A 47,779-nucleotide genomic window follows, 5' to 3' on the forward strand; every position below is an offset into this window, starting at 1 on the left:
TTCGTACCGCGAACAGTTGATATAATACTAAATCAGACGTCAGATGTCAACACTTTTTTTGACAAAAATTGTATTAAAATAAATACAATCTTATATATACTCTAACGCCTGACTGATATTCGATACTCCTACTACTTTTATGCCCTCTATACTCTTAAGATGCTCTGCATTTGTCTTTGGCATAATACATGTCCGGAAACCCATTTTCACAGCTTCTCTTACACGCTGCTCTGCTGCGGATACGCCACGAACTTCTCCTGAAAGTCCTACTTCACCGAATACGACCATACTCTCATCCAATGGACGATTACGAAAACTGGAAACAAGTGCAAATACAATTCCAAGATCTGCTGCCGGATCATCAAGCCGCATACCACCGGCTATATTGACATATGCATCACTTCCTGATAACACCATCCCCGCTCTCTTTTCAAGTACCGCAAGAAGAAGGTTCACACGATTATAGTCCAAACCAACTGTTGTACGTCTCGGTAGATTAAAGCTGGTCTGGCAGACCAGTGCCTGGATCTCCAACAGGATCGGTCTGGTTCCTTCTAAAGAACATACCACAACCGAACCGGATGTCTGAAGCGGTCTGCCTGCCAGCATAACCTTCGATGGATTATTCACCTCTGATAAGCCGGTTTCAAGCATTTCAAATACACCGATCTCATTCGTTGATCCAAATCGGTTCTTTACCGCACGAAGAATACGGAAGCCTGCATTACGATCGCCTTCAAAATACAACACCGTATCTACCATATGTTCCAGATTTCTCGGGCCTGCTACCGTTCCTTCCTTCGTAACATGTCCAACGATAAAGATCGCTATATCCATCTGTTTTGCCATCTGCATCAAACGTGCTGTTACTTCTTTTACCTGAGATACACTTCCCGGTGCCGAAGCAATATCTTCTACTACTATTGTCTGGATCGAGTCGATAACAATAACCTTCGGTCTGTCCTTCTTAACATATTCTTCTACATCTTCCAGATTATTTACGCACAAAAGTAGCATATTCTTCTGAAATGTACCAATTCGTTCCGCGCGCATCTTGATCTGTGACAAAGATTCCTCGCCTGAAACATAGAGGATCTTATGACCGTCCGCTGATAGATTTCTGCACATCTGAAGCAGGATTGTCGACTTACCGATACCGGGATCTCCCCCTACCAAAACAAGAGAACCGTTTACGATTCCTCCTCCAAGTACTCTGTTCAATTCTTCCAGTCCTGTGGAAAATCTTGTCTCATCAGCCGTTTTTACTTCTAAAATACTTGTAGGCACCACAGCAGTCCGTCCTCCGGACTGTTTTCTGGCGCCTACCGTTACTTTTTCTTCACAGAACGTATTCCAGGATCTGCATCCCGGACACTGTCCCATCCATTTTGCTGACTCAAATCCACATTCCCGGCAAAAAAAGATCTGTTTTTCTTTTGCCATATAAACTCCTAGTCAAATGCTTTTCTGACGTCTACCTTTACTTCTCTGCCCGGTTCAAGATCTACACTGATGCTTAACTTGCCACCGAGATTTGTTTTATTCTTTCCTACATATATATCATCAATATGAATCTTGTAATCTGTTTCCGGTTCCAGCTCCAGTGTAATAGATGAGGTCTCTGTTCCTTCTACTATAAATGATACATCTTCTTCTGATGAACGGAAGCCATGTACTGCTGTACCCGGTACTGATTCATATACAAACATACCATTCTTCTCAAGCTTGGTGATCTCATTGAAAGTCTTGATCTTATAGATATCACCTTTATATTCAATACCATCTTTCTTTGTCTTTGTTGCTAATTCATAATTTCCGAAATCCAGTGAATCGGACTCTATGTTAATTAAATCGTTGATTACTGACATTTTTATCCTCCTGTACATTATACTCATGCCTTACCCGGCACTTTTATAATCTGATTATACAATAATGCTCCGGCTTTTGCCACACCAAATATAATCAGTTCACAATTATTTTATAGAATTGGAAGCAACTACTTTTCAGGTTCATTTTTTACTGCAAACTTCACCTTATCGTTGCGCACAGTCACCTGAACGGTATCTCCCCGTTTAATCTCACCTTTTAAGACTGCTTCTGCAAGCACATCTTCTATATTCGTCTGAATCGCACGTTTCAACGGTCTTGCTCCGTATTTCTTATCGTAGCCTTTCTCAAAGATCAGTTTCTTAACTGCATCTCCAAACTTCAACTGAATCTCCATCTGCGATGCAACACGCTGCTTTAATTCTTTTAATAGAAGATTTGAAATATTTCTTACATCATCCTCTGTCAGTGCTCGGAATACGATAATGTCGTCAATACGGTTCAAGAACTCCGGCTTGAAGTTCTGTTTTACCTCATCCATAACATTCTTCTTCATATCTTCGTGCTCTGTATCTGCATTTGACGCAGTAACAAATCCAAGCTTCTTCGGATCAATAATCCTCTGTGCGCCAGTATTCGATGTCATGATAATGATCGTGTTCTTAAAATCTACTTTTCTGCCCTGAGAATCTGTAATATGTCCATCATCCAGTACCTGCAATAATATATTAAACACATCACTGTGTGCCTTTTCTATCTCATCAAACAATATAACAGAATACGGATTGGAACGAACCTTCTCACTAAGCTGTCCACCTTCCTCAAAGCCAACATAGCCCGGAGGTGACCCGATCAGCTTCGACACACTGTGTTTCTCCATATACTCCGACATATCGACACGGATCAGCGCGTCCTCGCTGCCGAATACCGCTTCTGCAAGAGCCTTCGACAATTCAGTCTTACCTACGCCGGTAGGCCCAAGGAATAAGAACGAACCAACCGGACGTTTTGGATCTTTTAAGCCTACACGACTTCTCTTAATCGCCTTTGCTACCGCATCAACTGCTTCATTCTGACCGACAACTCTCTTATGCAGCTCCTCTTCCAGACGTTCCAGACGTTTGGATTCCTGTTCGGTCAGTTTATTTACCGGAATCTTCGTCCATACAGATACAACATCCGCAATATCCTCTGCATCTACTACAACACTTTTCGCATTTTTATTCTGCTTCATTTTATCGAGCTTTGTTTCCAGTTTTCTCTGTTTCTTTAACAGTTCTGCCGCTTCATCGATATCTCCAGCCTCTAAAAGGTTCTCAATATCATCGGAAAACGCCTGTATCTCAAGCTCCAATGGCAGAGTCTTCTTTGCTTTCTTTCCAAATCCCAGACGTTTTCTGGAACATGCTTCATCCATCAGATCAATGGCTTTATCCGGCAGGAAACGGTCACTGATATATCGAACCGATAATGATACCGCTGCTTCCAGTGCCTGATCACTGATCTCTACATGATGATGTTCCTCGTATGCAGAGCGAAGTCCCTTTAAGATCTCTACTGTTTCTTCATTGGTCGGCTCTTCCACATAGACCGGCTGAAATCTTCGCTCCAACGCTGCATCCTTTTCTATATATTTTCTGTATTCTGCACGTGTCGTCGCTCCGATCATCTGGATCTCTCCGCGCGATAAGGATGGTTTTAAGATATTAGATGCATCGATTGCTCCCTCTGCTCCACCGGCTCCGATGATCGTATGAAGCTCATCCACAAACAGAATGACGTTTCCGGCATTTTTTACCTCTGCGATCACCTTCTTGATCCGTTCCTCAAATTCTCCACGGTACTTGGAACCCGCTACCATACTGGATAAATCTAGCGACAACAGTCGCTTATCCCGTACTGTATCCGGCACATCTCCTGCAGCGATCAGGTAAGCAATCCCCTCTGCTACCGCAGTCTTACCTACACCCGGTTCTCCAACCATACATGGGTTGTTCTTCATACGTCTGCTTAAAATCTGAAGCACACGCTCTATCTCTTTCTCTCTGCCTATAACCGGATCTAGATTTCCCATACGGGCATCCATCGTCATATCTCTGGAGAACTGATCCAACGTCGGTGTTGCCGATGCCTTGGATTTATTCTTTCCCTTTTTCAGACTTACAAATTCTTTTTTTGCCGTACTGCCATCCACTCCACATGCAGACATGATGTCTACATATATTTTCTGTATATTTGCCTTTAATGACAGTATGATTTTTACCGCCGTACAATCCAGATGCTTCAAAATGGCAATCAGAAGATGCTCGCTTCCTACCTCTGTACTTTCCAGACGTTTTGCTTCATTTCCCGCAAGCTCCAGGATCGACTCTGCGGATTTTGTATATTTGCTTTTCTCTGCGCCAAAGGTTCCTCCGGCTAATGGTATCTGGCTTAAGATATTAATGATCGACTGTATCGTTACTCCATTTTCCTGTAAAACAACAAACGGTGCCGTATCACTGACAAAGGTAAGTGCCATCAACAGATGTTCACTTCCTATATAGTTCTGCCCCAGCTTCTTGGATATCCGTTTGGCTTCTTTTAATATTTCCTGTAATTTTTCACTGTTTGGAAGTTTCAAATTATGTCACCTCTTTTTTCATAGTATATGACATTTTCTGCCTACTATCTTCTGTTATGATACAAAAGTCCCCGGCTCCCATATATTAGTATGTTCCCCAGAGACTTTTTCTTTCGTATATCTTTCAATAATAATTAACACTCATCAATCGCTTTACCGATATCATGGCGCATATATTTATTCTCAAATGTGATCCACCCGGTTGCCTTGTATGCATTTGCACGGGCTTCATGAAGATCCTTTCCTGTAGCTGTTACTCCAAGTACACGACCGCCATTTGTTACAACCTTGCCGTTTTCAAACTTGGTTCCGGCATGGAATACATAGTATCCTTCCTTGTCTTTGAACGTCTCAAGGCCTGAGATCGGATAGCCTTTCTTATAGGAAACCGGATAACCGTCAGATGCAAGTACTACACATACAGCAGCGTTGTCTTCAAATTCAAGTTCTACCTGATCCAGTGTTCCGTCAATACAAGCCTCAAATACATCAATGATATCATTCTTCATTCTAGGAAGAACAACCTGCGCCTCCGGATCTCCAAATCTTGCATTATATTCCAGTACCTTTACGCCCTGTGGCGTGATCATAAGTCCGCAGAATAACACGCCTTTGAATTCTCTTTTCTCTGCCTTCATGGCTGCCATTGTAGGCTTGTATATATTCTCCATGCAGTAATCTGCAATCTCATCTGTATAGAATGGGCTTGGTGAAAATGTTCCCATTCCACCGGTATTCAATCCTTGATCACCGTCCTGTGCACGCTTATGATCCTGTGCGGAGGTCATAGGTTTGATCGTTGTACCATCACAGAATGCAAGAACAGACACCTCACGTCCTGTCATGAATTCCTCGATAACCATAGTATTTCCCGCATTTCCAAAATGCTTATCCAGCATGATCTCTTTTACACCGGCTTTTGCTTCTTCCAGATCCTTACAGATCAGAACACCTTTACCAAGTGCCAGTCCATCTGCCTTTAATACGATCGGGAAGCTTGCCGTTTCAAGATATGCAAGTGCTGATTCTGCATCTGTAAAATTCTCATATGCGGCTGTAGGTATATTGTATTTTTTCATAAGATCCTTGGAAAATGCCTTTGAACCTTCGATGATCGCTGCATTTGCTCGAGGACCGAATGCACGGATGCCCGCTGCTTCAAATGCATCAACTGCGCCGGCAACCAACGGGTCATCCGGAGCTACAACTGCAAGATCAACTGCTTCCTTCTTTGCGAAATCAACCAGTTTATCAAATTCCATAACACCGATATCCACACATTCTGCCAATTCTGCAATACCTGCATTTCCCGGTGCACAATAGATTTTTGTTACTTTACTGCTCTTTGCAATACTTGTAATAATAGCATGCTCTCTTCCGCCGCCACCTACAACTAAAATCTTCATTTGTTTTCCTCCTGTCAGTCTTCTACAACTGTTATGCCGTCTTCGATCCGAACCTTTCCATGTGCAATCTTATCAATAGCAGCAGGTAGAATATTCCACTCTGCCTGCTCCATGACTCTCTGCTGAAGCACCTTCGGAGTATCTCCGTTTTGTACCGCAACCGCTTTCTGCATAATGATCGGACCGGTATCGGTTCCTTTATCTACAAAATGTACTGTAGCACCTACTACTTTTACACCTCTTTTTAACGCTGCCTCATGAACCTTGAGTCCATAATAGCCTGTACCACAAAAAGCAGGAATCAGAGAAGGATGGATATTGATAATCCGGTTCTCAAATGCATCAATCACAATCTCCGGAATAACTACAAGGTATCCCGCAAGTACGATCAGATCCGGATTCACTTCCTGTAAAATCTTCAACAGGTTCTCATTAAATACATCTCTTGTTTCAAAATCCTTTGGTGATACTACGATATCTTTTATACCTGCCTGTTTTGCACGTTCCAGTGCATAGGCATTTCTATTATTACTGATAACTGCTGCGATCTCGGTGTCTGTGATCTTTCCTGCTGCGATTGCATCAATGATCGCCTGTAAGTTCGTACCGCCACCGGAAACCAGAACTGCTATTCTTAGCATAAATCTACTCCCTTTTCACCGGCTACTACTGTACCGAGAACAAATGCCTTGTCTCCGGCACTCTCTATAGCTGCTATTGTCTTATCTGCATCTGTAGGATCTATTGCAAGGCACATACCAACTCCCATGTTATACGTATTGTACATCATATGCTCATCTATATCGCCCTTCTTTGCAAGGAGCTTGAATATAGCAGGCACTTCATATGAGTCCTTCTTCACCTGCGCACGAGCTCCGTCCGGAAGCATTCTTGGAATGTTCTCATAGAAGCCACCGCCTGTGATGTGGCTGCAACCCTTAATCATTACACCGGCATCCTTTACTGCCTTTAATGCTTTTACATAAATTCTTGTCGGAGCAAGAAGTGCTTCGCCAAGTGTTGTTCCAAGTTCATCATAATATGTATCCAGAGATTCCTTTGTCATCTCAAATACTTTACGAACCAGTGAGAAACCATTGCTGTGTACACCGCTTGAAGCGATACCGATCAATGTATCTCCGGCTTTGATATTCTCTCCTGTGATAAGTTCATCCTTCTCTACGACACCAACAGCAAATCCTGCAAGGTCATACTCATTCTCCGGCATAAGCCCCGGATGCTCAGCTGTCTCGCCGCCAACTAAAGCTGCGCCGGACTGGTTACAGCCTTCTGCAACACCACTTACGATCGTAGCGATCTTTTCCGGATAATTCTTACCACATGCTATATAATCCAGGAAGAAAAGAGGTTCTCCACCAGAACATGCAATATCATTCACACACATAGCCACAGCATCGATTCCGATCGTATCGTGCTTATCCATGATATATGCAAGCTGTACTTTTGTACCGCATCCATCTGTTCCAGACAGTAATACAGGCTCTTTCATCTCTTTGATCTTTGCAAGACTGAACGCACCAGCAAAACCTCCGATACCACCTAATACCTCTGGTCTCATGGTTGTCTTGATGTGCTTCTTCATAAGTTCTACTGACTTATATCCTGCCTCAATATCAACGCCGGCATTCTTGTAATCCATTGTAAAATCCTCCTGTTTTATCCATTATAAAGTGCATTTTCATGCCAATTGATTCTTATAAATTATACGGGATTAATTTCTGTTTGTAAAGAAGCCATTCTCACAAATATAGCAGTCCAAAACAGGGCTCTGTTCGGCACAATTTTGTTTATCAGCAAGGCGTGTTTTCTTTTTTTGAAAAATACTATATAAATATCAAATATAATTTGATAATGATTCCCATTTATGGTAGTATAATGTTATATGCAGAGTAACTGTTTTTTTCGTTAACAAGAGGTAGTTGTATGACAAATAATAGATTAAACATCGGATTATTCATATGTCATCTCGACAATGAATATGCAAATGAAATATGTAAAGGAGCTGAATACGCAGCGAAAGAGCTGGACGTGAATCTTATCGTCTTTCCGGGCATGTTTTTAAATGCTTCATTTAACGATCCTGAAAACGAAATTTATGATTATCAGTACAACTCTGTTTTTTATTATGCTAAAAAAGAAAATCTGGATGCCCTGATCGTGTCCGTTGGTACGATCGCATCTTTTATATCACAAAAAAGTATTGAAGCATTTTTGGATACTTTTAAAGATATTCCAATCCTTACTCTGGAATCTAAGGTTTCAGGTTATCCTTGTTTACAGACCGACAGTACTGCCGGTCTTCGAGATGCCATCGAACATCTGATTATTCATCACAACCGAAAGCATATCTGTTTTGTTGCCGGAAGAAAGACAAATGAAGATGCTCTGGAACGTTTGAATGTATACCGAACTACAATGAAAGCTCACAACATTCCGGTCACTGAAGATATGATCGTATACGGTGATTATTCTGAATACAGTCGTGAGATTGTCGGTAAACTGCTTGATGATAACCCAGATGCGGATGCTATTATTTTCTCTAACGATCAGATGGCTATCGGTGGCTATCAGGAATTGAAAAGCCGTAACATCCGAATCGGAGCTGATATCAGTGTAATCGGTTTTGACAACTCTCCCGGTTCCGTAACTATGGTTCCACCCCTTACAACCGTAAACGCGAACACCCCTGCATTGGGCTATCGTGCCGTTGGCAAGATCATTCAGGATATTAAGGCAGGCGAATTCTGTTCTTCTGTCTTGGATTCCCACTTTGTAAAACGATTATCATGTGGGTGCAGTCTGCATGAAAATACCGAACATATGCCGATTGACAGTTTCTCTACTGTATCAGATATTCTGGAATACTGTGACGATTCTATTTTAGGCAATATTAAAAACAGCTTTTTTGGTACGATTGTTCTTGATCAGATCAATAGCATCTGGAAGGATATAATAGAAATTGCCATTTTACCAAAGGCTAAACCATATCCAAAGAATCTGATCGTAGACAAACTGATGACATTATTGTCATCTCCTGTCACAAGTTTCTTTTCAGTAACCAATATTGCATTTTCATTCCGTTGTTTTTCCGGTGTCATCATAGCATTAATCAACGATCCGGATAAACGGTCTGAATACTATCGGCTAAATTCTCATATTACAAGTGCTATCGCACAGTTTTTGTCAACTTCTTTGTACCAACAGGAACATGACAGCAAAACGGGATCATGGTCTTCAATCTATATTACAAGAGATACTCTTACATATGGAACCGATACAGCAAAAACCTTTTCATCTATGCTTGCTAAATTAAAAGACCTTGGATTTGCAGCATCTTATTTATATGCGTATGATGAACCCGTCGCCATTCAACCGGACGGAAGCTGGAAAACGCCGGATACTTTGTATCTTCAAGCTTTTTACAATCCAAAACATACAGCTGTTTTATCAGGTGAAACACGTCGTATTGCATCTACCGATATCTTTGACAATGAATATACCGGTTTTGAAGATAGATTTACCGCTGTTATTGTTCCTATTTTTACAAATGAACAACATCATGGTCTGTTTGTATGCAATACAGATGTAGATCACTTTGGACACATTTATACAACTTCTCTTCATCTTGGGGCTTCTTTTAAATATTTATCACTTTTAAAAGAACAGATCCAGACAAAAGAACAATTAGTAATGTCCTTAAGTGAGATCCATGAAAAAAATGAGCTGTTAAATCACCTGTCTACCTCCGATGAACTGACCGGCGTCAATAACAGACGTGGATTAATGGAAAAAGTGGAATACCTGATCAATAAACCTGCCAATCATGGACGTAAGGCAATGCTACTGTTTGCAGACATGGACAGCTTAAAGATCGTAAACGATAAATTCGGACACAACGATGGAGATTTTGCTTTAAAGAATATTGCAAATATCCTGATGACAAGTTTCCGGGCGAGTGACATTGTCGGTCGAATCGGCGGTGATGAGTTTGTATGTTTTGCTTTCATTGATGATCTTGATTTTCCTAAGACTGTACAGGCAAGGATTCAGGAATTGTCCAATGAATTAAATGAAACCTGTGGCAAACCATATTATATCGAAATGAGTGTCGGTGTATCGGAATTTTCCTGCGATCCGAATATCAAGATTGAGGATCTGTTAAGCCAGGCAGACAGCGCACTGTATTCAAATAAACGATATAAGCGAATGTCTGTTTTAAAATAATAAAATACGATACGAATACTAACTTCTTTATAAAAGCACAGCTAAACGCTATGAAATAAAATAAACCATATAAATGACAGCTTCTCTCCCATGTTCAGGATGATGAATCTACTCTCATTTATATGGTTTATTTTTTATTCCGCCTCTTTAAACGGCTCATTTAACATCTCGGTTCCCGGAAGAACAAATCTGCCATTTTCGATAATGGCAACTCTCGTTCCATCTGCATGAACCGAATAAATGCCTCCGATCTCATCATATGGTATCGTAATATCGGTATGGCAGTTAAAATATGCCTTGCTGATATCCGTCTTTCGAAGGATCGAGCACTCATTATCCTTTGCAACGATTTCCTTGCCGTCCGGATTATGAAGGATATTTTCTTCGCTCCAGCTATAGCAGGTATCACCGACTGCAAAATGCGGTCCCATCTTCTCTACGATCAGTATCGGCAATTTATATACCATGTTATATTTATTTGCAAGTACATATGCGGTCGTATTCGTTCCGATCGCAAACTCTCCGATCGGCAGTGTATCCCGTCCGCCCAAAAGATTATCCTTTACAAATTTTACATTATCTTCTTCTCTGTCAAAGTTCTTACAGGTGTAAGTTTTGATCTTTCCATCTTCAAAGGTCAGCTTGAGATCAACATATTTCAGATCATTCAGATAGACCTCACTCACATTTAAAACTCCATGCGTTCCGGTAAGCCTCGGCGATGTAAAAACCTCGCCAAGAGGAATATTCACATCCGCCAGACAATTCTCAAAATTTGTCTCTATCTCCGGGTGCTCTAACACATGCAGCATTACCTTCATATCAGTCTGATTACCATTCTGTCCGATCACATGTACCCATTCTGCCTGATCCAACTCATTGATGATCATCTGGTGAATCGGACGGTATACATTACTTTCCAGATTGTTGATCCGGATGATCTGTTCAAATATATCTTCATAATCATCTCCGATCTCAGGCATTGGATATGCGATGATCGTAAAGCTGTACTCATCTCCCGGTATATATTCGTTCACAATCTGTGACAGTTCATTGGTATATTCCACACCAAGCTCCTGCTGCTTCTTGCTAAGCGTAAGCTGTCCCGGCTTGCTCACCGGTTCAAACGGTGTCTCACCAAATATCTCGATACACGCCGGTCCTGCATATACGGACGCCTCATATCTGTATTTCTCATAAGCGCCACGCATTATCTCTAATTTCCGTTCCATCAGCTTGCGATCAAGAAATAACGCCTGGTCCATCTGATGGTCGTAATCCATCTGCTTATTTACCGGAGTACCTACATAGCCGATCCGGTTCATTCTGGTCCGGTTGATGCGGTTCGTATCATAACGGAAACATAACGGTTCCAATCCCATATCACGGAACTGGAGGATCGCAGCTTTTACGATGCGCTCCATACCAATCGAATACCGGATATTTACATGCTTCTTTTTTGACATATCAATTCCGGCCGCTACAAAGCCCTGTCGAAATCCTTCTGTATAAGTCCGGGCAATCGACGCCACTTTTTCTGATGACATCCTGCGAAGAAACGCTTCCGTTTCCAATTCATTCTTTCCGATGTATTCTCCATATTCATATAAATAGCTGTTATCTCCGTCTTCACATTTCATGACAATATCTGTCGCAAAGGAAAGAATCGGATCCATCTTCTCACGCACACGATAATCCATGAAGAACTCCGCATAATCATGTTCAAAATAATAAATGGCATCTTTTACTGCTTTAACAGATGGAAAATCCTCAAAGATCCCATATACCTCCACAAACAATTCAAACCATACAGTAAGGTCTACAACTCTTCCTTCAAATGCTGCCGCGATCAGTCCATGGAATTCATAACAAAGAAATGTCAGATAGTCAGCAAATAAATATTCCCGCTTGTCTATGTCTTCAATCTCGTTCTCTGCTATTTTCTCACCAAACATCTGTCTGGTGTATTCATAGTTGCAATAACTCGTTTCGTAATTTTCAGGCATAACATCCTGATAAAGTGCTGCATTTATCTGCTGTAATTCGCCCGCTGTACAGCTCTCCGAAATGGGCATCCCACTTTTTACCTTTTCGATCACTTTATCTAACTGCAGTAAAAATTCTCCGGTTCTTACAAAATAATCCCGATACCGCATGTCCACTGTTTCTTCTTTTGTGATCGAACGGATCCGCTCAACCATCAGTTCGTAACGATCTTCGATATCTTCATATTCTGCTGTTATATCCTTATAATATGTCATTTATTGTCTCCCTTTATGTTTCCAAGTTGAATGTTCTTCCGGAACACCTCATCAATCACCTGATATAACGTCTCTGATCCCTCTGGTGTCCGCTTGTTTCTACCATACACCTGGTTCTCGAAAACGCCATGCTCTTTCCAGCTTTTTCCTCCAACGGCATCACTTAACATAACCGGCGCCAGATTATCCATTACATGTGCAAATTTGGCTTCCGGCGTCTGATACTCCTCAAATTCATCCCAGAGTCCACGAAGCTTCTTCGCCTGATCTTCCGGCAGGATATTAAATATCCGGTCAGCAGCCTTTAATTCCCGTTCTCTTTTTGTTGCATTTGCATTTTTATCATATGCATATGTATCACCTGCATCTATCTCGATCAGATCATGAACCAGCAGCATGGAAACCACTCTTAATACGTCAACCGGTTCATTTGAATATTCCGCCAGTAAGATTGCCATAAGTGCAATATGCCAGGAATGTTCTGCATCATCTTCTTTTCTGATTCCATCTGTCAGATACGTCTGTCTGACTACAAATTTGCTCTTGTCAACCTCCAGTATAAAATCCAGTTGTTTTTTCAGTCTCTCATCCACACTCTTATATTCCCTTCATAAAAAAGATGCCTGATATAATAAAAACTATGATATTCAGATAAACCGCCATTTTCTTAGATGTAACCCCACCTTCTTCTGCATGATACCCGATCACGCCGAATACAATTCCGGTAAATGCCATCAAAAAAGCACTGATCATCAATACCCCATAGATACGTTCTACCGTACCTCTTGATATAATGGATTTGATCACGGAAAGTATTATAAAGATTCCGCCCAAAATTCCCAATATATATGAAATGATCGTATCTCCTGAACTTCCGGGTGGAGAAACCCTGAAATCACTGTTTTTCAATCTTTTTACTCCTTTTTCTGTCAAATCGTGCCAGAATATAATATATGATATATCCAAGCATGCCGCCAAAGGTATTCATGATAATATCATCAACATCAAACACCCCAAGTTTTGTTATCAACTGTACCAGTTCAATACTTAACGAAAACGCAAATGCCGCCAGAGTCGCTGTAAAAAATCCGGTTTTTTTACCTCTGACCCAACGGATCAACATTCCAAATGGTACAAAAGCAAGAACATTTCCAACCAGATTCAACATCACGCTTGTGGTCGTCATATAACTTCTGTACTTTACGAAACGCTTAATCTCGAGAAACGGTGTCAGATTGTACCGCATCTCTTCATATCCATGTCCCCTTCCAAACATATCGCTGAATATCAGGAAATAAACAATGGATATACTGTATAAAATGAATAGCACCAGGCATAACACCCGCAGCTTTTTCTTATTTTCTATGCTCAACGCCAGCCTCCAGGTTAATATTATTTCCTCATTTTTATTAACTGGGTAAGAAGTCTGTCTGCACACTCCTCTTTACTCATCTGTGGCAATTCAATATCTTCATCCTGTGTGATCAATGTCAGCACATTGGTATCTGTTCCAAATCCAGCCCCCGCTGTCTTTAAGTTATTTGCTGCGACTATATCAATCTTCTTCTTTTCCAGTTTCTTTCTGGAATTCTCCAGCAGATTCTGTGTCTCCATCGAAAATCCGCATATAATCTGTCTGGCAAGTCTGCTGTCCCCATCTGTCTTTCTTGCCTCTTCTCTCTGCATTCCAAGGAATGCAAGAATATCTTTTGTTCTTGTAAGTGGAATGCTCATATCAGCATCCGATTTCTTGATCTTGTTATCTGATACTTCTGCCGGTTTGTAATCTGCAACGGCGGCAGCCTTGATAATGATATCCTGATCTGCACTGGCAGCCGTTACTGCTTCATACATATCCTGTGCAGAGGTAACCGGCACTACTGTTACGAATTCTGGCGGTGTGATCGCTACCTTTCCTGTTACAAGTGTCACATCCGCCCCACGAAGCATCGCCTGTCTGGCGATCGCATATCCCATTTTACCAGTTGAATGATTGGAAATAAAGCGAACCGGGTCGATTGCTTCCATCGTAGGACCTGCAGTAACAAGTACTTTTATTCCCTGCATATCCTTCTCTGCTGCAATATACTTTAATATATAATCAACTAACAACTGTTCATTCGGAAGCTTCCCCTTGCCTGTATCTCCACAGGCAAGGTATCCGCTTGCCGACTCTATGATCTCATAGCCGTAGGACTGTAATTTCCTGATGTTATCCTGAACGATCGGATTCTCTAACATATTCGTGTTCATTGCAGGTGCGATCAGTTTCGGACATTTTGCAGCCATGATCGTAGTACTCAACATATCATCGGCAATGCCGCCTGCGATCTTCCCAATAATATTTGCCGATGCAGGAGCAACCATAAAGATATCTGCCCGTTTTGCAAGTGCAACGTGTTCTACGTTAAACTGAAAATTACGGTCAAAGGTATCCACCAGACACTTATTTCCTGTTAAGGTCTCAAATGTGATCGGATTGATAAAATTGGTCGCATTTTCTGTCATGATGACATTTACATCTGCATGCAGTTTTACAAGCATACTGGCAACATTTGCCATCTTATATGCTGCTATACTTCCTGTTACACCTAAAACAACGGTCTTATTCTTTAACATCATTTTCTCCATTCTGCATCGTATCATTGAAAATCATTCTGTTCGGGACGAATGCTGATCCGGCTGTTATTTGTTCATATCAAGGATAAAGTTATCGATCAATCTTGCCTTGCCAAATCTGACTGCCATAGCACAAAGGACATGTCCCTCTACTATATCGATTGACTTCATGGTATCCATATCCACCATCTCAACATAATCAATATCTGCAAGTGGCTCTGATCCGATCAGGTCTTTCATTGCTGCTACAATCTTCTTCGCATCTCGCTCACCATCCGCGATCATCTGCTGTCCAAGCTTCACAGACTTGCTTAAGATCACTGCTGCCTGACGTTCTTCCGGCTTCAGATAAATATTTCTGGAACTCTTGGCAAGACCATCTGCCTCACGGATGATCGGACATCCAACAATCTCAATATCCATGTTCAGATCTATAACCATACGCATGATGATCGCAAGCTGCTGTGCATCCTTCTGACCAAAATAAGCACGATCCGGCTGAACGATATTGAATAATTTATTTACAACTGTACATACACCTTTGAAATGTACCGGACGAGTCAGTCCGCATAATGCATCCGGAAGCCCTGTCATATTGACATAAGAACAAAATCCCGGCTTATACATTTCTTCCGGTTCCGGATGAAAAATCACATCTGCACCTGTTGTCTCGCATAACTTTGCATCTGCATCAAGATCTCTTGGATAACTCTCCAGATCCTCTGTTGGTCCAAACTGCATCGGATTGACAAATACAGATACAACGGTTCTGTCATTCTGTTCTACGGATTTCCTGATCAGACTCTGATGTCCCTCATGGAGATATCCCATTGTTGGTACAAGTCCAACACTTAAGCCTTCTTTCTTCCATGCCTTAACCTGACTTCTTACTTCATCTACTGTTTTTAAAATCTTCATTTCTGATTTCCAGTCCTTTCCTGATCCTGTCTCCCGGTTTTTACCGGTTCAGGCAGCTTCTATCTCTTAGTATAATTTATCGATTACTTCATCATCAATTTTGTAGCAGTGTTCTTCTGCCGGAAATGTTCCATCGTCAATCTCTGCTATATAAGTCTTTACTGCTTCACGAATCACGTCTCCTGCATTAGCAAAATGCTTTACAAACTTCGGCTTGAAATCACTGAACATGCCAAGCATATCGTAAATTACAAGAACCTGTCCGTCGCATCCTGCTCCTGCTCCGATTCCGATCGTAGGAATGTTGATGCTCTCTGTTACAAGCTTTGCAAGCTTTGCAGGGACACACTCCAGTACCAGTAAAAACGCACCTGCTTCTTCTACTGCCTTGGCATCCTCGATCAGCTTCTTAGCTGCTGTTTCTGTCTTCCCCTGAACCTTAAAGCCACCAAAAGTATTGATCGACTGCGGAGTCAGTCCCAGATGTGCAACAACAGGGATTCCTGCTGATACGATTGCTTTAATCTGTGGACAGACTTCTTTACCACCTTCTAACTTTACAGCTCCGGCTCTGCCTTCCTTCATCAGACGACCTGCATTTACGACTGCGTCATATACACTGGTCTGATAGGACATAAATGGAAGATCAGTTACAACCAGTGCATTCTTGGCTCCTCTTGCAACGGCTGCGCTATGATGGATCATGTCTTCTACGGTTACAGAGATCGTATCCTCATATCCAAGGATTACATTTCCGAGGGAATCACCGACAAGGATCGTGTTGACTCCTGCTTCATCCAATAATCTTGCTGTCGTATAATCATACGCTGTCAGCATAGAAATCTTATGCCCGGAATTCTTCATCTGCATAATTGATGTTGTTGTGTTCTTCATACGTCTTATTCTCCTATTCTGAAATCATTTCATTTTTTGTTCATTTCAAAATCCAGCATTGCCATAACTTACTGCTTTCCCTGCCATTGTTCCAGACATTGCAGTATTCCCATTTCTCATTCCTGTCCTGAAAGAATTTTCTTCATCTCAGAATAATCACGGTCGGAATATTTCTGCTCTGCTAAAGCAAGTACAGCTTCTGATACGCTGATATAAATATGTTTCTCATTTGCATCAAGAACATTCAGATGTTTCTTTACTGTCGTTGTGTCATTTCTCTCGATCGGTCCGGTCAGACCTGCCACTGGGCCATCTTCTGCTATATGCGATGCATTTCCCATAAATAACGGAACAAGTGCCTGCTCTGCCTGTTTCTCTTCAAATCCGCAGTCTTCCAGTAATGAAACTGCCGATCCATACAGACCATTCACCAGATTGCTGGCAAATACTGCAGCCGCATGATATTTTGTTTTATTTTCTGTTGAGAGAAGTACACAGTCATTTCCTAAAAGACGAATAAAGCGGCAAAGTTTATTTCCCCACTCTTCAGCACCTTCCACGGTAAAAAAACATTTCTGCATTTCCCTGTAGGATTTTGTCGTTGAACTGATTGCATACATAGGATGAATCGAATAACCAAAGGCTCCTGCCTCTGTTACACCTGAAAAAATATTAGATGTCATCGCACCACTACAATGACAGATCAGTTTGCCCTTGATATCAAAGGCTTTTATGCTGTCCCATACTGCTTCTATCCTTCCATCCGGAACGGTAAGCATCAGGACGTCACTTGCGCAAACGATCTTCTTCAAATCATCAAATGCTTCGGTATTGGTAAATGCTGCAGCTTCTTTTGCACTCTCCACCTGTCTGCTGTAATATCCGGATACGGTTACTGTCTCCGGAAGGTTCTTTTGTATCTCTTCTTTATTCAGCTTCTGTTCAAGATACTTTCCAAGTGTAAAGCCTACTTTGCCTGCACCGATAAATCCAATCCTCATATGATCACCTGCTATCGCCTGTTCTATCTGTGGTGTACAATCAGGTATAGTTTCTTTCGAATACCATCCGCCATTTACAATACCATTTACAAGGTAAAAAGTAAAGCAGGAGAACCTGAATTTATCATCATTTTTTCTCCTGCTTTTCTTATGTTTTTCCCATACAGATCATAGATCCATATCAGAAATCATCATTTTTATAATACATAAAAATTAGTTATATTTTGCAATTACCTCTGCATTCGCCTTCATGGCTGCAGCTTCCATGGACTCACGCTCTGCCAAAAGTTTCTTTCTTACTTCTGCATTGCTGTTTCCTATGATCTGAAGTGCCAGATATGCTGCATTCTTGCTTCCGTTTATTGCTACAGTTGCTACAGGGATACCGGATGGCATCTGAACGATAGAAAGAAGTGCATCCATTCCATCTAATACAGAACCGGAAATTGGTACTCCGATAACCGGGATCACTGTCTGGCTTGCTACAACACCCGGAAGTGCTGCTGCCATACCTGCGGCAGTAATGATAACCTGTGTTCCATTATTATTTGCTTCTTCAATAAAATCTGAAAGTCCTGCATGTGCTCTGTGTGCAGACAGACATCTTACATCAACTGCTACTCCATACTCCTTTAAAATGCCGATTGCAGGCTCAACCTTTGGCAGGTCACTTGTTGATCCCATAATGATCGCTACTCTCATGTTTTTATCCTTCTTTCTTCCTTTTTATGTGTCATATCCCTGTGTCATACATGGCTCCATGCATGACACAATGGTATTTTACTTACTGTTCAGATACTGATCGATAATCTCACTTGCCCCTTCATAATCCATGGCATCCACCGTCATCTTCAGTGCATTTAAGAACTCAATATCAGCATCATTATACTCGTATCGGTCGATTTCTGCCAGTATTTCTTTTACAGCTCCAACATCGGCATCCCGTAAAAATGTACGCATATCTTTGAGCTGTCCACGATCCACTGCATCCCTGACTGTCTTTTCCTGCTGTTCAACCGGATTGATCTTCGCCAGATATAGTCCGATATCCTTAAACATACGCTTCAGCATGGATACAAATTCATGCGTATTTTCCTTTGCATACTGCATATTTCCTATATTGATCGCCGACTCCAGATTTGCTGCTTTCCGTTCGATGCTGTATGCGCCGATATTTCCACTGCTGCTCTTGATATCATGAATGATATTCCGATACCGTCTGACATCATCATCAATATATTCTTCCAGACGATCTACATCCGGCTCATAGTCTTCCTTGAATGCCGCAATAAAACGGTTAAAGGTATCAAAATTGCCTCCGATCATCTTCAATGCATTTTCAACTACAATACTGTTCTCCAGAATATAAACATCATCCTTAAATCTGGATTCGCTGATATACTGTCTGATATTGCTTGTCTTTTCCTTGATCTTGTCCTCCGGAAGGAACAGACGGAAAATCCCTTCGATTCCATCCATTTCCAATGGTTTTACAAGTACGTCACTGAAGCCCTGCTTTATGATCTCATCTCTGCTGCTGTCTATATTGTTTTCTGAAAGTGCAATGATCGGAACCCGTTTGTATTCTTCTCCATCCAGGCTCCGGATCTCACGGACGGTATCTGCACCATCCATAACCGGCATGACTGTATCAATGAAAATCATATCATATGGAGTTACCATAACCTTGTCAATCGCTTCGAATCCGGATGAAGCAGTATCACAGATCAGCTCATAGGAATCAAATATAACCTTCTGGATCTGTATACTGACATCGGAATCGTCCACAAGAAGGATCCTGACATCCGGAAGCCAGATTCTTGAATTCGAATTACGGAATGCCTGCTCCCGTCGTTTGCTTACATTATAATTAACATAGCTGTAATCAAATACCTGCTGTATAATGGAGAAGCGTATCGTGGTTCCTGCTCCATAGGTACTGTCAACCTCCGGGGTTCCACCCATACTCTCGATCAACTGTCTTGCGATTGCCAGTCCGATACTGATATCAAAATTACCGATATCAGTTCTGTCATAAGAATCGTCCAGATCAAAGAAGCTGTCCAGACGTTCTTCCTTTACTCCGGTTCCGGTATCTGATATCACGATATCCAGATAAATGCTGTCCGGTCTGTCGCACTCTTCCGGAGCGATCTTTCTCCAGTCCACTTCAATGCTGATCGAACCTTCTTTGGTGGTCTTTGCAGCCCTCTGATACAGATTCATCAGGATCTCCTTCACCTTATCACGATCACCGATCAGACCATTTGGTATATCATCCTCAATGCTTACCTTTAAGGCAACCAGATCCCGGTTGATCATTTCCTTAAACTGAACTGCAAGCTCCTCGATCATATCTGAAACCGCATATTCTTTCTCCTGCAATTCCAGTGTTCCATCCTGTAAATTCGATAGTCTGGAAATTCCATCAATTATACCAAGGATCTCGTAGCTGGAACCATATACCGTGGATAACTGTTTTACCTCTTCTTCCGTCTTTGCCTCATCATTCCGCAAAAGCATCTCGCTGATCGCAAGGATTGAATTTAACGGTACACGGATCTCATGATTCAGATAGTTCACATAATCGTTCTTTGCACGGTTAGAACGCTCTGCCTGTTCATTTTTCTTGCTGAGTTCTTCTACCTGCTCCGTCTTTTTGCCAAGCAGATGTATCACATACCGGGCTACAAATATCACTGCCACGCAGATTGCTATGATCAATACCACGATCAGAACTCTGGAAAATGGAGTCTCCCAGAATTTCAACTGTTTTACAATAACAAAAGACAGCGGTTCTTCACAGGCAACACCATCAGAATTCTCTGCCGAAAGCACAAATGTATAATTTCCGCCCTCCAGATTTGTATACTCTGCTTCCAGATTATCCGTACCCGAAACAACACGGTCTTTATCGTCAAATCCATCAAGATAATATTTTACCTGAATATCCCCACGATTTACATAACTCAGAACAGAGAACTTGATCACGATTCGGTTCGTATCACCCGGAACGGTCATCTTACCATCCAGATCCGAGAACGCATACTCTTTATCATCTATCGTAACAGAAGCTATCCGTACCTTCGGTGGAACTTCATTTGTAAATACCTGATTCTGATCCAGCATACTGAAGCCGGTATCACAACAAACATAGACAACTCCATCTTCACTGATATAATTCGTTGAATTATCCGTAATATCAGAGATCAGTCCATCATTTTTCGTATATATCTCGCATTTCGGATCTGCCGAGCTTAACAGATCTCCTTCGTAATATTTCTGGATGCCACGGGAACCGAAGATCCAGAGGTCTCCTGCCTGATCCAATATCAGATTTGCCACAGAATTCGATGGATCAACTGCACTGATCTGACGGATCACGCCCTCCTGATAATAAAGTCCATTATCTGTTCCGATCCAGATACCATTGCTTCCACCAACAATGGAAGAAACAACATTCGAATTCAGTCCCTCTGACATAGATATCTTTTTCAGATTAGATTCCATGTCTATCGTATAAAGACCGGAACCATTGGACCCTGCATATAAGGTTCCATCCTCCGCCTGATACAGGGATATGATATCTGCATTTTCCATACCGGAAAATCTGCCGTAGCTGACTGTTACCTGTTCATCCTTCAATATGGAAATACCGCTCTCGGTTCCGATCGCCATGCTGCCATCCTTTAATTCAATGATACAGTTGACAGCATTACTGGTCAACAACGCGCCACTCTTATTATAGAATTTGTATTTACCCTTACTGTTCACCTTGATAACACCATAAATTCGGTAGGAACAGATCCACAGATTATTCTTTGAATCCACACAGAAATCACGGATACTTTTTCCATTTAACATTGTGACAAGATCAGAGTCACGGTCAAGAGTTCCGTCTGCATTTATGATCCGCAGGCCATCATCTGTACCGATATATAACTTTCCGCAATACTCCGTAATGCAGTTGACGATTGTCTCATCCAGACCATATTTCATGCTTCCATTCTGGAATTTACTTCTGGATAACAGCATCAGTCCTTTTCGATATGAGGTCATCCAGTAGTTCCCTTCAAAATCCTGGATTATGTCACTCATCGACTCATTAAATTCCAGACCGGTGACATACTTCATTTTTTTATTTTTGTTAATATAACCAACACCATCATCCGCAAGGACCCACAATTTATTATCAATCCGCTGGATCTTATTGATACCACTCAGTGCCGCTGTTGATAATAATTCAAAATCTTTGTTCGTCGTAAGATGTATAATTGTATGACCTACCGTACCAATATACCGTTCCCCATTCTCATCTACAAAAAGGCTGTTCAGATCTTCTTCTGTGTATTCCATCTTACTGATCTTGCTTACGATCTGATCATCCTTGATATTTACGATCGTATCGTTATTCACGATCGCATATACATAAGAACGATATCCACTGATTGCTGTTACATCCGGTGCAACAACATCATCATCCGCAACCAGCGTCATTTCACCGGATTCGTAATAATAAATACCGGATGAAGTAGCAAGCCATATTTTTCCTTCTTCATCTTCATACAGTCCACGGACGGTCGTAATCTCATCCTCTGTTGAATTCGATATACGATTAAAGCGTCCGTCTTTGTAAATAAATAAGCCATAGTTTTCCGTTCCTACATACAGATCCCCATTCGATGCCGCAAGAATACTGTTGATCATATAGGAACTGCTGTCGCTGTCTTCTCCCAGTGAAAATTTCCGAAACTGACTTCCATCATAACGGTACAGTCCGCTGTCCGTGCCGACCCATATGTATCCACTGGCAGACTGGCTGATGCAGTTTGCTTCCCCACTTTCAAAACCGTCATCTTCTGTGTACTTGGTCTGACTGTAATCTGATGTAAAATTCTCCTGTGCAAACACAGCAAGCCGTGGTGAAAAAAGTATCATCACGGCTACTGCTATTAATATGATCATTCTGATTTTTGAATGTAACTGCTTCATAGTTTTCTTATGCACCTAATAAAAATGCTACATATCCTTTTTTAGTTTCATAAATATCTGCTTTGGAAGTGATCTCCCATGGAGCATGCATGTTTAATACGGCCACACCACAGTCCACAACTTCCATTCCATATAATGATAAAATATAAGCGATCGTACCGCCACCGCCAACATCTACTTTACCAAGCTCTGCAGTCTGATAGTATACTCCGGCATCATCCATTACCTTACGGATAGCTGCAAGATACTCTGCATTTGCATCATTGGAACCGGATTTGCCTCTTGCTCCTGTAAACTTGTTAAATACCATGCCTTCACCAAAGATAGCTGCATTCTTCTTGTCAAATGCACTTGCAAAGGTTGGATCATAACCTGCGGATACGTCAGAGGATAACATTCTGGAGGATGCCAGACATCTTCTGAGGGCCAGTTCATTATAACAGCCCATCGCATTCATGATCTCAGCAACTGTATTCTCAAAGAAATGAGACTGCATTCCGGTTGCACCCACGCTTCCGATCTCCTCTTTATCTGTCAACAGACAGCAGGTCGTCTTTTCTACATCTTCTGCTTCCAGCATCGCAACCATAGATGTATATGCACATACCCTGTCATCCTGTCCGTATGCCATGATCATACTCTCATCAATTCCGCAGTTTCTTGCCTTTCCTGCCGGAACGATCTCAAGCTCTGCTGAAATGAAATCTTCTTCCTTTATTCCATATTTCTTCTTCAGAAGTGCAAGCACCTGTTCCTTTACGGCTTCTTTTTCTTTTCCCTTTAACGGCTTACTTGCAAATAAGATATCCAGTTCTTCTCCCTCGATAACTTTATTTGCCTTTTTTTCCATCTGAGCACCGGCAAGATGGATCAGCAGATCGGTAACACAAAATACCGGATCATTCTTGTCTTCCCCAATGTTTACTTCTACAACTTCTCCGTCTGTCTTAGCAACTACACCATGAATAGCAAGTGGTAAGGTTACCCACTGATACTTCTTGATTCCTCCATAATAATGCGTATCCAGATAAGCAAATCCCTCTTTCTCGTATAATGGGATCTGTTTGATATCCATACGTGGGGAATCGATATGTGCGCCAAGAATGTTCATACCCTTTTCGATATTCTTCTTACCGATATTGAACAGCGCTACGGTCTTATTCATCCATACTGCATATACCTTTGAACCTTTTGTCAGCTTCTTTCCTTCTTTGATAACATCCTGAATATCTTCATATCCGGCTTTCTTCACCTGTTTTACGATCTCTTTTACACATTCCCGCTCCGTCTTTCCTGTATCCAGGAATTCACGGTAGGATTTACATAATTTTTCCAGCTTTGCAAGTTCTTCCTTGTCATAACTGTTCCATGCATTTTTATCTTTCATTTTTATGCCTCCTAAACATATAAGTCATTGCTTATACTCTTTTTTATATATATAATGGCACTTCTGCGGATCCTGTATGTCACAAGGCCGAGAATTACCAGATAGATTGCAAAGATCATAAGAGAATCCATCTTTGTAAACTTAAATAAACAAAAACCGACTCCACAAAGGATCATGGATACCAGAATAGCAATCGCCATATTAAAGAATGCATTCAGATTGCCCCTGAGCGCTCCGTATTCATCTTCCCAGTTCAGCTTCGGATGTGTTGCATCCAGCCAGAGTCCGATATAGGTGCAGCATACAACCGATAAGAACCCGATCACAATAAAGTAAATGGCCGCAGGCACATTGATATGCATACAGATGCACAACACAATGATCGTTACTGCAACTGTGATGCCGCTGTATACCAGACTGACACCTGCCTTGATCCCGATCTGCGTCCGATAGCTGACCGGTGCATATTTGATAAAGCTGAAATGATCTCCCTCTCTTGTAAACGAGGTCGATGCAATACTGTTCATTGCTGTTGCAAAGAAGGAAATGATCAGTACCAGCAATAATACGATCAGATCGGATGCTACAAAACCTTTGGAAAGCAGCTTCTCAAATGAAGTCATAAAATTCTTCGTCGCAGGCAGAACAAACAATGCCACCGCAAGAACCGGCCATATAATATTTACCATTACACAATATTTGCGATATGCCGGTGTCCGGTATAGTATCTTACATTCCTTCAGAAAATATGCTTTGCGAATACTTTTTTTCACATAAGCTGCATCAGAAACCACATCTTCTTTCTTCTCTGCTTTTCCGACAGATGAAACCAGATATACGCCACGCAGATACAACTTACTTCCAAGGAAAAACAACAGACCTGCCATAACCACATTTAACAGGATGAACAGCAGGAAATATGCAATGTTGTTCGTTTCAAGTGCTTTTAAGAATACAGGAACCGTAAAGAATATCTTTCCCATGATTGCTGTAAACATATTGTTATGATTCATCAGACCATCAATATAATTGTTAATATTGATGCTGTCCATCTGAATAAACGATAATAAAAAAAGTCCGAGGAAAATAACGGTTACCAGTCCTGTCACGGCATCCACATTCCGAAACAGTTTTATCCGGCTTAAAAATGCCATACATAGCAGGGCAAAAATTCCACAATATACAAGTGGAAGGATCGGAAGCAGTGCAACTCCGACCAATGCAGTCAGTGCAGATACCGACTTAAATCCGGCAGCTATGAAGTAACCTATAAAGCCACTGAATAAAACCATAAACTCCATAACACTCTCTGCAATATATGCATTTACAAATTTGGCTGCTACGATCTCACCCGGCTTTACCGGAAGCGGAAGCAGATGATCCAGATCCGATGAAAAAAACAATACATTAAACAGTACCATTACCGAAAAGATCATGCCAAATACGGACATCAACTGTATGATCAGCTCTACACCTTCCGTCATTCCTCCGGCTTCTATCAGTGCTTCTGTCATAATATATACAATAAATCCAACGACCAGACAACAGGGAACCATGATACAGAACATGGCAAGTGAACCAAGTGTCTTATATGCCTTCGCTTTTTCTCCGGTGTCCGGCATCGTCATCTCTGTATCCTTTGCCATTACTCTGGTCAAATACAAAAAATTCTTCATAAGCACTCTATTCCTCATGTGTCATTTCTATAAATATATCTTCCAGTGACTTATTCTTATGTGCGGCAACCAGATCATCCAGCGTTCCCTGATAGATATCATGACCTTTCTTGATCATGATGATATTATCACACAATTTCTCTGCAACTTCCAGAACATGCGTTGAGAAAAATACGCAGTTACCTTCATCCGCATGCTCCCGCATCATCTTCTTTAATTCATATGCCGCATTCGGATCCAATCCGGTCATCGGTTCATCTAAGATCCAGACCGGTGGTTTATGTACTAATGCGCCTATTACCATCATTTTCTGGCGCATACCATGCGAATAGCTGACCATTTGTTTATTTAAGCTGTCTTCCATACCAAAACGCCCAACCATTTCCTCTAACCGCTTCTTACGGTCAGTCTCTGATACACCATAAATATCTGCAATGAAATTTACATATTCCAGTCCTGTTAACCGTAAAAAGATATCAGGATTATCTGCAATATATCCAATCGACTGTTTTGCCTCAAGCGGCTCTTTCCGGATATCATGACCATTGATCTGAACGCTGCCCTCTGTCGGTTTTAAAATACCGGTCAGCATCTTGATCGTTGTTGTCTTCCCCGCACCATTCTGCCCTACGAATCCGACGATCTCACCTTTCTTAATATGAAAGCTTAAATTGTTTACGGACACAAAATCTTTACCGTAAATTTTCTTTAAGTTATTGGCTATTATCATTCTTTATCTTCTCCCGGTTCTTATCTGTCACACCATCGTTTCTATCTGGTCTGTCATTTATCAAAATACTTCTTTCCATTTGGTTTTAATTATACCAAGCCCCTAATCTCTTTACAATATAAATATACCAAAGGCAGCCTGAAAATACTCTGCATAGTAACAGGCTGCCATCTTCTTTATATGATTGTCCGCGGACATTTTACTGTTTATAAGTTGATACTGTCATCAAAATGAAAGGCATAGATGATCTTCTCTGTTACCATTCTTCCGGTAAGCTGATGTATCGTCTTTGCATACATATCAAGCTGTACATGATAACGGCTGACCAGATCCGATATCTGATCCACCCGGTCTGTCTTGTAGTCCATTAAAACCACCTGATCTCCTTCCAGAAAATAGGCATCGATCACTCCCTGAACTACGACCATATCCTTGCTGCCTTTATACTCCGGTGATATATCTTCCGGCTTCATGCCGATATAAAACTGCTGCTCCCGGTATAAGGTATGGTTCTTCTGTGCTTCTGCCATACGGATTCCGAGTGGGCTGTTGACCATGTTATAAATCTTATCTGCACGAACATGCTCTCTGTACCGTTCTTCCAGATATCCATGATCAAAAAATGACCGGATCTGCTCTCTGATCTCATCCATGCTGTTTCTTGTAAAATCAATAAGCTCCATGATCTTATGGATCACAGTACCCATCTCATTTCCTTTTACAGGCTCCTCCTTCATGCGGGAATGAAGCACCGGTATTGTAAGCTCTGCTTCTGTCACAGGCGGCTGATACAGGTCAGATCCCGGATTCTCCTCTCCGCGGTGTGCAAGTCGTTTGATCTCTGTAACGGACATCTTATTTTTTACTGCCTGCTCTGTTTTATATGGGTAGGTATAATCTAAAAGTTCCTTATACTTTTCATATAACTGCAGTTCATCCTCTGTCTGTACAGCTTTTTTTTCTGACATATCTATATTTGTCCCGGCAGGTATCTGATTCTGATAGCCGGTCTTTGCAAGTACCCAGGTTGCATAAGTATCCTTTCTGCATACAATATCTTCTGATACGATATGCATAGATAACGCCGATAAGATCCAGTCCATAAAACAGCCGGCTTCCATTCTGGTGATATATGGAAGCTCCATCCGCATCTGTCCGGACGCTTCAATAAGAAAATCAGTCTGCAGCGGATAATCAAAGACTGCCTTTTCCGCTCCGGGGCCTTTTACCGCCGCTGTCATATATAACTTTTCTTTTGCTCTTGACAGGGCAACATATAAGATACGGATCTCCTCCGCCAGCTTCTCTGCATTCATGACACTGAGCATAGCCGCTCTTGCAAATGTTTTCTTCTTCGCACGGTTCTTCCGGTCAATCGCATAACCTGCCAGATAGCTGTCTGCATTTACCGTCACCGGAGATAAGGCATCCAGATTCGAAAAACGATTTGCCAGTCCACTGACAAATACAACCGGAAATTCCAGTCCCTTGCTCTTATGCATCGTCATCATCACAACAGAATCGTCATCATCTCCAAGCACCGACGCTTCTGCAAAATCCAGATCATTCGTCTTCAGCCGGTCCATGTAACGCAGGAAATTAAACAATCCACGAAAACTGCTGTCCTCATAGGTATCCGCTTTCTGGATCAGCATATCGATATTTGCCTGTCTTCGTTTTCCCGACTGCATCGCGCCAACAAACCAATAATATCCTGTCTGCTCCAATATCGAATGAAGCAGTTCACTGATACTCATATAGTTTTTATCTGCCTTCCAGCTATCCAGCATACGAAGAAACTGTCGAAGCTCCTCTGAAGCTTCTGAGTCCGGCTTTTCTGCATAATAACAGACCTTCTGATAAAAACTCGCCGTCCGCACCAGATTCTTCTCATGATCCTTGAAGTCCCGGTCATAGATACCTACAATCTCTGCAAGCTCCTGTTCCTTTACACCTGCAAGCGGTGAACGAAGGACTGCTGCAAGTGCATAATCCTGATGGGAATTATCGATTACCGCCAGCATATCAAGCAGGGTACTGATCTCGATCGCATCAAAATATCCACTCTCGCTCTCTACAAATAATGGAATCCCACGCTCCGCAAATGCTTCCTCAAAGGCTTTCGCATTCTTCTTCACACTTCGCATCAATACCGCAATATCCCGGTAAGAAACCCTTCTGGTCTCTCCGTTATCTCCATCCGGAATATAAAGTGGTTTATCACCCTTCACTAACTCATAGATCTCATCTGCGATCATCCGTGCCTCTATATCCACATTTGTTAACGACCGTATCTCTTCCGGCTGGGATTTCTCCGGATCTGCGCAATCATTCCTTACGATCAGGATCTCGGATCCATACCCCATATTATTCTTGTCCTGTCTTCCGATATGCAGCTTTGCCGATTCATCATAATCGATCCCGCCCAGATTCTCTGACATCAACGGTTCAAAGATCTGGTTGATCGTATCAATCACCTTTCCTGCACTTCGGAAATTATTCGAAAGCAGGATCTTCTGATCTTCTGCATCTTCCCGGTCAGAATATGTATTATATTTATTCAGGAACAGATCCGGTCTTGCCATACGAAAACGGTAGATACTCTGCTTGATATCCCCCACCATAAACATATTCTTCCGATCTTCTCCGTGACCTGTCACACAATTTAAGATATCCTCCTGTAAAAAGTTGCTGTCCTGATATTCATCGATCAGGATCTCACGATACCGTCTGGCAACCGTCTTTCCTGCTTCCGATGGAATCACACAGCCATTCTCATCCGTTCCTGCACACAGGATGTCATAGGCAAATTCTGAAATGTCCCGGAATTCATACAGATTCCTGTCGAGCTTCTCTTCCTTTAACCGATCCATATAGGAACGTGTCAGGGATAATAACGCTGACAATGGTCCCTTCATCATCGCACATTCTGCAAGTATGACATCTGTCGGACGAAACAATGCCATCATGTCCTTTACACTTCCACGATAGGTCTGCATAGTCGTCTTTACATACTGCTGTTTCTCCGGATCACAGGCTGCGATACGCTTCAGATTGGAAAATTTGGAAACCCGTTTATATGCCTCATCCATATCCTCGGCCTGTCTCAGATTCCGCAGTAATTCCAGATCTGAACGTATAATAGGATCATAACCTGCAGGGCCATCTGCTTCGTCTGCAATCTCTAAGCACTGTTCTGCCTGACCGATCGCTGAATCAAGCGTGTCTGCTACGATCTGCATATAATCCCGATACCATTTTAAGGTATATAATTCTTCCTTTGTTGATACTTCAAGTGCCGCTTCTGCTTCATTTATCCAACGTTCCGGCTTCGGATAACCGGAAGCGACCCGGTAGATCTGATAGACCAGCTCCCGGATCTTCTCATCCGATTCTTTTCTCGCAAAGCTGTCTACCAGTCCGATAAATTCATCGGATGCTTCCTGATATTTCTGTTCTAATACTTCATCCAATATATCATTCTTGATCAGATCCATCTCTGCATTATCTGCTATATCAAAAGAGGAATCGATCCCGATCATCTGAAAATAGTCTTTTACGATTCCAAGGCAGAAACTGTCGATCGTCATAATATCTGCCCGTGGCAGCAGGGATAACTGCTTAACGATATGCTCATCCTCCGGATGATCTTCGGCTGCCTGCTCAAGCTTATCCGCAATCTTCTCTTTCATCTGGGCTGCCGCAGCTCTGGTAAATGTTACAACCAGAACCTCATCAATATCGATTTTCTTCTCTGCCTTATTGCCATCTGCATCAACTCCCATGACCATCTCAAGAATCCGTTCTACAAGGACAGCCGTCTTACCGGAGCCTGCCGCAGCAGATACCAGAAGATTACCATGTCTGGAATTAATGACTGATTTCTGTTCATCTGTCCATGAAATACCCATCTCTGCTACTCCTCCCTGTACCGCTTAAGCTTCTCGTTATCCGGTCTGCGATATTGATTTCCGCCATTCTTGACATCAAAATGACAGATATTCTTAAACTCACAATAATCACAGCCTGTATTGCTCTTATTCTTATATGGCTCGATCGCGATCTTTCCCTCTGCGATCTGACTTCCAAGTTCTTCTATATTCTCTCTCGTCAATTCCATGATCGTCCGGATCTGGTCTGCCGATACCACATTCTCACTTTTCTTGATGTCACCATTTTTATCAAGTTTTACCGGAAGTGACTGATTGCAGGTATGATCCATCTTCTGTATCACGGCAGGTGATTCATTGACAAATCCCTGCAGCTTCATTTTCTCCATTCTCTCAGCGTCTAATTTCTCCTGATCCGAGAATTCCGGCTGCTCTGTATCGGTATCAATCTCCGAAGATTCAATCTCGATCACCGGATCATCAAAGCTGTAATATAATAAACCGGCGATCTGAATATTCTTATCGGGATAGATCATTTTTTCAATCTCATATGCGATCGCAGAATAGGTCACAAGCTGAAGCTGTTCTCCATTCAGGACTTCCTCCAGACTGAGTTTTCTGGTGGATGATTTGTAGTCGATCACCTTGATATAAACCGTTCCATCCTCTTCTTCCACATCCACACGGTCAATCTTACCATTGATGCTCATCCGGATCTGATTTGGAAGCTCAAACAGATAAGAACCGACTTCATCCTTTGCGGAATCAAAGGTCTTTTCCAGCATTCCAGGCTTCATGCTGCCAAGTCTTATATGCTTCTGTAACATACCAGCGGATGTCTGTGCCATACGTTCGATCATCTGAAGCATGTAGGCATTTCTTGCATTATCTTCAAAGAAATCTCCTGCCGATTCCTCTGCTGCACGATTTACAAGCTCCGTGACCATCAGCATTCTCTCATCTTCCGGAAAATTCTCCCAGTCATTATTTCTGGTGTCTCTTACCTGCTTAAACAGTCCTTCCATTACACTGTGAAGGATAACTCCGACATTTCTGACATCGACCTGATACATTTCCCGCTCTTTTAAACGCAGACCATATTTTAAGAAATATGCAAATCCGCATCTGGCATATAATTCAAGCTTCGATACTGATGCATGCAGATATCTGCCATATAACAGGGCGATCGTCTCCGGTGGCAGCTGTTCTGCCACGTTTCTGTATGTTCTGCCTTTATAAATGGCTGTCAATTCTCTGGCCAATCCTTTTTCCGTCAAAATTCTTGTCAGAATCCGGCTCTCTGCATCTTCGCTATCATCTTCCTCTGTCCGGAGTATCCGTCTTAATGAACGGTTGACGGTATCCGGCATACAGGAAGCAGCATCATACTCCTCTGCCTGAAGGGATGGAAAAATACTGCTGATCCTTCCAAGCAGATAAGACGGACGCATGCTTTCAAGTGATGCGCTTAATTTATGATACGATATATACAGATGATCGGATGGTTTCGTCAATATCGTATAGATATAAAACTGCTCGATATAGCTGTTCTGTTTGTCGGATGGAGCAAGCTCCAGGCCGCAGCCTGACAAAATATCCCGGTCTCTGTCACTTAGGATTCTTCCCTTTTTCGGTGCTTTTGGCACGATTCCATCATTGACCGATGTAAAGAATAACACCTTTATGTGATTTAATCTTGACCTTGTGATATCTCCGATCAACACCCGGTCAACCGTAGGCGGTACAACACCGACTTCAATATCTGAAAGTCCGGTATCCACGATCTCATAGAACTCTTTCACGCTCATCTTCGTATCGCCTAAGAGTTCCGCAATCTTATCAAATAACCGGACCGTTTTCTCAAAGATCTGACCATAAGCATCTCCTTCATTGATCCGGTTTTCTTCATATAATTCATTCTTTCTGGCTTCTAACTTCTCATACATATGGATCTGAAGCAGAAAGTCATAAAGGGCTTCCACATAATCTTTTGTGACTGCCTTTTTATCTGCAAAGGCCTTACGGATATCCCCCAACATCTTCATAAATGCCTGACGGATCTCTTCTACATTTACCGGAGAGGTCTTCTCATAGTTTTCAGATACTGCCCGGTTCCATCTGCTGTAGCCACGGACACCACGCTTTAATGCATAATTTTCCAGAAGCTCTATATCCTCAAAGGTCAGATCTGTCATACCCGCTTTTAAGAACCGGAACACACTGTCATAGGAGAAATCATCTGCCAGAACCGCCAGTACACTTCGGATCGTTTCCGCACATGGATTTGCTTTCAGACAGGCATTTGCATCGATAAATACAGGGATCTCATATTCATCCATCACCCGTTCATAGATGTGGGATGCCTGTTCCAGATCTCCCGCTACGATCGCGATATCCTTATAACGGTATCCTTCCTCCCGTACGAGCCTCCTTATCGTAGATGCGACAAATACGATCTCGTCCTGCGCATCTCCTGTCGCTGTCAGATGGATCCGCTCCAATGGCTGCTTCCATTTCTGATACGGACTACGGAACAAATTCCGCTCCAGGAAAAACAGTTCCCGGTTCTCCCCAAGACGATAGTTGATTGTTCCAGGCAGAACGACCGGAGACTCAATCTCCACACCAGCGGCTGCTGCCGCTTCTGTTAATTTCTTTATCGTAGTCTTTGTCAGATAGAATAATTCGTAGTCTTTTATATGCTCATACTTCTGATCTCTGTCATCTAATGTAAAGGAAAAGGTCAGATCATCCGCACAGGTCATCAACTTCTCAACAAGTTCAAGCTGTACCGGCGTAAATCCAGTAAACCCATCAAAATACAGCGAACTGCCACACACAAGTTTAGACTGGCCAACATGTCTGGTCAACAGTTCCACCAACTGTTCTGCCACAATATAGCGTTCACCTGCAAATGCTTCAAATTCTTCGTAAATGTGTCTGATATCCTGCATTTTACCTGCAACAACGCTGTCCTCCGGAATCTGCTCCATGATCTCATCGATCGTATCCTGCTTGATATTATACTGGAAGATCTCCGACATCATGGATTTCATCTCATCTACAAATCCAAGCTTGTCGTAATAGCTTCCATATACCTGTAAGGTGTCCTGCTGTTCACATAAGATCTTCTTGATCAGCATACTTTTTCCAAAGTCTTCCAGCACCTGTCCGGTGCTGATCCCCAGTTCATCAAATACACGATATGCCAGCCGGTTCATGCCGATCGCATCAATATTCATCATGCCTCCGGCCGGATGCATGGTAACCAGTTCTCTCTGTGCTTCCATCGTATACTGTTCCGGCACGATCAGATAAAAGTTCCGCTCCGGTTCTTTTATCGATGCCTGAATGATTTCATTGTAAATCTGTCTGGATTTCCCTGAGCCGGATGCTCCAAGTAAGAATCGAACTGACATAACGGTCTCCTTTCACTCATCTGTCAAGCAATACTCTTTTTCTGGCTTTCTCTTTGCTAAGCCATATTTACTTCAATATTGTTTTACTAACCATCTGTTCTTTGGTTATATTTTATTTTCTCTGTGAATACAATATAGTAATAATAAATGAGGGGAATATTTATATGGCATCCACAAAGCTTATCGTTTTAAAATCTAAAGAAATCATATACACGGTTATTTTTCTCGGACTTGTCGCCCTGTTTATCATCATACTGACGATCATGTTCAAAAAACCTGCCACCGTTTCAGAAACTGCTTCTTCGAATACCGCTTCTGAAACAACGGAGCCTTCTTATAACCCCGGTACATATGATTCAACTATCACGCTCGGCGAATCTACTCTGTCTGTTATGGTTACGGTTGATGATCATTCTATCCAGGATGTTGTGCTCTCCAATCTGGACGAAAGTGTCACCACCATGTATCCGCTCCTGTCGTCTTCTTTAGAGGCGATCAACACTGACCTGCAGTATGTGTCATCGATTGACGACCTCACTGTTTCCGGCGATACCAAGTATACCTCGATGCTGCTGATCAACGCTATCAAAGAGGCACTCGCCAAGGCTGTGGCTCAATGATGCCACCGTACGGTATATGCCGGTCAACTGACTATTGTTACGCAAAACGTTTCCACTCTATCCTCGATGTAGCGGTACATAAGGCTGCAAAAGACGCAGCCTAAGTACCGACGCGAGTAACTGAGACCTTAGCGAGGCTTACCGAGGTTAGTTCGAAGTTACACAGAAGTGGACAGGTTTGCTGCACAATATCAGTTGTCCGGCATATATCTGTTTATTGACATAACACCGTTTCCAGCCTTGGCTATTGTTACTGTACAATCACCTAAGTAGTCTGCTACATAAGGACATTCTACTCAGGTGATTTGTGTTTCTATACCAAGATGCGTTATGTAACATTCCTGTACGTCAGATTTTTGTGCGCTGAGCCAGTATTCTTCCCAGCCTTGTCTGCGCTGCCTTTCAATCATAAATCGCATAGTCAAATATTTCTTTGTATGCTTACCACAATACAGAAGGATGGTAGGTGTGGCCGGTACGCAGCTTTGATATCAAAGACAGAGAATGTGTGTAGATATTTTTATTTGACGGCCTTTTCTCACGTCGGTACTTAACGAATCGCATAAGCGATGAGTTTAGAACCGCTACGTGAGAATAGAGTGAAAACGCCCGAAAAATAAAAGATATCTACATCACATTCTCGTCCTTATACCATAACGTAAAGGCTAGCGTCTAATGCTTGGTTACGATGTCGTTCCGGTCTTTGTAGATGCTGTTTGATGGCACATAGCCTCTGACACGGGACAATGGGTAGATGTTTGAATGTGAGCCGATCACGGTTCCCGGATTTAAAACGCTGTTACAACCGACCTCTACATAATCGCCGAGCATTGCGCCAAATTTCTTCATACCGGTTGCAATATCGAAGTCCGCGCCTTTGACATGCACCAGTGTTTTGTCTGACTTGACATTAGAGGTAATGCTACCTGCTCCCATATGAGAATGGAAGCCAAGGATCGAATCACCTACATAGTTATAATGTGGAACCTGCACATTATTAAAGATAATGACATTCTTTAACTCTGTGGAGTTACCAACAACGCAGTTATCTCCCACTAAAGCACTTCCACGAATAAATGCACACTGTCTGACTTCTGTATCTTTTCCAATAATACATGGGCCTGCGATATAAGCAGAATCAAATACGGTTGCTGATTTATGAATCCAGATATTTTCACCACGTTTCTCATACTCTTCCGGATCTAAGCTGTTTCCAAGTTCAATGATAAAGTCCTTGATCTTCGGAAGCGCTTCCCACGGATATGTAACGCTTTCAAGCAATGGCTTTGCTGCTGTTTCTGTCAGATCATATAATTCTTTGATCGTTACCTGTTTTACTGTTTCATTATTCATTTTCTTATACCTCACTATCTTTTTCAGAATTTAATAGAAAACAATCATTTATCCGCAAAGGACAATTTTTATCCAAAAAGCAATCATTTATCCACAAAGGATATTTTTTTATTTAATAAGCAACTATATTCAAGGTTATTTTTTATAATATACCCTTGTTCTGTCAAATACTGTTGTAATCTGGTTCTGATTGCTGATTCCCTTTACCAGATTTGTATATTTGATCACAAAGGTGTTCATCTTGTCTGTATATTCTTCTTTCGTGATCGAACCATCAGCGACACCACACAAGCCTTTTTCCCAGCTTGCTGTCAGATCCGCCCGAAGCAGCCCATTAATCGAATAATAAACAACATCATAAATAATCTCGCCGAGAAATGTCGGTGTTACAATCTGCGTTTTCTTATTCAGAGCAATGTATTTGTTATTTACAAGCTTGGTGATAATTCCATCTCTGGTCGCACTGGTTCCGATACCTGCGCCCTTGATCTGCTCACGAAGCTCCTCGTCCTCGATAAACTGTCCGGCATTTTCCATCGTCAGGATAAGCGTACCGGAATTGTAGCGTTTCGGAGGTGACGTCTCACCCTCTTTGATCTCGAATTTGTCAAGTGAAAGGATATCTCCCTTTTTCAAATGTCCGATCGTCTCGATGAATTCCGGGCTGTATTTGGTATCATCCTTTTTCCTTGCAAAGCGGTTCGTGGCAACCTTCAGGTAACCTTCTTTTAACATATATTTAAAATTGGCAAATAAGAATTCATCCTGCTTTGCCAGTGTCATTGCAAGCTTCTGATATTCTGCTGCCGGATAAAAGATGCTTAAGAATCGTCTGCAAATGATCTCATACACATTTGCCGCGATCTCCGACAATCCCCTTAACGCACCCATACCCTGTCCGGTTGGAATGATCGCATAATGGTCTGTGATCTGTTTGTCATTTACATACTTGGTCTTTGCGATCGTCTTATAGCTTCCCACGTTCAGAACCTCATCGGCATAGGCAGCCATCGGTGTATATCGTTTCAGGCCGGATATATTCTTATAAATTTCCTTTGCCACAGCCGTTGACAACACTCTGGCATCCGTTCTCGGATATGTCACCAGCTTCTTCTCGTATAACTCCTGCACGATCTTTAAGGTGTCGGACGGACTGATCTTAAAAAGTGAAGAACAGTCATTCTGAAGCTCGGCAAGGTTATAAAGCATTGGCGGAGCCTTCTTTTCTTTCTTCTTCTCACTTGCAACAAGCGTGGCTTCCATCCCATTTGCCGACAGCTTTCTTACCAGATCTTCTGCATCCTTCTTCTGCTTGAAGCCATTTTCTTTATACAGAAGCGGTGAATTAAAATACGGTGTATCCTTTACCGCTTTCCATTCTGCCTCAAATGTCTGCCCTGCAACATTCACCATACCAACAACACGGTAAAATGGTGTCTTTACAAATTCACGAATCTCCCGCTCCCGCTTCACGATAATGCCAAGAACACAAGTCATAACACGTCCAACCGCAATCACGCATTTATCCAGTTTCAGATAATTTCTTATCACATAGCTGTATTTTAACGATAAAGCTCTGGAGAAATTAATACCCATCAGATAATCTTCTTTTGCACGAAGATATGCGGCATCGCTGAGTGAATCGTACTCTGAAAGCGGCTTGGCTTCCCGGATTCCACGCAAGATCTCTTCCTCTGTCTGGGAATCGATCCAGACTCTCCGCTTCTCTTTATTTCCAACCTTTGCCATCTGATCCACCAGACGGTAGATGTATTCTCCCTCACGTCCTGAGTCGGTGCAGACATAGATACAGCCTACATCATCCCGGTTCAACAGCCCTGCTACGATCTTGAACTGCTTGCTGACATCCGGTATCACTTCATATTTGAATTCTGTCGGGATAAAAGGAATCGTAGCCAGATCCCATTTTCTTAATTTCTCGTCATAGGCATCCGGATAACTCATCGTAATCAGGTGCCCCACACACCAGGTCACAACAGAATCTTCCGATTCCAGATAACCTGCCCCGGCATTTCCTTTTACACCAAGCACATCTGCAAACTGCCTTGCAACACTTGGTTTTTCTGCTATATATAAGTTCTTCAAATCAAACTCCTGATTCTTTTATATTTGATCAATATTACACATCACATCTTTTTATAATACCAGAAAAACGGGGTTTCGACCATAGCTTTTATGATATCCGTACAGTGATTCCATACGACAATGGCTCAAAGTAAAAAAGCACCCCGCCTTCTATTATAGAAAACGAGATGCCCTTTGACTATTTTAGGTTGTAATAAACATTTACTGTATTTGATCTTACTGCTCGAATAATAACTGCTCGTATGTAGGGAATGGCCATGCTGTCTTTGGAAGTTCTTTCTCCAGTTCGTCAGCAGGTGTTCTTACAGAATCAAATGCTGCAAATACTACGTTGTGATAGTATTTTGCCCATGCTTCGATATCATCTTCGTAATCAGCAGCTTTTGCAACAAGCTCTTCCAGTTTTACAGTTGCTGTCTTCAGCTCTGCAAGCTTATCAGAGATTGTATTCAACAGTGATACCTGTACGCTTGGTTCGATACCAAGAGCTTTGATCTCAGCAGCACCCTTTGCAAGCTCTGCCTGATATTCCATAACTGCCGGGATAATCTCTTCATTTGACATCTCGATCATTGTGAGTGCCTCAATGTTGATCTTCTTTGCATAATTCTCAAGCATAACTTCTGCTCTGGCTGATAACTCTGCTTTATCCATAACGCCAAGGCCTTCAAAGATCTTAACGCTCTTATCTGCTGCCAGATATGGAACTGCATCTACCATACATTTGATATTTGGAAGTCCACGTTTCTCAGCTTCTGCGATCCATTCATCTGAATAACCATTTCCGTTGAAAATGATCTTCTGATGCTCTGTCAGAGTCTTTCTGATCAATGCCTTACATGCTGTCTCGAAATCTTCTGCACCTTCCAATTCGTCAGTCATCTTCTTTAACTGATCTGCAACGATCGTATTTAATACCATCATTGGGAATGCGATGGACTGTGTAGAACCTACCATACGGAACTCGAATTTGTTACCTGTAAATGCAAATGGTGATGTTCTGTTTCTATCTGTAGCATCCATTGTAAATGTAGGAAGTGTGGATGCACCGGATACATAAGTCTTGCCCTTTGGTGATTCTGTAGCTTCCCCTTTCTCGATGATCTGCTTAACGATGGATTCAAGCTGCTCACCAAGGAATGCCGAAATGATTGCTGGAGGTGCTTCATTTGCTCCAAGTCTGTGGTCATTTCCTGCGGATGATGCGGACAGTCTTAACAGCTCTGCATTGTTATCAACGGCTGCAAGAACGGCTGCAAGGAAGAACTGGAACTGAAGATTTGTCTCCGGATGTTTACCAGGGTCGATCAGATTCTCGCCCTCATCTGTTGAGATTGACCAGTTGTTATGTTTACCGGAACCATTGACACCTGCAAATGGTTTCTCATGAAGAACACATTCCAAATCATGCTTTGCTGCGATCTTCTTCATAGTTGCCATAACCAGATGGTTCTGATCGGTTGCTATATTTGTTGTTGAGAAAATAGGTGCTAACTCATGCTGAGCAGGTGCAACTTCGTTGTGCTGTGTCTTAGCAAGAATACCGTATTTCCATAATTCTTCATTTAACTCGGTCATGTATGATGCAACCTTATCTTTGATCGCTGCAAAATACTGATCGTCAAGCTCCTGTCCTTTTGGAGGCATCGCACCGAATAAGGTACGTCCACAAAGCTTCAGGTCTGTTCTCTTGGCGAATTTCTTCTTATCGATCAGGAAGTATTCCTGCTCAGGACCAACAGAAGCTGTAACCTTCTTTGCTGATGTATTTCCAAATAATGCAAGTGCCTTTAAAGCTTCCTTGCTGATCGCATCCATGGAACGAAGAAGTGGTGTCTTGTAGTCAAGTGACTCACCTGTATATGATGTGAATGCTGCAGGGATACAAAGGATACAGGTTCCTGCATCTGTTGTTTTTACAAATGCCGGTGAGGTACAATCCCATGCTGTATATCCTCTGGCTGCACATGTCTCACGAAGTCCACCAGAAGGGAAGGATGAAGCATCCGGCTCGGATTTGATCAGCTCTTTACCTGTGAACTGAAGAATAACTCCGCCATCACCTACTGTACTTACGAATGAATCATGCTTCTCGGCTGTTGTCTCTGTCAGTGGCTGGAACCAGTGAGTATAGTGTGTTGCGCCAAGTTCCATTGCCCATTCCTTCATTGCTGCTGCAACAGAATCTGCAATAGATGTATCAAGAGGTTCGCCCTTATCGATTGTGTTCTTCAAGGATTTATAAACTGCTTTTGGAAGACGCTCTCTCATAACCTGATCGGAGAAAACGTGGGAACCGAATACGGCTGAAATTTTGTTCATCATAATTTTGTACTTCCTTTCTTCTGATAAAACAAAAAAAGAAAGGTGTCCCAATGATTTGGAACACCTTTGTTCATTTCGTCTATTTATTTGATACAATATATATACTCCTTTTGATTTGAAAAATCAACCCCTTATTTTAGAAAATTTATATTTATACATAGATAACATCATGAATTAAAAGACTTTCTTTAGTTCTAATCATACTCATTAACTAAAAGATAATAATATATTACTAAGCTTTTGAAGAACTGAATAATATTTTTTCATTTTAATAGAATGAACGTATTCTTTGATTGCATATAAATTTTTATAAGCCTTCTTTAAATATATTGTGTTTTTTTTATTTATAAAATATATAATACACACATATATTTTATAAATATATCCACCTACTATTCCATCAATTGATGATATATCAGAATAATTAAATATTGCTGTATTTAAATTTTCAAATGCACTTTTTTCATTCTCATCTAAAAGAGCATAACATATCGCTAATGATCTATATGCTGTATTTATCTGATTTACATCTAATACTGTATTATATCCTACCTCAATTATTTTTTCTAAAATGATTTTACATTTAAGTATTGCAACTCTTTTGTCATTCCAAAATTTTTCTCTTTGTTTTTCAGATAATATATTTATATAGCTTTGACATATATACATAATAAGTCTATTAATATTAGTTGAAATATTCCACTGTATTATCTGTCCATCTTTTAGCAAATATTTAACGTTCTGATATATCTCATCAATGTTTATTTTCAATATACACAAATCATTTCTTCCATTGGCTGCATTTATATCACTCCTCATCAACTCAGTATCAAATTCTGTTAATAATTTTTTTTCTTCCTTTCGCATAACATTTTTATCCATATCAATAACTGCATTTCTATAAATAAAATAATGTTTATACCAAGAAGATATATTTTTCAATGAACTGCACATATTATACCAATCATTTTGATCATATATTTGACAATATGGAATTCCTAAATAAAAACTTATCGAAAGAAGACATGCATATTGCATTTTTTCATTATATTCCTCTCCCAATTTCATAAATTCTTTTTTCCAATCTTGTTTCTTAGTTATGCTCTGAGAATATGTTTTTCCATTTGAAAAAAATTCTAAAAAATTTGTTGTATCACATGGACATACTATTCCATTATCAAAACATCCTATTAATCTACACTCATTATTATTAATTTCTATATTTTCTTCACTCCTACTGTGTTTCACATAAATAGCATTTCCTCTTCCCATACCCTTTAATGAATATAACAATGGATTTACATCTAGATTATCTACCCCTCCATATCCAAGAAAAATAATATATTTATCTTCTAACCATTCTGCTATTTTATTCTTAAAATTATCGGGAAGTTTATTTTTTACATTCGATAAACTTGCCCCTATAGTAGAAATATCACTAGAGATCCCATGGATATGATATATTTTTGCATTATTATGATCTGTACAATAAGTATATACCCCCTCTTTTTTTAAATGAACCTTTCCATCTTTATACATATCAAGATATGCCCTAACAATAAAATCTCCATAGTTTGTAGTAACAATATTCGAACCGTTATGTAAACAATATGCTAAAATATAATGTAGATAGTTGTAGCCATGTATATTGCTCGAAAATGATTTTAGACCATTTATAAATGAAAATTTTTTAATTTGATTTTTCTCGTAAATACGTATGGCCTCTATTATTGTTTCTAATCTTGGTATTTCTGCCATTGCATTCTTTTCACCAAATATTCTTTCTAGATTATCTCTCCTATTTTTCCATATATCTAATATTCTTTTTGCATTTTTTTCACCACATGATTTCTGAAGAACAAATTTTGTTAATTCCATTCCTAAAGGTAATCCTGTTATACCTCCACAATCAACTCCAGCTCCAATCCAAAAAACGATATCTTGAAGTTGCACATTTTTTAAAATATCTTGTACTTTTTTAAGATTAAGAATTTGAACTTTACTCATATTAAACCTCCCCTATTAAATTTTATAACATATACACAACTACTATTATAACATTATATCATATTTCGCATATATTTGATCATTTATAATAACCATAAATCACAAAAGAAGCCATGTTTCGTAAACATGACCTCTCCAATACTTGCTATAGCATTCTATTTGACTATCAAATTCTCAGCACTACTATATGCACTATATATTTTCTTCTTGTTAATTATTTTATAACTTCTGATTTTTACATAATATTTTTTTCCGGATTTTAAATTTGTTATCTTTTTAGTAGCTTTATTCTTAGATTTTATTGTATATTTGTTTTTGTTCTTTGAAAACTTTTTATCTGTAGCCACTAAAATCTCATAACCATCAACGCTACTATCCTTTTTCCATTTTATATTTACTGTACTCTTTGCTGCAGAAGAACTGCTAACAATTTTCATTTTTTTTAGGCTTAACGGTAACTGTAATTTGTTTGGAAACGGCTTTATACATTTGTGTTTCTTTTACTGATACCGTTACTTTCGCAATTCCTATACCTTTTATTGTAATTTTGCCTTTGCTATTTACAGTAACTACATTTTTATCAGACGATTTGTATTGAACTTTTCCATCTCCATTTGTTTTTGCTCCAAGACTAAAAGCCTTGGAATTAAGACTTTTCGTATATGCCGATTTAATACCTGATATTTCAGGGACCTGCTTATTTGTTGAAATAGTAAACACACATGTTGCAACACCACCATAATACTCATCAGTCTCTGCTACTGTCGCTTTTACAACATATGAGCCTTCCTTATTCGGTTTCTTAGTTGTATATGTATTACTTCCTAATTTTGCATATGTGTAACGAACAGTTCCATTCCCCATATTAAAGCTTCACCGACCCGCCAGCCAGACATTACCAGTACAAGCTCTGATAATACCTTTTTGTTGTTTCCATTTTGAGAACTTAAAACTTTCAAATTACATATACTTTCTTCACCTTGAATCGTATTATAATTTTCTCTATATGTATTTTCTTTTACATTTGATATTTGTATATTACTGCTATCGACCTTTGTATCCTTATTACATAAACACTTTACTATGTATATTATTCCTCTATATATTCTTCACAATATCTTTTAAATATATCCATCATATAGATAATTTACATTTTTTAACGCTTTTCTATATGCCCTACAAATACGTTCTCCGGATATAGCCCACTCAATCAAATCTATTTTTTCCGGATATTTGTATATAAAATCCATTACTGTTTTTATGGCTATCTCCGCTGCAATACTCGGTGGATAAGTAGATCTTCCTGTAGGTATAGCAGAAAACGCTATTGAATGTATATCATATTTTAACGCTAACTTTAATGAATTAATATAACAGCGCTCTAATAACTCTTTTTCTCCATAGTTTCCATCTATCCACACAGGTGCAACTGTATGTATAATATACCTGCATGGTAAATTATACCCACCTGTTATTTTTGCTTCTCCTTCTTTACAACCTCCTAATAAACAACATTCTTTTAATAACCTTTCACCAGCACAACGGTGAATATTTTTATATAAACCTGTTCCTGTCTGCAAATTTTTATTTGCTGCAACAACAATTGCGTCAATATAATTCATTTTTGTAATGTCCTTTTGTGCTACTTGAATCATTAAATACATCCCTTAATTATAAATAATAATCTGACTATGATATGTAAAATATTTTTATTTATCTCATAGTCTTTAATATTCTATTTCGCTCATTTGCATTAATTTTTATATTTAATAGGGTTTCATTTATGTCTTTCATATTTCCAGACAAAATATTCATGCTTAATGTATTTATCAATTCTAAAACTTTCTGCTCATAATCATATACAGAAATATCTGACTTTGCAGGGCTTGAGTGAATAAGATCATACAAATATTCTACCTGTTTATAAATATCTTTATCAAGTCCCATATCCAGCAAAGCTCTGAGTTTTGATGATCCTTCTCTGATATAATTCAATTCTTTTTCATGTGTCGTGTTTTGAGTAATCGTGTGTTCATTCGCCAACACATTAACTATCAGTATGATAAAATATATTGATGTAATAAATAAATTTACCAGTAAACATAATTTATATATCTTCATTTTTAATATAATAAAAACCAGACATTCTATAAAAACTATTAAAAAATATGTTAATGAAATTGTATCATTGCTTAACCCCAATTCAGATAACTTAGACTTCTCTCCCAACAATTTTGGTGCAAATAAAAATGTAACATAGGAAAAATGGATAAAACCATATGCAATCCACACTGATACAGGATGATGAATTCCTGAAATAACAAAAAAAGAAATATTAAAAATTACCACAAATATCATTTTTAAAGCAATCTGCAATATGTTTCTTCTATTCATTATTAACCACCTCACATTCTCTTCAATATTTCCGTTTTTTTAGCATCATATTCCGATGGTTCAATTAATCCTGCATCTAACATTTTCTTCAATTTAGTCAATATCGCAACAGGATCTTCATCAGAATTTTGTACTTGATCCATATCAGCATTTAGATCACTGTTTTTTGGTGAAAACCTACTATTTCGCATTGATGGCTGATTTACAGCATTGTTCATCTGCTGTGATTGTCGGTGCATTGGTTCAAACATCTGATTGGCCATATTTCCAAACACACTACCTGCTGCCATACCCATGCCCATACCTGCACCCATTGCTCCAACTCCACCTGCACCTGGATTTCTTGCAAGATCTCCTAAAATATTAGCTGCCTGCTGTCTGCCCCAGTCTTCTCCCATTATGTCCATATAGGATCGATCTCCTCTAGCAAGATTTGCTTTTCCTATTGCTGCAATCTGAGATTCATCTATAATATCATACTTTGACGTATCAACATCCAAGCCTGCTAACGAAAAACTTATACATTTAAGACCATACTCCTGAACAATCTCATCTATGCGTGGTTGTATTTGCTCAGATAGCTCATCTATATACGCATCTATTCCTATTAATTCTTGCTCTAATGAATTTAAATATCTAGATACTGCTGACTTTATCTTTCCCTGAAACTCATTCATAAAATATTTCTTTAATTCATCCTGAGCCTGATATTGAATGTTATTTCCAACAAGTTTTTCAAGAAATTTCGCCGGATTATCAATTCTTACCTTATATGCTCCCCGCACTCTAGCTTCCGTTCTGACACCCCAAACCTTATCCCTTACCTGTATTGGTGAATCTGTTCCCCATATTATCTCTTGACTATCAGCTCTTCTTACAAAATAAACCACACAATTGAAAGTGCTTATTCCTCCTGAAAAAGCATTTCTGAGTCTACTTATAAATGGATAATTTTCCGTAGACAATCTATATGTTCCATTATCAAATACTTGTTCAACATTTCCTTCTTTTATAAAAATCGCCTGTTCTCCAGGCATTACAATCAATGTGGAATTTGTATTAAAATCTTCTTCAGGCTGTCTCCATATTAACAATTCTCCCGGTCCACTATTCTTTATTACATCTGTCCAATGCTTTTTCCCTCCGTTATAAAATTCCTCATTAGGATTTCTTCCAAATAATGACATATTATTTCCTCCAATCATAATAAACTATTAAGCCATTCAAAATACGTTCTTCCATACTGCCAATAAACCGCTTTTAACTGATTATTTACACATGCACAAAAGTAATCAGCATATAAAATTATCTTTTCCTTTATGTTTTCAGGATTCGTTAAAATCTCATCTGTCAAATCAACAAGGAAATCATACTTATTTGTATTATTTATTACATCTTTTGGTATATTGTGTCTGTTAAATAAATTTATATCCGGCTCATCTTCACAATTATTCAGAACCTTACGCTCCAAAATATCATCTAGATTTTTCGGATTTATATAATATACACACCTCACCATAACTTTTCGTTTTGTATTACCATATGCCCCTTGCAAATAATAAACAAAAAAAGTTAAATATAATTTTCCTTTCACTTCTGCAACAAATGGAATTGATAACGATTCATTATCCATAATCTGTATTGGCAAACCATACGAATTTACCAATTCAATAATTTCTTTAATTGTTTTCATAATCTCTTCTCCCAGAATAAATGTGAACTTAGCTTCCGTTTACCATATAGGTTTTTTTGATATTATTGCAACTCCACGCTTTACATTAAATGCCTGTAAAAAATCTACTACTTTTACTTTCCTGCATGCATCACGCGCCAAATCTCTTCCTGTATCGTTTATATAAAAATGTGTGAGATTACCTGTTATAGCATCTCTGGCACAACTCATAACTCCAATAGCATGATTAGCTCCACCATCTCCATAACAATCATTAAGATCTATATTTTCAATATCATCACTCTCATAAAGCTTTCCTGCATTGACTCCAACAGAAACAGCCTTTCCACTTTCAACAGCCTCCGCTATATGCTCTAAATTTTTTGATCCGTCCAAATATGCGTCTACACCAAATTGTTTCCATATCACAGGTATATTTTCTGGTAAAACGCCTCCGCTTTCGCTGCATAAAGCATTACCATACATATCCATATGAGTCGATGCATATTTTACAATATCATTTTCAACATTACGACTACCTCCTATTTCCAGCCAACTTCCAAGATTTGCCAAAGCACACGTTCCCTCCTTGTCAAACTCATTAATTCCCTGTGAATAAGGTAACTCATTCAATAATCTGTCCGGATGATCAAAAATTTTCTGTTCAGATCCATCATCCAATTCTATATTATTTATTGTTTGATTCGTTTTTTCTAACGGAAACACATCTACATTGGGCTCATTCGCATCCATTCCCTCTATAGATTTAGGAGATCGTATATCTTTTGCCTGATTATTAATATCATGTATCTTATTCGTATTATCCGACACATATGCATTATCTTCTGTATCATCTTCCCAAAAGTTCTTAATCTTGTCCGAAAATGAGTTTAATTCATCGCTTGATATATCAACACTTTCATTTTCCTGCATATCATCTATAGTCTGTTGACTTTTCATTTTCTGAAGTCTATCTTTTTCTTCATACCATTCTGAACTTTCCTCTTGCCACTGATCTTTTAAAGATGTCAAACGATTTTTTTCCATCTCTAATGAAGATATTTTATCTTCATTTTCCATTTCTGAATCTTCAATTATCCTATTATATTCATCTGCAATCTCTTTTGCTTCATCTAGATATGGTTGCTTTGCGTTTTCTATTCCCTTGTCTAAAGCGGAAATTTCTTCATCATACTCTGGTACATATGTACTTGTATCTCCATTTGGTTTTAACACCTTTACAGGAATACCACCATCCTCTCCTGTCTCATTCATTTCAAAAGCTTCCTCTTCTGTGTCTTCTGGTATTTCCTCTACTTCTGCTTCTTCTAATCCTTCTGCAGGGGTGAAATCTTCCTCCATCTCCGAAACTTCTTCAGAGGCTTCTTCTTCCGTATCTTCTGGTATTTCCTCT

Annotated in this window: 34 protein-coding genes; 2 read left to right on the top strand and 32 right to left on the bottom strand. The window is 40.2% G+C overall.

Annotation, left to right across the window (positions count from 1 at the left end):
- Nucleotides 1-90 precede the first annotated feature (90 nt).
- The 6 genes from radA to purM all read right to left on the bottom strand — a co-directional run bounded on the left by radA (nt 91) and on the right by purM (nt 7,516).
- On the bottom strand, nt 91-1,443 hold the full coding sequence (gene radA, locus DWW85_RS08655; protein WP_117808361.1) for a DNA repair protein RadA: 1,353 nt from the start codon (nt 1,441-1,443) through the stop codon (nt 91-93).
- A gap of 8 nt (nt 1,444-1,451) precedes the next feature.
- Nucleotides 1,452-1,868, bottom strand: a complete 417-nt coding sequence (locus tag DWW85_RS08660; protein ID WP_021944051.1) for a hypothetical protein — start codon at nt 1,866-1,868, stop codon at nt 1,452-1,454.
- Nucleotides 1,869-1,996: 128 nt separating this feature from the next.
- Nucleotides 1,997-4,450 (bottom strand): ATP-dependent Clp protease ATP-binding subunit, encoded by a 2,454-nt coding sequence (locus DWW85_RS08665; protein WP_117808362.1) that lies wholly within the window; start codon nt 4,448-4,450, stop codon nt 1,997-1,999.
- A gap of 134 nt (nt 4,451-4,584) precedes the next feature.
- A complete protein-coding gene (purD, locus tag DWW85_RS08670) occupies nt 4,585-5,856 on the bottom strand; it encodes a phosphoribosylamine--glycine ligase (RefSeq protein ID WP_117808363.1) in 1,272 nt (423 codons plus the stop codon).
- A 14-nt stretch (nt 5,857-5,870) separates the two neighbouring features.
- Nucleotides 5,871-6,497 carry a phosphoribosylglycinamide formyltransferase gene (purN, locus tag DWW85_RS08675; RefSeq protein ID WP_021944048.1) on the bottom strand — a complete coding sequence of 209 codons (627 nt, stop codon included), beginning with the start codon at nt 6,495-6,497 and terminating at the stop codon, nt 5,871-5,873.
- Nucleotides 6,491-7,516, bottom strand: a complete 1,026-nt coding sequence (gene purM, locus DWW85_RS08680) for a phosphoribosylformylglycinamidine cyclo-ligase (RefSeq protein WP_021944047.1) — start codon at nt 7,514-7,516, stop codon at nt 6,491-6,493. The genes purN and purM overlap by 7 nt, the downstream gene beginning before the upstream one ends.
- A gap of 284 nt (nt 7,517-7,800) precedes the next feature.
- Between purM and DWW85_RS08685 the strand changes: the two genes are divergently transcribed.
- A complete protein-coding gene (locus tag DWW85_RS08685) occupies nt 7,801-10,101 on the top strand; it encodes a GGDEF domain-containing protein (protein ID WP_117808364.1) in 2,301 nt (766 codons plus the stop codon).
- A gap of 134 nt (nt 10,102-10,235) precedes the next feature.
- Here DWW85_RS08685 and DWW85_RS08690 read toward each other — a convergent pair whose 3' ends face one another.
- The 15 genes from DWW85_RS08690 to DWW85_RS08760 all read right to left on the bottom strand — a co-directional run bounded on the left by DWW85_RS08690 (nt 10,236) and on the right by DWW85_RS08760 (nt 33,888).
- Entirely contained in the window at nt 10,236-12,362 is a 2,127-nt protein-coding gene (locus DWW85_RS08690; protein ID WP_117808365.1) for an aminopeptidase, read from the bottom strand.
- On the bottom strand, nt 12,359-12,955 hold the full coding sequence (locus tag DWW85_RS08695; protein ID WP_021944044.1) for an HD domain-containing protein: 597 nt from the start codon (nt 12,953-12,955) through the stop codon (nt 12,359-12,361). Before DWW85_RS08695 ends, DWW85_RS08690 begins: the two co-directional genes overlap by 4 nt.
- A 4-nt stretch (nt 12,956-12,959) precedes the next feature.
- Nucleotides 12,960-13,271: a hypothetical protein gene (locus DWW85_RS08700; RefSeq protein ID WP_021944043.1), complete on the bottom strand. Its 312-nt coding sequence runs from the start codon at nt 13,269-13,271 to the stop codon at nt 12,960-12,962.
- Nucleotides 13,258-13,734 carry a VanZ family protein gene (locus DWW85_RS08705; protein WP_242996126.1) on the bottom strand — a complete coding sequence of 159 codons (477 nt, stop codon included), beginning with the start codon at nt 13,732-13,734 and terminating at the stop codon, nt 13,258-13,260. The genes DWW85_RS08700 and DWW85_RS08705 overlap by 14 nt, the downstream gene beginning before the upstream one ends.
- 20 nt (nt 13,735-13,754) lie before the next feature.
- On the bottom strand, nt 13,755-14,981 hold the full coding sequence (gene coaBC, locus DWW85_RS08710) for a bifunctional phosphopantothenoylcysteine decarboxylase/phosphopantothenate--cysteine ligase CoaBC (protein ID WP_021944041.1): 1,227 nt from the start codon (nt 14,979-14,981) through the stop codon (nt 13,755-13,757).
- 66 nt (nt 14,982-15,047) lie between these two features.
- Nucleotides 15,048-15,899, bottom strand: a complete 852-nt coding sequence (gene panC / locus DWW85_RS08715; RefSeq protein WP_117808366.1) for a pantoate--beta-alanine ligase — start codon at nt 15,897-15,899, stop codon at nt 15,048-15,050.
- A 66-nt stretch (nt 15,900-15,965) separates the two neighbouring features.
- On the bottom strand, nt 15,966-16,793 hold the full coding sequence (panB, locus tag DWW85_RS08720; protein WP_117808367.1) for a 3-methyl-2-oxobutanoate hydroxymethyltransferase: 828 nt from the start codon (nt 16,791-16,793) through the stop codon (nt 15,966-15,968).
- A gap of 116 nt (nt 16,794-16,909) precedes the next feature.
- Nucleotides 16,910-17,794 (bottom strand): Rossmann-like and DUF2520 domain-containing protein, encoded by an 885-nt coding sequence (locus tag DWW85_RS08725; RefSeq protein WP_117808368.1) that lies wholly within the window; start codon nt 17,792-17,794, stop codon nt 16,910-16,912.
- 213 nt (nt 17,795-18,007) lie between these two features.
- Nucleotides 18,008-18,496 (bottom strand): 5-(carboxyamino)imidazole ribonucleotide mutase, encoded by a 489-nt coding sequence (gene purE, locus DWW85_RS08730; protein ID WP_117808369.1) that lies wholly within the window; start codon nt 18,494-18,496, stop codon nt 18,008-18,010.
- A gap of 78 nt (nt 18,497-18,574) precedes the next feature.
- Nucleotides 18,575-22,786, bottom strand: coding sequence for a hybrid sensor histidine kinase/response regulator (locus DWW85_RS08735; RefSeq protein WP_242996128.1), 4,212 nt, complete (start codon nt 22,784-22,786; stop codon nt 18,575-18,577).
- A 7-nt stretch (nt 22,787-22,793) separates the two neighbouring features.
- Nucleotides 22,794-24,173 carry an aminopeptidase gene (locus DWW85_RS08740; RefSeq protein ID WP_021944036.1) on the bottom strand — a complete coding sequence of 460 codons (1,380 nt, stop codon included), beginning with the start codon at nt 24,171-24,173 and terminating at the stop codon, nt 22,794-22,796.
- 11 nt (nt 24,174-24,184) lie between these two features.
- Nucleotides 24,185-25,849 carry a hypothetical protein gene (locus DWW85_RS08745; RefSeq protein WP_226801091.1) on the bottom strand — a complete coding sequence of 555 codons (1,665 nt, stop codon included), beginning with the start codon at nt 25,847-25,849 and terminating at the stop codon, nt 24,185-24,187.
- A 7-nt stretch (nt 25,850-25,856) separates the two neighbouring features.
- Nucleotides 25,857-26,579 carry an ABC transporter ATP-binding protein gene (locus DWW85_RS08750; protein WP_117808372.1) on the bottom strand — a complete coding sequence of 241 codons (723 nt, stop codon included), beginning with the start codon at nt 26,577-26,579 and terminating at the stop codon, nt 25,857-25,859.
- 206 nt (nt 26,580-26,785) lie between these two features.
- Entirely contained in the window at nt 26,786-30,490 is a 3,705-nt protein-coding gene (gene addA, locus DWW85_RS08755; protein ID WP_117808373.1) for a helicase-exonuclease AddAB subunit AddA, read from the bottom strand.
- A 5-nt stretch (nt 30,491-30,495) separates the two neighbouring features.
- Nucleotides 30,496-33,888, bottom strand: a complete 3,393-nt coding sequence (locus DWW85_RS08760; protein WP_117808374.1) for a PD-(D/E)XK nuclease family protein — start codon at nt 33,886-33,888, stop codon at nt 30,496-30,498.
- A gap of 164 nt (nt 33,889-34,052) precedes the next feature.
- On the opposite strand from DWW85_RS08760, the gene DWW85_RS08765 reads away from it, so the two are divergent.
- Nucleotides 34,053-34,508 (top strand): hypothetical protein, encoded by a 456-nt coding sequence (locus tag DWW85_RS08765; protein ID WP_117808375.1) that lies wholly within the window; start codon nt 34,053-34,055, stop codon nt 34,506-34,508.
- A 672-nt stretch (nt 34,509-35,180) separates the two neighbouring features.
- Here DWW85_RS08765 and DWW85_RS08770 read toward each other — a convergent pair.
- The 11 genes from DWW85_RS08770 to DWW85_RS12780 all read right to left on the bottom strand — a co-directional run.
- A complete protein-coding gene (locus DWW85_RS08770; RefSeq protein WP_008403088.1) occupies nt 35,181-35,861 on the bottom strand; it encodes a UDP-N-acetylglucosamine pyrophosphorylase in 681 nt (226 codons plus the stop codon).
- 135 nt (nt 35,862-35,996) lie between these two features.
- Nucleotides 35,997-37,967: a DNA topoisomerase gene (locus tag DWW85_RS08775; protein ID WP_117808376.1), complete on the bottom strand. Its 1,971-nt coding sequence runs from the start codon at nt 37,965-37,967 to the stop codon at nt 35,997-35,999.
- 216 nt (nt 37,968-38,183) lie between these two features.
- On the bottom strand, nt 38,184-40,292 hold the full coding sequence (locus DWW85_RS08780; protein WP_008403090.1) for a glutamine synthetase III: 2,109 nt from the start codon (nt 40,290-40,292) through the stop codon (nt 38,184-38,186).
- A gap of 207 nt (nt 40,293-40,499) precedes the next feature.
- The gene (locus DWW85_RS08785) at nt 40,500-42,299 is read right to left on the bottom strand and encodes an SIR2 family protein (protein ID WP_117808377.1); all 1,800 of its coding nucleotides are present in this window, start codon (nt 42,297-42,299) and stop codon (nt 40,500-40,502) included.
- 155 nt (nt 42,300-42,454) lie between these two features.
- Nucleotides 42,455-42,736 carry a fibronectin type III domain-containing protein gene (locus DWW85_RS08790; RefSeq protein WP_117808378.1) on the bottom strand — a complete coding sequence of 94 codons (282 nt, stop codon included), beginning with the start codon at nt 42,734-42,736 and terminating at the stop codon, nt 42,455-42,457.
- Nucleotides 42,723-43,163 carry a hypothetical protein gene (locus DWW85_RS08795; RefSeq protein WP_117808379.1) on the bottom strand — a complete coding sequence of 147 codons (441 nt, stop codon included), beginning with the start codon at nt 43,161-43,163 and terminating at the stop codon, nt 42,723-42,725. Before DWW85_RS08795 ends, DWW85_RS08790 begins: the two co-directional genes overlap by 14 nt.
- A gap of 257 nt (nt 43,164-43,420) precedes the next feature.
- On the bottom strand, nt 43,421-43,954 hold the full coding sequence (locus DWW85_RS08800) for a macro domain-containing protein (RefSeq protein ID WP_242996130.1): 534 nt from the start codon (nt 43,952-43,954) through the stop codon (nt 43,421-43,423).
- Between the two features lie 58 nt (nt 43,955-44,012).
- The gene (locus DWW85_RS08805; RefSeq protein WP_117808381.1) at nt 44,013-44,693 is read right to left on the bottom strand and encodes a hypothetical protein; all 681 of its coding nucleotides are present in this window, start codon (nt 44,691-44,693) and stop codon (nt 44,013-44,015) included.
- 11 nt (nt 44,694-44,704) lie between these two features.
- Complete coding sequence (locus DWW85_RS08810; protein WP_181983933.1) at nt 44,705-45,880, bottom strand: SPFH domain-containing protein; 1,176 nt, start codon at nt 45,878-45,880, stop codon at nt 44,705-44,707.
- Nucleotides 45,881-45,894: 14 nt separating this feature from the next.
- Nucleotides 45,895-46,386 (bottom strand): hypothetical protein, encoded by a 492-nt coding sequence (locus DWW85_RS08815; protein WP_117808383.1) that lies wholly within the window; start codon nt 46,384-46,386, stop codon nt 45,895-45,897.
- Between the two features lie 39 nt (nt 46,387-46,425).
- A partial coding sequence (locus DWW85_RS12780) for a hypothetical protein (protein WP_207660244.1) occupies nt 46,426-47,779 on the bottom strand: 1,354 nt, incomplete at its 5' end.

Source organism: Clostridium sp. AF17-21AC (genome assembly GCF_003461365.1).
Taxonomy (GTDB): Bacteria; Bacillota; Clostridia; order Lachnospirales; family Lachnospiraceae; genus Coprococcus; species Coprococcus ammoniilyticus.

Excerpts from the sequence above, each read along its gene's own strand:
- radA (WP_117808361.1), bottom strand. The coding sequence starts at position 1,443 with ATGGCAAAAGAAAAACAGATCTTTTTTTGCCGGGAATGTGGATTTGAG.
- DWW85_RS08660 (WP_021944051.1), bottom strand. The coding sequence starts at position 1,868 with ATGTCAGTAATCAACGATTTAATTAACATAGAGTCCGATTCACTGGAT.
- purD (WP_117808363.1), bottom strand. The coding sequence starts at position 5,856 with ATGAAGATTTTAGTTGTAGGTGGCGGCGGAAGAGAGCATGCTATTATT.
- purN (WP_021944048.1), bottom strand. The coding sequence starts at position 6,497 with ATGCTAAGAATAGCAGTTCTGGTTTCCGGTGGCGGTACGAACTTACAG.
- purM (WP_021944047.1), bottom strand. The coding sequence starts at position 7,516 with ATGGATTACAAGAATGCCGGCGTTGATATTGAGGCAGGATATAAGTCA.
- DWW85_RS08685 (WP_117808364.1), top strand. The coding sequence starts at position 7,801 with ATGACAAATAATAGATTAAACATCGGATTATTCATATGTCATCTCGAC.
- DWW85_RS08690 (WP_117808365.1), bottom strand. The coding sequence starts at position 12,362 with ATGACATATTATAAGGATATAACAGCAGAATATGAAGATATCGAAGAT.
- coaBC (WP_021944041.1), bottom strand. The coding sequence starts at position 14,981 with ATGTTAAAGAATAAGACCGTTGTTTTAGGTGTAACAGGAAGTATAGCA.
- panC (WP_117808366.1), bottom strand. The coding sequence starts at position 15,899 with ATGAAGATTTTAAAAACAGTAGATGAAGTAAGAAGTCAGGTTAAGGCA.
- panB (WP_117808367.1), bottom strand. The coding sequence starts at position 16,793 with ATGAAGAACACAACAACATCAATTATGCAGATGAAGAATTCCGGGCAT.
- DWW85_RS08725 (WP_117808368.1), bottom strand. The coding sequence starts at position 17,794 with ATGAGGATTGGATTTATCGGTGCAGGCAAAGTAGGCTTTACACTTGGA.
- purE (WP_117808369.1), bottom strand. The coding sequence starts at position 18,496 with ATGAGAGTAGCGATCATTATGGGATCAACAAGTGACCTGCCAAAGGTT.
- DWW85_RS08735 (WP_242996128.1), bottom strand. The coding sequence starts at position 22,786 with ATGAAGCAGTTACATTCAAAAATCAGAATGATCATATTAATAGCAGTA.
- DWW85_RS08740 (WP_021944036.1), bottom strand. The coding sequence starts at position 24,173 with ATGAAAGATAAAAATGCATGGAACAGTTATGACAAGGAAGAACTTGCA.
- DWW85_RS08745 (WP_226801091.1), bottom strand. The coding sequence starts at position 25,849 with ATGAAGAATTTTTTGTATTTGACCAGAGTAATGGCAAAGGATACAGAG.
- DWW85_RS08750 (WP_117808372.1), bottom strand. The coding sequence starts at position 26,579 with ATGATAATAGCCAATAACTTAAAGAAAATTTACGGTAAAGATTTTGTG.
- addA (WP_117808373.1), bottom strand. The coding sequence starts at position 30,490 with ATGGGTATTTCATGGACAGATGAACAGAAATCAGTCATTAATTCCAGA.
- DWW85_RS08760 (WP_117808374.1), bottom strand. The coding sequence starts at position 33,888 with ATGTCAGTTCGATTCTTACTTGGAGCATCCGGCTCAGGGAAATCCAGA.
- DWW85_RS08765 (WP_117808375.1), top strand. The coding sequence starts at position 34,053 with ATGGCATCCACAAAGCTTATCGTTTTAAAATCTAAAGAAATCATATAC.
- DWW85_RS08770 (WP_008403088.1), bottom strand. The coding sequence starts at position 35,861 with ATGAATAATGAAACAGTAAAACAGGTAACGATCAAAGAATTATATGAT.
- DWW85_RS08780 (WP_008403090.1), bottom strand. The coding sequence starts at position 40,292 with ATGATGAACAAAATTTCAGCCGTATTCGGTTCCCACGTTTTCTCCGAT.
- DWW85_RS08785 (WP_117808377.1), bottom strand. The coding sequence starts at position 42,299 with ATGAGTAAAGTTCAAATTCTTAATCTTAAAAAAGTACAAGATATTTTA.
- DWW85_RS08790 (WP_117808378.1), bottom strand. The coding sequence starts at position 42,736 with ATGAAAATTGTTAGCAGTTCTTCTGCAGCAAAGAGTACAGTAAATATA.
- DWW85_RS08795 (WP_117808379.1), bottom strand. The coding sequence starts at position 43,163 with ATGGGGAATGGAACTGTTCGTTACACATATGCAAAATTAGGAAGTAAT.
- DWW85_RS08800 (WP_242996130.1), bottom strand. The coding sequence starts at position 43,954 with ATGATTCAAGTAGCACAAAAGGACATTACAAAAATGAATTATATTGAC.
- DWW85_RS08805 (WP_117808381.1), bottom strand. The coding sequence starts at position 44,693 with ATGAATAGAAGAAACATATTGCAGATTGCTTTAAAAATGATATTTGTG.
- DWW85_RS08810 (WP_181983933.1), bottom strand. The coding sequence starts at position 45,880 with ATGTCATTATTTGGAAGAAATCCTAATGAGGAATTTTATAACGGAGGG.
- DWW85_RS08815 (WP_117808383.1), bottom strand. The coding sequence starts at position 46,386 with ATGAAAACAATTAAAGAAATTATTGAATTGGTAAATTCGTATGGTTTG.